This is a genomic window from Saccharopolyspora sp. NPDC047091 (assembly GCF_040643635.1).
GTDB lineage: Bacteria > Actinomycetota > Actinomycetes > Mycobacteriales > Pseudonocardiaceae > Saccharopolyspora_C.
Map to the genome: position 1 here is coordinate 114,823 of NZ_JBEYUS010000006.1, position 54,338 is coordinate 169,160.

General features: G+C 72.4%; 40 protein-coding genes, 1 tRNA gene, 1 pseudogene and 1 riboswitch. Of the genes and pseudogenes, 21 read left to right on the plus strand and 21 right to left on the minus strand.

Going from position 1 to position 54,338, the window contains the following annotated elements; translation table 11 throughout:
* Positions 1–119: 119 nt before the first annotated feature.
* The 3 genes from ABZ805_RS05225 to ABZ805_RS05235 all read left to right on the plus strand — a co-directional run bounded on the left by ABZ805_RS05225 (position 120) and on the right by ABZ805_RS05235 (position 3,487).
* Positions 120–1,604: an MDR family MFS transporter gene (locus ABZ805_RS05225; RefSeq protein ID WP_358434624.1), complete on the plus strand. Its 1,485-nt coding sequence runs from the start codon at positions 120–122 to the stop codon at positions 1,602–1,604.
* 46 nt (positions 1,605–1,650) lie between these two features.
* The gene (locus tag ABZ805_RS05230) at positions 1,651–2,283 is read left to right on the plus strand and encodes a 2'-5' RNA ligase family protein (RefSeq protein WP_358434627.1); all 633 of its coding nucleotides are present in this window, start codon (positions 1,651–1,653) and stop codon (positions 2,281–2,283) included.
* Positions 2,284–2,710: 427 nt separating this feature from the next.
* Positions 2,711–3,487, plus strand: coding sequence for a hypothetical protein (locus ABZ805_RS05235; protein WP_358434630.1), 777 nt, complete (start codon positions 2,711–2,713; stop codon positions 3,485–3,487).
* 60 nt (positions 3,488–3,547) lie between these two features.
* Here the strand turns inward: ABZ805_RS05235 and ABZ805_RS05240 are convergent, their stop codons facing one another.
* The 3 genes from ABZ805_RS05240 to ABZ805_RS05250 are packed head-to-tail and all read right to left on the minus strand — an operon-like array spanning position 3,548 to position 5,215.
* A complete protein-coding gene (locus ABZ805_RS05240) occupies positions 3,548–4,369 on the minus strand; it encodes a zinc finger domain-containing protein (protein ID WP_358434633.1) in 822 nt (273 codons plus the stop codon).
* Positions 4,370–4,396: 27 nt separating this feature from the next.
* Positions 4,397–4,738 (minus strand): hypothetical protein, encoded by a 342-nt coding sequence (locus ABZ805_RS05245; RefSeq protein ID WP_358434636.1) that lies wholly within the window; start codon positions 4,736–4,738, stop codon positions 4,397–4,399.
* Between the two features lie 6 nt (positions 4,739–4,744).
* Entirely contained in the window at positions 4,745–5,215 is a 471-nt protein-coding gene (locus ABZ805_RS05250; RefSeq protein ID WP_358434639.1) for a ribose-5-phosphate isomerase, read from the minus strand.
* Between the two features lie 112 nt (positions 5,216–5,327).
* Here ABZ805_RS05250 and ABZ805_RS05255 point away from each other — a divergent pair, with 112 nt between their 5' ends.
* From ABZ805_RS05255 to ABZ805_RS05275, 5 genes are all read left to right on the plus strand, one after another.
* Positions 5,328–6,125 (plus strand): MBL fold metallo-hydrolase, encoded by a 798-nt coding sequence (locus ABZ805_RS05255; RefSeq protein WP_358434642.1) that lies wholly within the window; start codon positions 5,328–5,330, stop codon positions 6,123–6,125.
* A gap of 181 nt (positions 6,126–6,306) precedes the next feature.
* Entirely contained in the window at positions 6,307–6,861 is a 555-nt protein-coding gene (locus ABZ805_RS05260; protein WP_358434644.1) for a YbaB/EbfC family nucleoid-associated protein, read from the plus strand.
* Positions 6,858–7,178 carry a WXG100 family type VII secretion target gene (locus ABZ805_RS05265; protein ID WP_358434647.1) on the plus strand — a complete coding sequence of 107 codons (321 nt, stop codon included), beginning with the start codon at positions 6,858–6,860 and terminating at the stop codon, positions 7,176–7,178. Before ABZ805_RS05260 ends, ABZ805_RS05265 begins: the two co-directional genes overlap by 4 nt.
* Positions 7,179–7,224: 46 nt before the next feature.
* Positions 7,225–12,174, plus strand: a complete 4,950-nt coding sequence (locus ABZ805_RS05270) for a hypothetical protein (protein ID WP_358434650.1) — start codon at positions 7,225–7,227, stop codon at positions 12,172–12,174.
* Between the two features lie 15 nt (positions 12,175–12,189).
* Entirely contained in the window at positions 12,190–13,065 is an 876-nt protein-coding gene (locus tag ABZ805_RS05275) for an immunity 49 family protein (protein ID WP_358434652.1), read from the plus strand.
* Between the two features lie 345 nt (positions 13,066–13,410).
* On the opposite strand, the gene ABZ805_RS05280 is transcribed toward ABZ805_RS05275, so the two are convergent.
* On the minus strand, positions 13,411–13,545 hold the full coding sequence (locus ABZ805_RS05280) for a hypothetical protein (protein WP_358434655.1): 135 nt from the start codon (positions 13,543–13,545) through the stop codon (positions 13,411–13,413).
* 83 nt (positions 13,546–13,628) lie between these two features.
* On the opposite strand from ABZ805_RS05280, the gene ABZ805_RS05285 reads away from it, so the two are divergent.
* Positions 13,629–13,880, plus strand: a complete 252-nt coding sequence (locus tag ABZ805_RS05285) for a hypothetical protein (RefSeq protein WP_358434658.1) — start codon at positions 13,629–13,631, stop codon at positions 13,878–13,880.
* A gap of 48 nt (positions 13,881–13,928) precedes the next feature.
* On the plus strand, positions 13,929–14,288 hold the full coding sequence (locus ABZ805_RS05290) for a hypothetical protein (protein ID WP_358434661.1): 360 nt from the start codon (positions 13,929–13,931) through the stop codon (positions 14,286–14,288).
* 15 nt (positions 14,289–14,303) lie between these two features.
* Here the strand turns inward: ABZ805_RS05290 and ABZ805_RS05295 are convergent, their stop codons facing one another.
* The 4 genes from ABZ805_RS05295 to ABZ805_RS05310 all read right to left on the minus strand — a co-directional run bounded on the left by ABZ805_RS05295 (position 14,304) and on the right by ABZ805_RS05310 (position 18,236).
* Positions 14,304–14,978, minus strand: coding sequence for an endonuclease V (locus tag ABZ805_RS05295; protein ID WP_358434664.1), 675 nt, complete (start codon positions 14,976–14,978; stop codon positions 14,304–14,306).
* A gap of 102 nt (positions 14,979–15,080) precedes the next feature.
* On the minus strand, positions 15,081–16,508 hold the full coding sequence (locus ABZ805_RS05300) for an aldehyde dehydrogenase family protein (protein ID WP_358434667.1): 1,428 nt from the start codon (positions 16,506–16,508) through the stop codon (positions 15,081–15,083).
* Positions 16,509–16,637: 129 nt separating this feature from the next.
* Entirely contained in the window at positions 16,638–17,387 is a 750-nt protein-coding gene (locus ABZ805_RS05305) for an alpha/beta hydrolase (RefSeq protein WP_358434669.1), read from the minus strand.
* Positions 17,388–17,621: 234 nt separating this feature from the next.
* Positions 17,622–18,236 carry a DsbA family protein gene (locus ABZ805_RS05310; RefSeq protein ID WP_358434672.1) on the minus strand — a complete coding sequence of 205 codons (615 nt, stop codon included), beginning with the start codon at positions 18,234–18,236 and terminating at the stop codon, positions 17,622–17,624.
* 313 nt (positions 18,237–18,549) lie between these two features.
* Between ABZ805_RS05310 and pepN the strand changes: the two genes are divergently transcribed.
* Positions 18,550–21,129 carry an aminopeptidase N gene (pepN, locus tag ABZ805_RS05315; RefSeq protein WP_358434675.1) on the plus strand — a complete coding sequence of 860 codons (2,580 nt, stop codon included), beginning with the start codon at positions 18,550–18,552 and terminating at the stop codon, positions 21,127–21,129.
* A gap of 99 nt (positions 21,130–21,228) precedes the next feature.
* Here the strand turns inward: pepN and ABZ805_RS05320 are convergent, their stop codons facing one another.
* The gene (locus ABZ805_RS05320; protein WP_358434678.1) at positions 21,229–21,714 is read right to left on the minus strand and encodes a DUF5130 family protein; all 486 of its coding nucleotides are present in this window, start codon (positions 21,712–21,714) and stop codon (positions 21,229–21,231) included.
* Positions 21,701–21,967, minus strand: a complete 267-nt coding sequence (locus ABZ805_RS05325; protein ID WP_358434681.1) for a hypothetical protein — start codon at positions 21,965–21,967, stop codon at positions 21,701–21,703. Before ABZ805_RS05325 ends, ABZ805_RS05320 begins: the two co-directional genes overlap by 14 nt.
* A 940-nt stretch (positions 21,968–22,907) precedes the next feature.
* Between ABZ805_RS05325 and ABZ805_RS05330 the strand changes: the two genes are divergently transcribed.
* Positions 22,908–23,831 (plus strand): hypothetical protein, encoded by a 924-nt coding sequence (locus ABZ805_RS05330; protein ID WP_358434683.1) that lies wholly within the window; start codon positions 22,908–22,910, stop codon positions 23,829–23,831.
* Between the two features lie 16 nt (positions 23,832–23,847).
* Here the strand turns inward: ABZ805_RS05330 and ABZ805_RS05335 are convergent, their stop codons facing one another.
* A complete protein-coding gene (locus ABZ805_RS05335; RefSeq protein ID WP_358434750.1) occupies positions 23,848–24,411 on the minus strand; it encodes an HNH endonuclease in 564 nt (187 codons plus the stop codon).
* Between the two features lie 315 nt (positions 24,412–24,726).
* Between ABZ805_RS05335 and ABZ805_RS05340 the strand changes: the two genes are divergently transcribed.
* The 5 genes from ABZ805_RS05340 (at position 24,727) to ABZ805_RS05360 (ending at position 31,217) form a co-directional block, all read left to right on the plus strand.
* Positions 24,727–26,832: a prolyl oligopeptidase family serine peptidase gene (locus tag ABZ805_RS05340; RefSeq protein ID WP_358434686.1), complete on the plus strand. Its 2,106-nt coding sequence runs from the start codon at positions 24,727–24,729 to the stop codon at positions 26,830–26,832.
* A gap of 182 nt (positions 26,833–27,014) precedes the next feature.
* A complete protein-coding gene (locus ABZ805_RS05345; protein ID WP_358434689.1) occupies positions 27,015–27,992 on the plus strand; it encodes a mechanosensitive ion channel family protein in 978 nt (325 codons plus the stop codon).
* Positions 27,993–28,014: 22 nt separating this feature from the next.
* The gene (locus ABZ805_RS05350) at positions 28,015–28,407 is read left to right on the plus strand and encodes a globin (protein ID WP_358434691.1); all 393 of its coding nucleotides are present in this window, start codon (positions 28,015–28,017) and stop codon (positions 28,405–28,407) included.
* 17 nt (positions 28,408–28,424) lie between these two features.
* Positions 28,425–29,672, plus strand: a complete 1,248-nt coding sequence (locus tag ABZ805_RS05355) for an alpha-amylase family glycosyl hydrolase (protein WP_358434693.1) — start codon at positions 28,425–28,427, stop codon at positions 29,670–29,672.
* Between the two features lie 234 nt (positions 29,673–29,906).
* Entirely contained in the window at positions 29,907–31,217 is a 1,311-nt protein-coding gene (locus tag ABZ805_RS05360) for a heparan-alpha-glucosaminide N-acetyltransferase domain-containing protein (protein WP_358434696.1), read from the plus strand.
* Between the two features lie 203 nt (positions 31,218–31,420).
* Here ABZ805_RS05360 and ABZ805_RS05365 read toward each other — a convergent pair whose 3' ends face one another.
* The 7 genes from ABZ805_RS05365 to ABZ805_RS05395 form a co-directional block, all read right to left on the minus strand.
* Positions 31,421–32,062: a hypothetical protein gene (locus ABZ805_RS05365; RefSeq protein ID WP_358434699.1), complete on the minus strand. Its 642-nt coding sequence runs from the start codon at positions 32,060–32,062 to the stop codon at positions 31,421–31,423.
* Positions 32,055–32,489 (minus strand): thioesterase family protein, encoded by a 435-nt coding sequence (locus ABZ805_RS05370; protein WP_358434702.1) that lies wholly within the window; start codon positions 32,487–32,489, stop codon positions 32,055–32,057. The genes ABZ805_RS05365 and ABZ805_RS05370 overlap by 8 nt, the downstream gene beginning before the upstream one ends.
* A 160-nt stretch (positions 32,490–32,649) precedes the next feature.
* Entirely contained in the window at positions 32,650–37,593 is a 4,944-nt protein-coding gene (locus ABZ805_RS05375; RefSeq protein ID WP_358434705.1) for an NAD-glutamate dehydrogenase, read from the minus strand.
* 863 nt (positions 37,594–38,456) lie between these two features.
* A complete protein-coding gene (locus tag ABZ805_RS05380) occupies positions 38,457–41,768 on the minus strand; it encodes a hypothetical protein (protein ID WP_358434708.1) in 3,312 nt (1,103 codons plus the stop codon).
* A 19-nt stretch (positions 41,769–41,787) separates the two neighbouring features.
* Positions 41,788–43,464 (minus strand): energy-dependent translational throttle protein EttA, encoded by a 1,677-nt coding sequence (ettA, locus tag ABZ805_RS05385; RefSeq protein ID WP_358434711.1) that lies wholly within the window; start codon positions 43,462–43,464, stop codon positions 41,788–41,790.
* 104 nt (positions 43,465–43,568) lie between these two features.
* On the minus strand, positions 43,569–44,006 hold the full coding sequence (locus ABZ805_RS05390; RefSeq protein WP_358434714.1) for a single-stranded DNA-binding protein: 438 nt from the start codon (positions 44,004–44,006) through the stop codon (positions 43,569–43,571).
* 154 nt (positions 44,007–44,160) lie between these two features.
* Positions 44,161–46,200, minus strand: coding sequence for a cytochrome c oxidase assembly protein (locus tag ABZ805_RS05395; protein ID WP_358434717.1), 2,040 nt, complete (start codon positions 46,198–46,200; stop codon positions 44,161–44,163).
* Between the two features lie 111 nt (positions 46,201–46,311).
* Here ABZ805_RS05395 and ABZ805_RS05400 point away from each other — a divergent pair.
* Positions 46,312–46,752: pseudogene (locus ABZ805_RS05400) on the plus strand (response regulator transcription factor); the annotation flags it as partial.
* A gap of 67 nt (positions 46,753–46,819) precedes the next feature.
* On the opposite strand, the gene ABZ805_RS05405 reads toward ABZ805_RS05400, so the two are convergent.
* Entirely contained in the window at positions 46,820–47,566 is a 747-nt protein-coding gene (locus tag ABZ805_RS05405; protein ID WP_358434720.1) for an SDR family NAD(P)-dependent oxidoreductase, read from the minus strand.
* A gap of 115 nt (positions 47,567–47,681) precedes the next feature.
* Between ABZ805_RS05405 and ABZ805_RS05410 the strand changes: the two genes are divergently transcribed.
* Entirely contained in the window at positions 47,682–48,401 is a 720-nt protein-coding gene (locus tag ABZ805_RS05410) for a TetR/AcrR family transcriptional regulator (protein WP_358434723.1), read from the plus strand.
* Positions 48,402–48,963: 562 nt separating this feature from the next.
* Here the strand turns inward: ABZ805_RS05410 and ABZ805_RS05415 are convergent.
* Together ABZ805_RS05415 and ABZ805_RS05420 are read right to left on the minus strand one after the other, a co-directional pair.
* Positions 48,964–49,037, minus strand: a tRNA-Arg gene (locus tag ABZ805_RS05415).
* Positions 49,038–49,249: 212 nt separating this feature from the next.
* The gene (locus tag ABZ805_RS05420) at positions 49,250–49,900 is read right to left on the minus strand and encodes a hypothetical protein (RefSeq protein ID WP_358434725.1); all 651 of its coding nucleotides are present in this window, start codon (positions 49,898–49,900) and stop codon (positions 49,250–49,252) included.
* A gap of 180 nt (positions 49,901–50,080) precedes the next feature.
* Positions 50,081–50,322: riboswitch (cobalamin riboswitch) on the plus strand.
* 128 nt (positions 50,323–50,450) lie between these two features.
* Here ABZ805_RS05420 and metE point away from each other — a divergent pair.
* Both metE and ABZ805_RS05430 read left to right on the plus strand, forming a co-directional pair.
* Complete coding sequence (gene metE / locus ABZ805_RS05425; RefSeq protein WP_358434728.1) at positions 50,451–52,739, plus strand: 5-methyltetrahydropteroyltriglutamate--homocysteine S-methyltransferase; 2,289 nt, start codon at positions 50,451–50,453, stop codon at positions 52,737–52,739.
* Positions 52,740–53,518: 779 nt separating this feature from the next.
* Positions 53,519–54,130 (plus strand): class I SAM-dependent methyltransferase, encoded by a 612-nt coding sequence (locus ABZ805_RS05430; protein ID WP_358434731.1) that lies wholly within the window; start codon positions 53,519–53,521, stop codon positions 54,128–54,130.
* The last annotated feature ends 208 nt before the right edge of the window (positions 54,131–54,338 follow it).

Sequence of the window (54,338 nt, forward strand, 5' to 3'; positions counted from 1 at the left end):
TGCGGGTGCGGCCGGTGCGGCGGTGGGGCCGAAACCCCGTGGCCCCCTGTCGGTGGTGTGCCTCATCCTGGAGGTCGGCGCGCGCAGCGCAGCCGCAGGAGGGGAGCCGGGGGACAGCAGTGCGACGTCTTGAGTACAAGTGGCTGGTCGGGATCACGTTCGTCCTCGGCCTGATCATGCAGATCCTGGACATGACCGTCCTCAACGTCGCGCTCGCGACGCTCGGGCGGGAGTTCCACGTGGGCGAAGGCACCCTGCAGTGGGTGCTGACCGGCTACATGATCAGCCTCGCCGTGTTCGTGCCGTCCTCCGGCTGGATCGCCGACCGGTTCGGCAGCAAGCGCACCTTCGAGCTCGCCATCGTGCTGTTCACCCTCGCGTCCGTGCTGTGCGGGCTGTCCACCGAGATGTGGATGCTCATCGGCGCGCGCATCCTGCAGGGCGTCGGCGGCGGCATGCTGGTGCCCGTCGGACAGGCGATGCTGTTCCGCGCGTTCCCCGCTCACGAGCGCGCCAAGGCCTCCGCGGTGCTGTCCATCCCGATCACCGTCGCGCCCGCGCTCGGGCCGCTGCTCGGCGGCGTGCTCGTGCAGTACGCCAGCTGGCGGTGGATCTTCTTCATCAACGTGCCCGTCGGCGCCGTCGCGCTGCTGTTCACCGTGCTGTTCCTCAAGGAGGAGCAACGCGACCGGCCGGGCCGCTTCGACCTGCCCGGATTCGTGCTCGCCGGGGCGGGGCTGGCCACGCTGCTGGTCTCGCTCGACCAGGGCGCCCAGCTCGGCTGGGGGCGGCCGTCGGCGTGGGGCGTGCTGCTGGCCGCGGTGCTGCTCATCTGCGGGCTCGTGGTGCGCGAACTGCGCACCCCCGAACCGATGCTGGACCTGCGGCTGCTCGGCGACCGGCTGTTCGGCACCGGGAACGCGCTGCTCATCTGCTCCACCGGCGCGATCTTCGGGACGCTGTTCCTGCTGCCGCTGTTCCTGCAGAACCTGCGCGGCTACACCCCGTTCGAATCCGGGCTGGTGCTGATGCCGCAGGCGTTGACCATGCTCATCGCCACCCAGGTCGTCAGCCGCATCTACGGGCGCGTCGGGCCGCGCAGGCTGCTGCTCATCGGGTTCTGCATGATCATCTCGGTCGGGGGCGCGCTGCAGCTGCTCGGCACCACCACCCCGGTGTGGTTCCTGGTGGCGCTGCTCATGTGGCTCGGCCTCGGGATGGGGCTGCTGATGACGCCGCTGCAGACCGCCGCGTTCGCGCGCATCACCGGGCCCGCGATGGGGCACGCCAGTTCGCTGTTCAACGCCAGCAGACAGGTCGCGACCGCGCTCGGCACCGCCGTGTGCGCCACCCTCTTCGTCACGCTCAGCACCGCCTTCGCGTCCACCGTGGACATGACCGCGGCCGGCGCCGCCGAGCAGGTGCAGATGGCCGCCTACCGGGGTGCGTTCCTCGCCTCCATCGGCTTCGGCGTCGCCGGACTGCTGCTGTCCCTGCGGGTGCGCGACTCCGACGCCGCCGCCACCCTCGACCAGGTGCGGAAACCCGGCCCGCAGGACGGGAAACACGGCGGTGACCGCACCGACACCACCACCGTGAGATAGCTCAAGGTCGCCCCACAACGGCGCCTGCCGGTGCACTATTTGAAGGGTGACCGAATTGCCGCACGCCGACCAGGTCCGCAACCACGCCCGCTGGCGACCCGGATGGCACTCCGGCCGCACCAGCTACGCCTGGCTGTTGCCGTTCGCCGACCAGCCCGGGCTGCGCAACCTGGTGAACCAGTACCAGTACGCGCTGCGCGACCTGCCCGGGTTCGACCTCGTCCCCCTCGAATGGATGCACATCCTCGTGCAAGAGGTCGGGTTCACCGACGAGGTCCCACCGGAGCGCACCGACGAACTCGCCGCCGCCGCCCGCGAACGCCTCGCCGGGTTCAACCCGCTCGCGCTGGCCTTCCACCGCGCCGTGGTGCTGCCCGAATCGCTGTCGCTGCCCGCCGAACCGCAGACCTCGCTGTGGGACCTGCGGGAACGGCTGCGCGCCGCGACCGCCGACGTGCTCGGCGCCGACCAGCTGCCCGCCGAGCCCGAAGAGGTCGACCGGCACATCAGCCTCGCGTTCTCCACCACCGAAGGGCCCGCGATCTTCGCGGTCGCCACCCTCGGCGGAACCGACGTCGACCCGACCACCGCGAAGAGCTCCGCGGTGTCGCTGGTGCGGCTCAACCGGGACCACTCCTGCTCAGAGTGGGAGACCATCACCGAGATCCCGCTGGGCTGAGCTTTCCCCACCTCCGTTGCACAGCGGTCCGGTGGCGGAACCTCAGCGGTTCCCTCGCTGCGGGATCGTTTTCACCGGTGGCTCCGCCACAGGCGAAAACGCCGTCCTCGCGAGGGAACCGCTGAGAACCCGCGGCGGTGCCGGTTGCTCTGGTGGTCGTTGCTCAGCGGCTTCGCCGCTGACCGGAAGACGGTTGCGCCGCTGGCGAGCAGGCTGGTTCGCCGCCGACAGGAAGGCCGGTTCGCGGTTCGGCGCTGGCGGGGGAACTGGTTCGCCGCACGGTTCGGCAGGTGGCGGTGGGGGCGGCACCTCGCGTCACCGACCGGTCGCTGAGGGTTGCTCGACCGCTCCGGCACTTCCTCCGAACGGGTACCGTCGAAAGTGTGGACGCGGCGGCAGGTCCGCCCCGGATCGGTTCGGAGGGACCATGGGCGCACTCATCCTGATCATCGTCGCCGCGGTCGTGATCATCGGTGCTGTGTGGTGGTCCCGCAGGCAGAACCTCGCCCACCAGCAGCGAGAACTCGACGACTCGCGCGCCGAGGCGCGGCGCTGGGTGGAGCGGCTCGGCGGACAGGTGCTCAACATCGACGGCACCGACGACGCCTCGAAGCAGGCCATGGCCGATGCCGCCGAACGGCACCAGGCCGCCGTGTCCCAGCTCGACCAGGCGTCCTCCGCCGAGCAGTGCAGGCTCACCACGCAGACCGCGATGGAAGGCCTCTACTACGTGCGCGCCGCCCGCACCGCGATGGGACTCGACCCCGGACCCGAGCTGCCCGACCTCAGCCACGGGGCCGGGAAGGTCACCGAGCACCGCGAGGTCGAGGTCGACGGCAAGCAGCAGGTCGCCTCCCCCACCCCCGGCGACACCACCCCGCACTACTACCCCGGCGGACGCGTCGCGGGCCGCCCGGTGCCCGAAGGCTGGTACAGCGAGCCGTGGTGGAAGCCCGCGCTGGTCGCCGGGGCCTGGGGCGCGGGTTCGTTCCTGCTGATGAGCGCCATGTTCAGCGGCATGGCCGGGGTGCCGGAAGCGGCCGCGGCCGGGGACGTCGGGGACCTCGGCGACCCGGGCGCGCTCGGCGACGGCGGAGACCCCGGAGACACCGGAGCCCCCGACGACTTCGGCGGCGACGATCCAGGCGGCGACTTCGGCGACTTCGGGGACTTCGACTTCGACCTGGGCGACTTCGGCTTCTGAGACCCGGTTCCGCTCAGGTGAACGGGCCACCCACCAGCCCGCACCGGGCGAACGGGCCGTTCACCCCGCGGTGGCGGGGGTCGACTGGCACACCGGGCACCAGTACAGGTTGCGCCCGGACAGGTCCGCGGTGGCGATCGGCGCACCGCAGACCAGGCACGGCGCCCCCGCCCGCCGGTACACGTAGACCTCTCCCCCGTGCCGGTCCTGCCGCGGCTCGCGGCCCATCGCCGCCGGTTCGTGCTCCGGGCGGACCGTGTCGATGCGGCCGACGCGCACGCCGTCGGCCATCAGCTCGACCAGATCGGTCCAGATCAGCTTCCACGCCCGCTCGCCCAGTTCGCGGCCCGGGGTGCGCGGCGGGATGCCGTGCCGGAACAGCACTTCCGCCCGGTACACGTTCCCCGCCCCGGCCAGCACCTTCTGGTCCAGCAGCAGCGCCGCGATCGACGTGCGGGACCGCGAGATCCGCTCCCACGCGCGTTCGGGTTCGGCGTCGGCGCGCAGCGGGTCGGGGCCGAGCCGGTCGCGCAGCGCGGCCACCTCGTCGAGCGTGATCAGCTCGCAGGCCGTGGGGCCGCGCAGGTCGGTGCCGCAGCCGGGCCCGATGATCCGCATCCGCACCTGCCCGCGCGGTTCCTGCGGTGGCAACGGGAACTCGGTGAACGTGCCGTACAACCCGAGGTGCACGTGCACGACCTCGGGGCCGTAGAAGTGGAACAGGTGCTTGCCGTGCGCCTCGGCGCGCTCGAACCGCGCCCCGTCCAGCCGGGCGGCGCCGCCCGCGAACCGGCCCTGCGGGCTCGACACCCGGACCAGGTGACCGCCGAAGCGGGAATCGTGCAGCCCGGCGAGCCGGTGCAAGGTGTGGCCTTCAGGCATCGCACGCCACCGGCCGTCGCGCCGCGCTCAGAACAGCACCCACAGCACGATCGATTCGATCAGGTAGGCCAGCACGCAGCAGCCGGCGACGACGAGGCCGCGGCGCACCGCTCCCGGCGCCGCACCCTTGACCAGCGCCACCGCGGTCCCGGCGACGAACGCCAAGCACACCGCGAGGAATCCGCCGACCAGCAGCCACAGGCCGACGCCCAGCGCGCAATCCGGCGCGGTGCAGGTCGCACCGGGGCCGCCCACCAGGTAGGGGCTCAACGCGCGCTGGGCGGAGAAGAGGACGAGCACGCCCAGCACCGCACCGCCGAACGCCACCAGCGGCGTCAGCAGCGCGGTCGCCGGGCGTGCACCGGTCATGTCAGTTCACTCCGCGGGCAGCGCCGGCGGGGTGCCGGTCCGCTCGTAGTCGGAGAGCAGGTCGATGCGGCGCTGGTGCCTGCCGCCCTCGAACTCGGTGCCGAGGAACGCCTCGACGATCTCCTCGATCTCCTCGACGGCGTGCATCCGCGCACCGATGCCGGCGAGCAGCGCGTTGTTGTGCTGGCGGGCCAGCTTCGCGGTGTCGACGCTCCAGGTCAGGGCCGCGCGGGCGCCGGGGACCTTGTTCGCGGCGATCTGCTCGCCGTTGCCGGAGCCACCGATGACGAGCCCGAGGCTGCCCTCGTCGGCGACGACGCGGCGGGCCGCCTCGACGCAGAACGGCGGGTAGTCGTCCTGGGCGTCGTAGGCCGCCGGGCCCACGTCGGTCACCTCGTGACCTCGCTCGGTCAGCCACGTGACCAGGTGGTTCTTCAGGTCGAAGCCTGCGTGATCGGATCCTAGGTAGACGCGCACGCAGGCAGTGTGCCAAACGCCCCACCGCCGACCCGCACCCTGGTTACGGTTGATCCATGACCGGGCTCCGCACCACCCGTCCCGCCCGCGGCGAGCAGCCGGGGGCCTCGTCGTGACCGGCCGCTGGGTGGCCGTCGGGGAGGCGGTGTGGGTGCGGCGGTACGCGGAGCTGGACCTGGGCACCGGGCTGGTGCTGGGCGCCGAGCGAGCGCTGGTGATCGACACCCGCGGCGACCACCGGCAGGGCGCGGAGCTGGCGGCGGCGGTGCGGGCGAAGACGGCGCTGCCCTGCGAGGTGGTGCTCACCCACGGCCACTTCGACCACTGCTTCGGCACCGCCGCGTTCCGGCCCGCCCCGGTGCACGCCCACGAGGGCTGCGCCGCCTTCCTGCGCGGGCACGCCGAGCGGCAGCGCCGCGAGTGGAGCGCGCACTACCGGGACGAGGGTCGCCCGGAGGTCGCGGCGGCGGTGGAGCGCAGCGAGGTCGTCCCGCCGGACCGGCCGGTCGGCGACCGCGCCGAGCTCGACCTGGGCGGCAGACCGGTGCGGCTGCACCACTTCGGCCCGGCGCACACCGATCACGACCTGGTGGTGGAGGTGCCGGACGCGGGCGTGGTGTTCGCGGGCGACCTCGTCGAGCAGGGCGCGCCGCCGGACTTCGAGGACGCCCACCCGCGGACCTGGCCGGATGCGCTCGACGCGCTGCTCGCGCTGCGAGCCGAGGTCGTCGTGCCCGGCCACGGGGAACCCGTCGACGCGGCGGCCGTGCGCACCCAGCGGGACGAGCTGGCCCTGCTGGCCGCGCTCTGCGCCGGGCACGAGCGGGGCGAGCTGACCACCGCCCAGGTGCTGCGCGACTCCCCCTACCCGGCGGACAGCACCGAACGCGCCCTGTGCAGGCACCACTAGGCCCTTCGGCCTGATCGACTAGGCCGAACGGAGTCATTTTCGCCACGAGGGGCACCGATCGACGATCGCGGGCGTCATGCTCGGCAACGGCCGGAGAACCCCCGGCCGAAGACCCGCACAACGGCACTGCGCTGGGGCGATCTCGACGGTGTGCGGCGGAACAACACTCTGGGAGGCGACGGTGTCCAGTCCGGACCAGTCCGATGCGGCGCGGCGGCAGCAGCTGCAGGCGGGCAACGACGCGTTGCGCGGCCAGATCGACGGCATGCTGGCGGACCTGCGCCGCCGCACCGCCGAGATCCAGGAGAAGCAGTCCGAGGCGGCGGCCAAGACCCACGAGGTCACCTCGGAGGACGGCGTGATCACCGCCCGGGTGGACGCGACCGGAACCCTGGAGCAGCTGCTGCTGAGCTCGAAGGCCTTCGAGCGCACCACCCCGGAACAGCTGGCCCGCACCATCACCAGCGTCGTCCGCGAGGCGACCGGCAGCGCCCAGCAGTCCCTGCAATCGGACTTCGCCTCGCTCGCCGAGCCACCCGAGCTGCCCGACCTGTTCGCGGGCGCCCCCTACCTGGCGGACTTCATGCCCAGCAGCGGCCCGCTCGTCGCCCCGCCGGACCCGGCCGCGGAACGCGCCGCCCGCACCGGGAAGCAGGCCTCGCGGCCGCAGCGGGACCGCCCCGCCGAGGACGACGACGAGCCGCCGCAGTCGTTCATGACGGAGGGCCGCTGGTGAGCGGCCGGATGCGGATGCGCCCGGAGGAGATCCGGGCGGGCGGTGCGCGCATCGGCGCCGCCGGGGACCGGCTCGACGAGGTCCTCAAGCAGCTCAAGTCCAGTTTGGACGGTGAAGGCGAGTGCTGGGGCGATGACGAGGCCGGGCAGAAGTTCGCCGAGACCTACGTGCAGAACAGCACCGACGTCACCGACGGCATCGGGAAGCTCGCCGAAGCCCTCGGCAACATCATGGACAACCTGAAGGCCACCGCCGACGACACCGAAGGCCGCGACGCCGAGTCCGCCTCCGACATCGCGAACGTGCCGCAGAGCTGACACCGGGCCCGCGCGGGCCGTAGATCGACTGGGGAGTCGTACCGCGATGAGTCTCGAGATGCCCGACGAGGTCAAGTGGCTGCTGCCGATCGTCGTCGGACAGTCCTGGCCGGAAGGTGACGAGGACGCGCTGCGCCGCCTCGCGGACGCCTGGCGCGCCGCGGGTGACGGCGTCGGAGGCGTCACCACCGACGCGAACGGCGGCGCCACCCAGTCGCTCAGCGGCATGGAGGGCCAGACCCACGACGCGTTCGAGCAGCTGTGGCAGGACATCGGCAACGGCGGCGAGGCCGCGCTGCCGAAGATCCAGGAGGCGTGCGAGCAGCTCGCGCAAGGCTGCGACGACGCGGCGCTGGACGTGGAGCACACCAAGCTCACCATCATCGCCTCGCTGATCGCGCTGGCCATCCAGATCGCCGCGATGATCGCGAGCGCGGCGTTCAGCTTCGGCGCGTCCACCGCCGGCATCCCCATCGCCCAGGGCATCACCCGCACCGTGGTGATGCAGATCTTCAAGCAGCTGGTGCTGAGCATCGCCAAGAACGTCGCCATCGAGGTCGCCACCTCCGTCGCCATCGAGGCCGCGGTGCAGGGCGTCCAGATCGCCTCCGGCGAGCGCAAGGGCCTCGACGGCGGGAAGTTCAAGGACGCCGCCATCAGCGGTGCGATCAGCGGCACCGTCGGCGGCGTCTTCGAGGGCGTCGGCAACGTCGCCGCCCGCAAGGCCGCCGGAGCCGTCGGCGACGCCGCGGGGGACGCCGCCGGAACCGCGGCGGGAGCGGCCGGGCGGGCCGCCGGGGACGCCGCGGGCGATGCGGCGGGCAGCGCGGCGAGCGCCGCCGGACGGGCCGCGGGCGATGCGGCCGGCGCGGCCGGGGAGAGCGCCGCGAAGAGCGTCGGCGCCGAAGCCGTCAAGGGCGCGGCCACCGGTGCCGCGCAGGGCGCCATCGGCAGCGCCGCCGAACAGCTCATCACCGAAGGCGAGATCGACTGGAGCGACGTCGGCACCGGCGCCATGTCCGGCGGCGCGATGGGCGCGGGCATGGGCGCCGGGGGCGCGGCCCTGTCGAACCACTTCGACGCACCGGACGTGCCCGACACGAGCGGGGCCGGGGATTCCGGGGACGGCACGGGGGCTTCGTCGTCGAGCAGCTCGGCCTCGGGCGGCTCGGACGGGGGCGGTTCGGACGGGGGCGGCTCGGATCGGAGCGAATCCGGTTCCGGGACGGGCGACTCGGATTCGGCCGCGGACGGCGGTTCCGGCGGATCTCGTTCGTCCATCGAGGACATGCTGTCCGGTGATTCCGGTGCAGGCTCGGGAGATTCATCCGGGGCGGCGAGCAGCGGCTCGTCGGGAGGCTCGGATTCCGGGGCGTCCGGCGGCTCGGACTCGGGGGCGCGCGGGGACGGCGGGCAGTCTGGCTCCGGCGGCGGCGAACCGCGTTCCGGCGCGGACAGCGGGTCCGACGGCGGTTCCGCGCGGTCCGGGGACGCCGACGGCGGGTCCACGCGATCCGGCGATGCCGACAGCGGCTCGGCGCGCACCGCCGAATCCGACAGCGGGTCCACGCGCTCCACGGACACCGACACCGGGTCCACGCGCACCGGGGACACCGACAGCGGGTCCACTCGGTCCGGCGATACCGACGGCGGGTCCACGCGATCCGGCGAAGCCGACAGCGGGTCCGCGCGGTCCGCGGATTCCGATGCGAGCTCCGGCCGCGCCGCGGACTCCGGCAGTGGCGCGACGCGGGCCGCCGAGTCGGAGGGCGGGTCCACGCGCACCACCGAAGCCGAGGGTGGCGCGACGCGAGCCGCGGACTCCGACGGTGGCACCTCGCGCGGGCCGGACTCCGACGGCGGCCGCGCCCCGGGCTCGGACGGCGGTGCGACGCGATCCGGCGATGCCGACGGGAGCTCCGCGCGGTCCACCGACTCCGATGCGGGCGCGCAGCGCGCCGCTGCCGCGGACGGCGGCTCCACCCGATCTCCGGACGCCGACGGCGGTTCGGCGCGCACCTCCGACGCCGACGGGCCCGCCACCAGGTCCACCGGTTCTACTGGCGCGCACTCCGATGCCGACGGCGGTTCGACGCGTTCCGCGGACTCCGCAGGTTCGCCGCGCGGGGACGACGGCGGCTCGGCCCGCGCCGCCGCGCCGGACGGTTCCGGCGCGTCCGCGCGGGCGGACTCCGCCGGTTCGGGAGCGGGGAGTCCGAGCGGTTCCAGTGGTTCGGCGGACGCCGGGTCGCACGGCGACGGTGCGGGCTCGTCGAGCGCCGCAGGTGCCGGTGGCGGCCTGGGCGGTGGCGGTGCGGCTTCGCCCGGCGGTGGGGATTCCGCGCACCGCGGCCAGCCGGGGGGCAACGGCCCCGCAGGCACCGCCTCCGCGTCCAATGTGGACGCACCGGCTCGCCCGGCGGAACCGGCGGTCGCCCCCGCCGCGCCGGGCACGCCCGCTCGCGGTGATCAGGGCGGTGCCGCTGGCGGCGCGATGAGCGGCGCCCCGGCAGGCGGCGCTCCGGCTGGTGGCGCGTCCGCTGGGGGGAGCTCCGCCGGGTCCGGCGGGTCCCGTCCCGGCGCGGGCGGCGGCTGGACCGGAACGTCCGGCACTCCGGGGGCGGCGGGCCGCCCGATCGGTGGCGACTCGCCGAGGCCCGGCGGCCCGCGCGGCGAACGCGCACCGGCGGCCCGGGGAGCGGCGGAGGCACCGGCGGCGCCGCCGTCCGGCGGCAGGCACACCCGGTCGTCGGAGGTCCCCGACCAGCGCTCGGCAGCCGCACCGCACTCCCCGGCCCGCCCGGACGGGCCGCCGGTCCGATCGCATCCGGACGGCCCCGCGAACCCGGCACGACCGGACGGACCGCAGCGGGCGGACGGCCCGGCCGGCGAAGCCTCCGCCCGCCCTGGCGCACCGTCGGCGGGCGGCCCGCGGCACTCCGGCGATCCGCGGCACTGGGGCGACCCGGCCGCGCCGCCGAGGACTGACGGTCCGGCTGCGCCACCGAGGGCGGACGGCCCGGCGCACCGAACCGACTCACCCGCACCGCACCACTCCGGTGCCGCGGATTCCCACCGCACCGGTGGCACCACCGACACCGGTCCCGCGAACGGGCCGGACGCGTCGCCGCGCGCCGCGGACGGGCCGGAGACCCGCGGCCCGCACCGCCCCGACTCCCCGCCGTCGGCGCAGGACCGGCCGCACACCGGTAGCCCGGAGCGGCCGCGCGCGGACGGCCCCGACCCCACCCGCGCCGAAGGCGCCGCACGCCCGGACGGCCCTGCTCGCCCCGAGTCCCCGGCGCACGACGCCACCGAACCGCGCCCGGACCGCCCGCACGAGGCCCCCGAGCCGCACGACGGCCCGAACCGGCAGCACGACCCCGACCAGCGCCCGCACGACGCCGACTCGCCGCCCGACCGGGACGCCGAACCGGGCACTCCCGAACGGCAGCACCAGCTGGACCAGGCGGAGTCGACTCGCGAGCACACGCCCGGCGGCTCCTCCTACCACCACGACCCGGGCATGCGGGACCTCGCGCAGCGCGTCCCGGACGACGGCGTCCACCACACGGTGGACGTGCACGCGCTGCCGGACGGCCGGATCCGCGTCGGTGATCACGCGTTCAGCGCGCAGGAGTTCGCGGACGTCCTGCGCCGCGACCCGAACTGGGACGGAAAGCCGCTGCGCCTGCTGTCCTGCGACGCGGGTACCAGCGGCCTCGCCCGGGACTTGGCCCACGAGCTGGGCGTGCCCGTCACGGCTCCCCGCGGTCTCGCCTGGACGGACGGCAACGGCCGCGTCTTCGCCTCCGACCTGGGCCCCGACGGCCGCCCCGGCTGGCCCCCGAACGGCGGCTGGGACACCCACCACCCCGACGGCACCCACACCCCCGCCGGAACCGACGGCTTCCACCCCTCCCGGAACGGCGACGACCCCGGCCCGGCCCCGGACGACGCGGAGAGCCGGGGGCGCCGACGCTCCGGGAGCGACGACTTCCGCCAGCCGCCGCGGGGGGAGCCGGTGGAGTCCGAAACCCCCGGCACGGAAGCGAACAAGGCGCATCCGACCGCGAGGGACCGCGCTGAGCAGGACCCCGCGTACCGGAACCGCTACTACAACAGCCCCAATCCCGACGGGGTGTGCAATCGTCGGGTCAAGGGGATCGAGGACGGCGCAGGCGAGGCGGTGCCTCCACTGCACTACGCCGCCGACACCGACACGTACACGGTGCCCAGCAACTCGATCGACAACTTCGCGAGGTGGAGCGATCTCGGGCACCAGGAGCCCCGCCCCGGTGATGTGGCCCGGCACGCCGACCTGGTCGACCAGCGCCGCGCGCACCTCGACGGGCTACGAGACGCGAAGGCCGACGACGCGCAGTACGCGGCCCGGAAGGACGCCGACGGAACCGAGATCGCGCGCGACGAATCCCGCCAAGCGGAGGCGAGCGCCGAACAACTGCGGCAGGCGCACCACGCGGTCACCTTGACGGGAGAGGCCTTCGGCGAGTCGGCGGCTCGGGATTCCCTGGCCAACGATTACGGTGTTCCGCCTACGCGGGTGACGACTCTCCACGGTCCCGGAGTGTTCGACGTCATCGGCGAATTTCCCGATGGTCGAATCGTCGTCATCGAAGCGAAGGGCCCCAGCGCCGATTTGGGAGCTCGCAAGGACCTGGCGGGCGAGATGTCCCAGCAGGGGTCCCGGCCCTACTTCGAGACGATCGTGGATCGGATGCGAAAAGGCGCCGATGCCGACCAGCGCGGTATCGCCGCCGCGCTCGCCGACTCGCTGACCCTCGACGACCTCGAGCGCGGAACGCCGGGATTCGAGCCCAGCCTGGTCTACGACGAGGTTCGACCGACCGTCGATTCGGTCCCGGTCCTCGACGAGAACGGTTCTCCACAGCTCGATGCGCGTGGTAACCCGATCAGGCAAGACACGTACACCGGCTACAATCGGAGACGGTTCGATCTCTCCGCCGAAGACTGACCGTGCAGTGATGAAATGTGGCAGACCGACAAGGGGCCGGACATGAACCCGATGACCAGGCACGCCGAGCGCACCGCGGTGACCGACGAGATCCTCGCGGAACTGCCCGGGCAGCTCGAAGGGTTCCTGGCGAACGCGTCCGAACGCCCGACGTCGACGTACTACATCGCGAAGTACGCGCGGATGCAGATCGCCCATCGGTTGCTGGTCGACCCGGACGGCGCGGAACGCGCCACCTACGACAGCGTGCTCCTCGCCGCCCAAGCAGGTACCGGATTCTTCGCCGCCGCCAACAAAGAAGGCCGATTCCCTTGGACCCTCGGCGATGACGACCTCCTCCTCAAAGCGGTCGGCCCGACCAGGATCCACAGCGCAGCGGACTGGCTCGACGCACTCTGGACAGCGGTGATCTGCCGCGCCCAGCACCTCGTCGTCGAATTGTGCGCGACCCCCACCGACACTCTGCGCAACGCCGGCGGCCGCTTCGACGAATACATGTACGCCTGGGTCGACGCGCTCAAAGCGTTCTTCACCCGGGACGAGGATCTCTACCCCAGGATCAATCGGAGCATTGAGCTCACGGCCCCCGAAGAGCTCACCGGAGGAACTCCGCCCGACATCGTCCTCCACCGCTACTACCCGTCGATGAACCTCCTGTTCGACGTGGCCGGCCGCAACGCGGAACAATTCAACACCGACCTGCGCGAAGCCGTCGAGCTCCACCAGAGTTTCTGGTCCGCCGACGAAGAACGCGCGACCGACCCCGACGGATTCTGGGCACCCGGACCGACCGCGCTCGCCGCGCTCGCGCACGATTTCGGCATGCCCGTCGAGGTCCGATCCCCTTACCTCCCGCAGGACCTGATCAACGGCACTCGGATCAGCCCCTGACGAATTCCCGGTGGACGATCCAGGCGAACAGCGCAAGACCAGATGCCGCACGAAGAACGGAATGCTCCGAGTTCACGAGAACGACCCGCGCAGGCCCTGTCCACTACCGTGGGCAACCGTTCACCGGCGCGGAGGAGGAATTTTCGGAAGACGGCACACCGATGTGCTCCACCGAGCACGCCGAAGGCATCCAGGAAGGGTTCGTCCGTGATCGGTACCCGGACGGGAGCCTCGAATACGAACTGAACCGGTTCGCCGTGCGCCGCAGGGCGTTCCCGGAGGAGCGGATCCGAGAACGAACCGAACCCGGCCCCGTCTTCGCCGGACGCTGCCGGGGCGGCTGGATCAGCCCGCCGGCGAGAACGGATTCGAGCAGACGATGACGAACCTGGAACCGAGCAGCAGGCGCTGCTGGACGAGGTCACCGACATCGTCCTGCGTTCCGCATCGCAGGACTGGAGCCGCCTCGCCGTCGAGCACGAGGCGATCGGCCGGCACGTCCAGGTGGGCGCCGGGCGAAGGACTCGGCGGGCGAACCGGTCCGGTGGGCGCCTCCGGAGGAGGTGTGGAACCTGCTCCGGCGCCTCCGCGTCGGCATGCACCGGCCGCGCCTGGGCGCCTGGTTCTCCACGTTCTCCCGGTTGAGCCCGCCGGACGAGTTCGAGATCGTCCACGACCGCGACAACGCACCGCAGTGGCAGGACGAACCGCCGTTGCGCGCGTACACCGACGAGCAGGCCACGTTCCCCCGGGACGAGTCGAACGTCCCGGCGTGGTTCGCCGACGAGCTGCGCGCAGCGGACGAAGCGCGCTGATCCGCCCCGGCACTCGCGCGGAAGGGCCGAGCAGCGAGGAGGACCGCCGTGGGTGAGGTTCGCGTCGATGAGGACGACATCGAGATGGATCCGACCGGTCTGGTCCTGCACCGCGGTGAACCGTTCACCGGCGTCGTGGTGGAACGGTCCGCGGACGGCGAACTCGTCTCCACCCGCTCGTACTTCGCCGGATACCCCGACGGCCCCTACCGGGAATGGCGGTCCTCGGGACGGCTGCGGAAGGACGGCCGGATGCGGGATGGCCGGTCCGTCGGCAGCCAACGCGAGTGGCACGCGAACGGCCGCCTCGCCGAACGGCGCGAGTTCGACGCCGCCGGGAACCTCGTGCGCCACGAGCGGTGGGACCGCGGCGGAAACCTCGTCGTGGAGCCGACCGGGCGCCGGTGACCGGAGCGGGTGCGCTCAGGTGCCGCGGGCTTCGGCGCGGCCCAGCCGGTCGGCGGTCCTGGTGGTCTCCGGGAGCCGGTAGTGCGGGGTGAGGCGCAGGACCAGGTCGCAGGCCTCGTCGAGGGTGCAGCGGTGGCCGACCGAGACGAACACCGGCTTCACCGCGCGGCGGGTTCGCAGCGCGACGCCCACCGGTTCGTCGTCCAGCAGCAGCGGAGCTCGATCGCCGCGTTCCGGGCCGGGCGGGTCGTAGCGGCCCAGCGCGGTCTTGCCGACGCCGATGCTCGGCAGGCCGGTGAGCACCCCGAGGTGGCAGGCCAGCCCGAACCGCCGCGGGTGTGCGAGGCCCTGCCCGTCGCACACCAGCACGTCCGGATCGACCGCCAGCCCGGTCAGCGCGGCCAGCAGCGGCGGGGCCTCGCGGAAGGCGAACAGGCCGGGCACGTAGGGAAAGTCGACGCGGGTCCGCACCACTGAGCTGTCCACGACGGACAGATCCGCGAGGTCGAGCACCGTGACCGCGGCGATCACCTCGTCGTCGTCCGCGCCGTAGGCGACGTCCAGTCCGGCGGCCGTGCGGACCTCCGCGGGGAACCCGTCGAACCGCACCTGCGACCGGAGTCGTTCCTGCACGGCGACGGCCTCCGTCACCGACGACGGCCACTCGTGCCACTCCTGGACCTCGACCACGCCACCAGGTTAAGCGGCGGGTGTCGGCGGGTCAGGTACCTGTCCAGCACTCGTTGAGCCGCGCGACCGCCTCGCCCTCGGACATCCGCCGAGCCGCGCGGCTCACCGGAGGATGGCCTTGACCTCCAGGAATTCTTCGAGGCCGTGCCTGCCGAACTCGCGGCCGTTGCCGGACTGCTTGTAGCCGCCGAACGGGGCATTCGGGTCGAAGGCGCCACCGTTGACCGCGACCTGACCGGTGCGCAGCCGCCGTGCCACCGCCAGCGCCCGCTCGTCGGAGCCGAAGACCGCGCCGGACAGGCCGTACTCGGAGTCGTTGGCGATCGCGATCGCCTCCTCCTCGTCCCGGTACGGCAGGATCGACAGCACCGGGCCGAAGATCTCCTCGCGGGCGATCGTCATGTCCGGGGTGACCCCGGTGAACACGGTGGGGCGCACGAAGTAGCCGGTGTCCAGCCCGTCCGGTGCGTCCGGGCCGCCGACGGCCACCGAGGCGCCCTCGGCGATGCCCTTTCGGATGTAGTCGACGACGCGGTCGCGCTGCACGTCCGAGACCATCGGCCCGATGCGGGTCCCCTCGTCCGCGGGGTCGCCGACGGTGTACTTGCCGACCGCGCCGACGGCGAGCTCCACCGCCTCGGCGTAGCGGGATTCGGGCACCAGCATCCGGCTCAGCGCGTTGCAGCTCTGGCCGCCGTTCGGGAAGCAGCCCGCGACGCCCAGCTTCACCGCCTTCGCGAGGTCCGCGTCGTCGAGGACCACGTTCGCCGACTTGCCGCCGAGCTCCAGCGCGACCCGCTTCACCGTCTGCGCCGCCACTTCCGAGACGCGGCGACCGGCGCGGGTGGATCCGGTGAACGACACCATGTCCACGTCGCGGTGCGCGGCCAGCGCCTCCCCCACCACCGGGCCGGTGCCGTGCACCAGGTTGAACACCCCGGCGGGCAGCCCGGCCTCCGCGACGACCTCCGCGAAGATCGCGGCGGTGAGCGGGGCGACCTCGCTGGGCTTGAGCACCACCGTGCAGCCCGCGGCCAGCGCCGGGGCGGCCTTCGCCACCACCTGGTGCAGCGGGTAGTTCCACGGCGTGATCGCCGCGACCACCCCGATCGGCTCGCGCACGATCAGCGAACCGCCCGATTCCTCGGTCCACTCGTAGCCCCGGTCGAGCAGGTCGGCGATGCCGCGCGAGGTCGCCACCGGCACGCTCGCGTGCACCTGGGTGGCGAAGGTGATCGGCGACCCCATCTCGGCGGTGACGGTCGCGGCGATCTCGTCGCGGCGGCGCGCGATGCCCTCCGAGATGCGGCGCACCGCGGCGGAACGCTCCTCGACGGGGCGCGCGGCCCAGTCGTCGAAAGCGGCGCGGGCCGCGGCGACCGCCGCGTCCACTTCCCGAGCCGTTCCGGCGGGAACCGAACCGATCACCTGCTCGGTGGCCGGGTTGACCACCTCGATCCGCTCCCCGGTGCCGGCGACGTAGTCGCCACCGATCACGTGGTCGGTCCGGCTGGTCGTGGGCGCCGCCATGAGTTCCTCCGGGAGATCGATGATCGGGCTTCCACCGAGCCTGGCACACCCCGGAACGCGAGCGCACCATCCGAAGATCGGAACTTTCGGGCGCGCGGCGAGCAGGAACGCCGGTTCAGGGCAGCCGGTTCAGGGCAGCCGCTGCAGGAACGCGGCCACTGCCGCGCCGAACTCGGCGGGCAGTTCGACCGGCGGCGTGTGCCCGCACTCCAGCAGCACGGGTTCCGGTGCGTCGAGCGCACGCGCCAGCTCACGCGCATGCCCCGGGGTGCGCGCGGTGTCGAAGCGGCCGTGCACCACGAGCGCGGGCAGTCCGGCCAGCTCGCCGAGCCGCGGGAGCAGGTCGGTGTCGCGCTGGCTGCGCAGCACCGCCAGCACCGCCTCCCGGTCGAGCCCGGCCGGGTAGGCGTCGAGGAGTTCGGCGACGGCCGCGGGTGGCGGCAGGTGCACCGAGCGGCGCGCCACCGCCCGCCACAGCTCGGGTCCCCAGTTCCGCGCGACGCGGTCGATGATCGCGTCCACGTCGCCGTGGCCGCGCATGTTCGCGCCGCTGTCGCAGCAGAGCACGCCGCGCACCGCCGGAGCGTGCGACGCCCGGTCGTGCAGCGCGGCGCACAGCGCGATCACCGCACCGGTCGAGTGCCCCAGCAGCACCACCGGCCCGTGCTCCGCGGCCGTTTCCGCGACCCGTTCCCCGAGCCGCGCCACCTCGTGCGGCCCGGGCCATTCGAGCCACGGCGCGACGAGCACGTCGGTGCCGGTCGCCGCCGCCAGCCCGTCGAAGATCACCGGATCGCACATCGTGCCCGGCAGGCACAGCAGCGCCGGAGCACCGGGCGTCCGCGCGCCCGACCGCGTGATCACCACCTCGGCGCCCACCGCGACACCCCCACCGACCCGAACACCACCGAAGCCGGGACGCTACAGCCGCGATCCCCGTCCTGTCAGCGGCGAAACCGCTGCGGCGACGACCAGCGCACCCGCGGGTTCGCAGCGGCCGCCTCGCGAGGACGGCGATGTCTCCGGTGGCGCGAAGCCACCGGAGACGTCGAACCCGCGGCGAGCTGACCGCCGAGGTTCCGCGACCGGACCGCCGGGGACCGCAGCCGGAGCTCAGTCGAAGCGCGGGGATTCGGTTCGAGTTCGCTTGAGCTCGAAGAAGTACGGATATCCGGCCAGCGTGCGCGCCGCGTCGAACAGTTCGCCCGCCTGCTCCCCGCGGGGGATGCGGGTGGTGATCGGTCCGAAGAACGCCACCCCGTCCACGTGGATGGTGGGGGTTCCCACCTCGTCGCCCACCGGGTCCATCCCGGCGTGGTGGCTGGCGCGCAGCTTCTCGTCGTAGTCGGTGACCTGCGCGGCACCGGCCAGCGACGCGGGCAGCCCGACCTCGTCCAGCGCGGCCGCGATCACCTGCTCGAAGTTCTTGTTCCCCTCGTCGTGGATGCGGCGGCCCAGCGCGGTGTACAGCGGGCTCAGCACCTCCTCGCCGTGCTGCTCGGCGGCGGCGATCGCGACCCGGACCGGGCCCCACGCCCGCTTCATCAGGTCCTGGTAGTCCGCGGCGAGGCCGTCCCGCCCTTCGTTCAGCACCGACAGGCTCATCACCCGGAAGTGCAGGTCGATGTCGCGAACCTGGGCGACCTCCAGCATCCAGCGGGATGAGACCCAAGCGAAGGGGCAGGCCGGGTCGAAGTAGAAGTCGACCTTCGGACGCTCGGTGCTCATGGACAACCCTCCACAGTGCTCCGTACCCGGCACGCACGTCGGCCGGCGCGGGCGGTCACCCGCTCCCGGTACAACCCGGCGCCGTCCGCGAGTCTTCCCGTTCGGCCCGATCGAGTGGGGAATGTGCCGGTATTCCCGGATGAACGGCCCGGATACCGCGAATTCCCCGGGATTTCCGGGCACGGCCGACACGCCCGGCGGCGATGATCAGGCGTCGGGCGGGACGGCCGCGCCGCGGCGTGATTGGATTTCCAGCGCCCCGCACCGGCGCGGATCGTCCGGTGCGCCATCCCAACGAACAACGAGGTGATCCGTGGCTCCGCCGAACCTCACCCAGGACCAGGCTGAACAGCGCGCCGCGCTGCTCGACGTCGAGTCCTACGTGATCGAACTGGACCTCTCCGACGGCGCGAACGGGCCGGACGTGCGGACCTTCGGTTCCACCACGACGGTGCGGTTCCGCAGCACCCGGCCCGGCGAGTCCACCTGGATCGATCTGATGGCCGCGCAGGTGCACGGGGCGACGCTCAACGGCGTCGAGCTCGACGTGTCCGGCTACGCCGAGGACATCGGGCTCGCGCTGCCGGAGCTCGCCGCGGACAACGAGCTCGTGGTGCGCGCCGACCTCTCCTACACGAACACCGGCGAGGGCCTGCACCGCTTCATCGACCCGGTCGACGGCGGCGTCTACCTCTACAGCCAGTTCGAGACGGCCGACGCGAAGCGGATGTTCACCTGCTTCGACCAGCCCGACCTCAAGGCCACCTACCGGATCACGGTGCACGCGCCCGCGTCCTGGAAGGTCATCTCCAACGCACCCGCCGAGGTCACCGGCACCGGCGACACCCGAACCCACGCGTTCGAGACCACCCGGCGGATGTCGACCTACCTGGTGGCGCTCGTCGCGGGCCCCTACGCGGAGTGGCGCGACGAGTTCCCCGGCGAAGACGGCCAGGACCCGATCCCGCTGGGCCTGTACTGCCGCGCGTCCCTCGCCGAGCACCTCGACGTGGAGCGGCTGTTCACCGAGACCAAGCAGGGCTTCGCCTTCTACCACAAGGCGTTCGGCGTCCCCTACCCGTTCGGCAAGTACGACCAGTGCTTCGTGCCCGAGTTCAACGCGGGCGCCATGGAGAACGCGGGCTGCGTCACCTTCCTGGAGGACTTCGTCTTCCGGTCGAAGGTCACCGGCTACCTCTACGAGCGCCGCGCCGAGACCGTGCTGCACGAGATGGCGCACATGTGGTTCGGCGACCTCGTCACCATGCGCTGGTGGGACGACCTGTGGCTCAACGAGTCCTTCGCCACCTGGGCAAGCGTGCTCGCGCAGGTCGGCGGCACGCAGTACACGAGCGCCTGGACCACCTTCGCCAGCGTCGAGAAGTCCTGGGCGTACCGGCAGGACCAGCTGCCCTCCACGCACCCGGTGGCGGCCGACATCCCCGACCTGCAGGCGGTGGAGGTCAACTTCGACGGCATCACCTACGCCAAGGGCGCCTCGGTGCTCAAGCAGCTCGTCGCCTACGTGGGGCTGGAGAACTTCCTCGCCGGGCTGCGCGTCTACTTCGAGCGGCACGCGTGGGGCAACGCCACCCTCAACGACCTGCTGCTCGCCCTGGAGGAGGCGTCCGGGCGCGACCTGTCCTGGTGGAGCGCGCAGTGGCTGCAGACCACCGGGCTGAACATGCTGCGCCCGCGGTTCAGCACCGACGACGAGGGCCGGTTCACCGAGTTCACCGTCGTGCAGAACGGCGCCCGTCCCGGCGCCGGTGAGCACCGCACCCACCGGCTCGCGATCGGCGTCTACGACGACGACCCGGCGACCGGGCGACTCGTGCGCACCCACCGGGTGGAGCTCGACGTCAGCGGCGAGCGCACCGCGGTGCCGGACCTGGTGGGCGTGCACCGCGGCAAGCTGGTGCTGGTCAACGACGACGACCTCACCTACTGCACGATGCGGCTCGACCCCGAGTCGCTGGCCACGCTCATCGACCGCATCGGCGACATCGAGCAGTCGCTGCCGCGGGCGCTGTGCTGGTCCACCGCCTGGGAGATGACCCGGGAGGCGGAGCTCAAGGCGCGCGACTTCGTCAGCCTCGTGCTGGGCCGCTCCGCCGACTCCGGCATCGGCGCGGAGAGCGAGATCGGCGTGGTGCAGCGGGTGCTGCTGCAGACCCAGACCGCGCTGGCCTCCTACGCCGACGCGGACTGGCAGCCGGAGGGCTGGAACCGGTTCTCCACCCGGATGCTCGAGCTGGCGCAGACCGCCGAGCCGGGTTCGGACCACCAGCTGGCGTTCGTGAACACGCTGGCCTCCTCGGTGCTGGGCGAGCCGCACCTGGCGGCGGTGCGCGGCTGGCTGGACGGCACGGCGCCGCTGCCGGGGCTCGCCGTCGACACCGACCTGCGCTGGCTGCTGCTACAGGCGCTCGTCGCGCACGGTGCGGCCGCGGAAGCCGAGATCGACGCCGAGCTGGACCAGGACCGGACCGCCACCGGCCGCCGCAAGGCCGAGCGGGCGCGGTCGCTGATCCCCACCCCCGAGTCCAAGGAACGCGCCTGGCAGCGCGCCGTGCACGACGACGAACTGCCGAACGCGGTCAGCGACGCGATCATCGCCGGGTTCCAGCACCCGGGTCAGCGCGAGCTGCTGGCTTCGTACGTGGAGCGCTACTTCGCCGAGATCGACGAGGTGTGGCAGCGGCGATCCAGCGAACGCGCGCAGCCCACCGTCATCGGGCTGTTCCCGTCGTGGGCGGTGCGGCAGAGCACCGTCGACGCCGCCGACGCCTGGCTCGCCGGGGAGCGGCCCGCGGCGCTGCGGCGGCTGGTCACCGAGGGGCGCGCCGGGATCGTGCGGGCGCTGGCCGCGCGCGAGTTCGACCGCTCGTAACGGGCATGCGAACGGGGGCGGACCTGGTCGGGTCTGCCCCCGTTCCGCGTTCCGGGTCGGGTCGGCGCCGAGCTGTTCGGCCGACGCCGGGTGTTCCGGTCAGCGGCGGTTCCCCGCCGCGTCGGCGAGCATCCGCAGCGCGCTGAGCAGGCCCTCGATCAGCTCGCCCTCCTTGAAGGAGGCGACCATCGTCATCAGCGCCAGCTGGCAGCTGCGGTCCTGGATCCGGCGCTTCGACTCCTCGCCGGTCACGATCTCCACGACCCGCTGCTGCGGGGACACGGCCAGCAGCACCCCGTCGGCGGCGCGCGCCCCGAGGTTGGCGTGCAGCTCGCCCGCGGTCTCGCGGGTCTCCTCGCCGAGATCGCCCAGGTAGACGGCGAACTCCAGCCCCGTGCTGCGGCTGGCGAGGGTGAGCGCCTCGTCGAGCCGGGAGAGCTGGCCGGTGCTGAACGGCAGGTGCGGCCCTTCCGGGCGGATGCGCCGGGCGATGGACAGCCGCCCGGTCGCGGTCACCGCTTCGCCGGGCGCCAGGTCCTGGTCGCCGCCGGAACGGTCTTCGCCGGTGATCTCACCAGTGGCCACGTGCGCCTCCCCGGTCGGTGCTGTGCGCGTGCGCGGCTGCGGCGGACGCCGTCTCCGCCGAGTCCTGGTCGCCCGGCGGCGCGGTGCTCACGCGCGCCGGATCGGCCACCCAGAGCACCGGGGCGAACTGCCAGTCCTGCCCTGCGCGGTATCGGGAACGGGTCAGCTTCGAGCGGAGGGTGATCAGCGCGACCAGGAGGAACACGGCCGCAGGGATCACCGCCAGCACGAGGAAGGTCTCAACCGCAGTCACGCTGAGCACGGTAGCCGATCACGTGCCCGCGTGGGACGAGGCCACGGCGCTGCCGTGTCCCCGCCGGCGGGGACCCGCGCCCCGGGAGTCCGCCTCGTGGACGCCCCGCGATTCCGGTGGACGACCGCGGAACGCTTTTCCCCGGCCGCGGAACGGGAAGCGCAACACCTCTTCCCCACCTGGGAGAACGGCAATTCCGCCGGGTCCGACCGGTGCGGAATCGGCTGCCGGAATCGGTGTCCGGACTTCGCCGGTCCGCCTTCCTCCGGGAGAACGCGAGTTCAATTTCCGGTGAAACCACCATGCGTCCGAACGAGTGATCCGAGGCCGTTCTTGACACGAACGCGGTTTCATGCGAGGAGGCTGCCCCTCGGGCCTGTTCCGCTCCCGCGGTCACTCCCGGTGTCGAAAACCGGCGCCGAACAGGCGATTCGCCCCCTGGATCGGGCTCCTAGCACCACCCCGAGCGCTTCCGGCGGCTCCCGCGACCGCCGACGCCGGCCGGAGCGGCCGCGCACGAGGCCTGGACACACCAGGTAGGCAGCGCAGGTCGATTCCGTGACCGCACGTGACCATCCCGGCCCTGAGCAGGACGAGGGCTACCGAAAGTCACTAGTCAAGCGTGTCACGCCTCACGTAATGTAACTCTTTTAGAGTAATCGCCGCCGCCGAATGGAGCCCATCCAGAAGGTCGCAGCGGGCGGCGAGTTGGCGGCTTGTTTGAACGCTTCCGCGCTTCTAGTTTTTCACCTGTATGGGTCTTGCATATTTGATCACTAGCCCCATGAACAGTCCATTCGCCTGCGGGAGGCACACAATGTCGTCGATCAACACCACCGCTCAGCGTAATCTTGGCACCTTTTTCCAGAACGCGCAGCCCCTTGTCGAACACGTTCCGCACACGGCTTCCGGCGTCCGGATCAGCGGGACCGATCGCGGGGTGCGGATCAGCGGCGAGAACAGCGGCGTGCGGATCAGCTCGCAGGCCGGAGTCCGCATCAGCGGCGCTCATCGGGGCGTCCGGATCAGCTCGGCCGACCGCGGCGTCCGCATCAGCGGGACGGAGCGCGGGGTGCGGATCAGCGGGGACGACCGAGGTGTCCGGATCACTGGCGCTGACCGCGGGGTGCGGATCTCCGGCCACGACCACGACCACGACCGCGGGGTGCGCATCAGCGGCCAGGACCGCGGCGTCCGCATCAGCGGGCACGAACGTGGCGTCCGCATCAGCTCGGCCGACCGCGGCGTCCGCACCAGCGGGACGGAGCGCGGCGTCCGCATCAGTTCACGGGCAGGGGTCCGCATCAGCGGCGAGGACCGCGGCGTCCGGATCAGCGGGCAGCACGGCGTGCGCATCAGCTCGATGGACCGGGGCGTGCGGATCAGCTCGAGCTGCGGGGTCCGGATCAGCTCGCGAGCGGGAGTGCGGATCAGCGGCGAAGACCGAGGTGTGCGGATCAGCTCGCGGTCCGGGGTCCGGATCAGCTCGCTGCGGCGCGGAGTCCGCATCAGCGGCCGGGCGGGTGTGCGGATCAGCGGGCAGGACCGCGGGGTGCGCATCAGCGGCACCGAACGCGGCGTGCGGATCAGCTCGCAGGCAGGGGTCCGCATCAGCGGGCAGGACCGCGGGGTGCGGATCAGCTCGCGGGCAGGCGTCCGGATCAGCTCGGCCGATCGCGGGGTACGCATCAGCTGCACCGACCGCGGCGTCCGCATCAGCAGTCAGGACCGCGGCGTGCGCATCAGCTCGGCGGACCGCGGCGTTCGCATCAGCGGACAGGACCGCGGGGTGCGGATCAGCTCGGCGGACCGCGGGGTGCGCATCAGCGGCCGGAGCTCCGGTCAGCTCGTCGCGGCGGCCTGACGTGCGCGCAGCGCGGTCACGCCGCCGACTCCCCCAGGTACGGCAGCCACAGCGGGTCGGTCTCGGACAGCCCGGCGATCAGCCGCCAGTGCCTGCCGCGCGGAGCGTGCGGGGCCACCGGCAGCTGCCAGCCGAGTTCGCTGAGCGTCTTGTCCGCCTTCCGGTGGTTGCACCGGGTGCAGCAGGCGACGCAGTTCTCCCACTCGTGCGGCCCGCCCCGGCTGCGCGGCACCACGTGATCGATCGTTTCGGCCCGTCCCCCGCAGTACACGCAGCGATGCCCGTCGCGGTGCATCAGCGCGGAGCGGGTGAGCGGGACGCGTCCCCGGTACGGGACGCGGACGAAGCTGCTGAGCCGGATCACCGACGGCACCTGGTGGCTGCTGGTGGCGGAGTGCAGCACCAGCCCTGCCGAGTCGCCGTGCACGACCTCCGCCTTGCCGCAGACCAGCAGCACGATCGCTCTGCGCAGCGGAAGCGCGGTCAGCGGTTCGAAGGTCGTGTTCAGCAGCAGCACCCGCCGCTTGCGCCAGGCGGGTGCGAGAGCTCCCGACTGCCCGCCGGGCGGCGCGTGGCACAGCGTCGCCCGAGGCGCGAGCCCTGCGGCCGCGCCTGTCGGAGTCGGTATTCGGTCGTGCACGCGACCACCTCCACCGGTTGGCAAGGACCAGTCGACCACAATCGACACCCCGAACGCACGTGTGATTCACCACGTGCTAGCCACCGGATCCACGGGTCGAGCCCGAGGTCGCGGCGGGCCTGAGCGATCTCCGCGGTCCGACCGGCACCACTGCGCCGATCGTATGGGCTCCGGTGTTGATCGTTCAGGGTGAATTCGGCGAATGCCGCCGCACCCGCACCGGTTCCGGCCCGCTCCCCCGTATCGTCGGCGGGCGTGACGAAGGTTCAGCCACCCCTGTCCTATCCGCACGCCGCACGCGCCGACGTGGTCGACGACCTGCACGGCAGGAGAGTCCCCGACCCGTACCGCGCGCTGGAGGATCCGGCCGATCCGCGGACCGAGGAGTGGTCGGCCGCGCAGGACGAGTTCGCCCGCGCCCGGCTGGACGCGCTGCCCGGGCGCGCGGAGATCGCGCAGCGCCTGACGTCGCTGCTCTCGGCGGGGTCGGTGTCGGCTCCGGTGTGGCGGGCCGGGCGCGCGTTCTTCACGCGCCGTGCCCCGGGCCAGGAGTTCCCGGTGCTGTACCTGGTCGACGAGGACGGTTCCGAGCGTCCGCTGCTGGACGTCACCGAGCTGGACCCGTCCGGCCTCACCACGCTGGACCGCTGGTCGCCGAGCCTGGAGGGCGACCGGCTGGCCTACCAGGTCTCCGTCGGCGGTGACGAGGAATCGCTGTTGTACGTGCTGGACGTGACCACCGGTGAGCTGCTGGAAGGCCCCATCGACCGGTGCCGCTACTCGTCGATCTCGTGGATGCCGGGCGGCAACGAGTTCTTCTACGTGCGGCGGCTGCCGCCGGAGGCGGTTCCGGAGGGCGAGGAGCAGTTCCACCGCAGGGTGTGGCGCCACCAGGTGGGCGCGCACCCGGACGACGACCTGCTGGTGCACGGCGACGGTCTGGAGCACACCTTCTACTACGACGCCCGGGTGTCCCGGGACGGCCGCTGGCTGCTGGTGCACGGCAGCCCGGGCACGGCGCGGCGGGACTCGATGTGGATCGCGGACCTGTCCGGGGACGCGGAGCTGCGGCAGGTCGTCGACACCTCCGAAGGCATCCGCGCTTCGGCGTGGGTGGAGCGCGACGGCAGGCTGTACGTGCAGACGACGCTGGACGCGCCGCGCTGGCGGCTGTGCGTCGCCGACCCGGAGGCCCCGGAACCGGCCAACTGGCAGGAGCTGATCCCGGAGGACCCGGACTCGGTGCTGGAGGCGGTGCGCTGGTTCGACGACGGCACCGACGACCCGAAGCTGGCGGTGCTGCGCACCCGGCACGCGGTCTCCGAGCTGGCGCTGCACGACCCGGTCACCGGGGACCGCACCGAGCAGGTGCCGTTGCCCGGCGCCGGCCAGATCACCGCGCTCACCGCGGTCGACGAGGACACCGAGGGCGACCGGGACCGGCTGTGGATCGGCTGGACGGACTTCGCCACGCCGCCGTGCGTGCAGCTCTACACGCGGGCGTCCGGCACCACCCGGCAGTCGCGGCGCGCGCCGGGCGCGGCGGAACTGCCGGAGGTGCACTCCGCGCAGGTCGAGTACACCTCGAAGGACGGCACGACCGTCCGGATGTTCGTGCTCGCGCCGGCCGCCGACCCGGACGGACCGCGGCCCGCGCTGGTCACCGGCTACGGCGGGTTCTCGCTGTCGATGGAGCCGTCCTACTCCCCTACCGCGCTGGCCTGGGTCGCCGCGGGCGGGGTGTGGGCGCTGCCGTCGCTGCGCGGCGGTGGCGAGGAAGGCGAGCAGTGGCACCGCGCGGGCATGCGCGAGAGCAAGCAGAACGTGTTCGACGACTTCCACGCCGCGGCCGAGCACCTGATCTCCACCGGCTGGACCTCCCCGGACCGGCTGGCGATCACCGGCGGCTCCAACGGCGGGCTGCTGGTGGGCGCGGCGTTGACGCAGCGCCCGGAGCTGTACCGGGCGGTGGTGTGCTCGGCGCCGCTGCTGGACATGGTGCGCTACGAGAAGTTCCTGCTGGGCCGCACCTGGAACGACGAGTACGGCACCGCCGACGATCCGGCGGAGCTGGACTGGCTGCTGTCGTACTCGCCGTACCACGCGGTCGTCGAGGGCACCGGCTACCCGTCGGTGCTGTTCGCGGTGTACGAGTCCGACACCCGGGTCGACCCGAACCACGCGCGCAAGATGTGCGCGGCGCTGCAGCACGCGACGAGTTCGGACCCGGCGCGGCGGCCGGTGCTGCTGCGCCGGGAGACCGAGGTGGGGCATTCCGCCCGGTCCGTTTCGCGTACCGTGGGGCTGGCGACCGACCAGATCGCCTTCCTCGCGGAGGCCACCGGGCTCCCCCTCGCCTGAGCGGTCGCCACCTCTGACAACTCGGTCGCGGTAGGCGCGCGCCACGCCCAGCGGTGCACGGCCGGCTCCGGGACCTGCGAACGGCGGGGCGTTCGCAGTGCCCGGCATGCAGCCGGCCCGCACCTGCGGCGTGGTGCGGCCACGCGGCCTACGCACGACCGGAGCATGGAGACCCCCGACCCATGACACCCCCGCTGTTGACCCAGCCGGACTGCGTCAAGGACGACGGCAGCTGGTGCCAGACCGTGTACTCGTGGTCCGGCAACGAGTGGCTCGCGATGTACTCGGACCTGCTGATCGCCAAGCCGCTGAACATCGTGATGATCATCATCATCGCGTTCCTGGTGCGCTACTTCGTGCACCGCACGATCTCGCGGCTCACCAGGGGCAACGGCGGCAAGACGCCGAAGTTGCTGGTACCGCTGAAGGAACGCCGCCCGGAGACCTCGGCGATGGCGCTGCTCTCGGAGCGCCGGATGCAGCGGGCCCGCACCATCGGCTCGGTGCTCAAGTCGCTGTCCTCGTTCGTGATCTTCGGCCTGGCGTTGATGTACGCGCTGAAGTCGCTGGGCATCGAGCTCGCGCCGATCCTGGCCTCCGCCGGGGTGCTGGGCGTGGCCGTCGCGTTCGGCGCGCAGAACCTCGTCCGGGACTTCCTGTCCGGCATGTTCATGATGGTCGAGGACCAGTACGGCGTCGGCGACATCGTCGACCTCGGCGAGGCCAGCGGCACCGTGGAAGCGGTGGGCCTGCGCGTCACCACGCTGCGCGACCTCAACGGCACCGTCTGGTACGTGCGCAACGGGGAGATCCTGCGCGTCGGCAACTCCAGCCAGGGCTTCGCGGTCGCCGTCGTCGACTTCCCGATCTCGCACACCAGCTCGGTGGAGAAGGCCATGGAGGTCGCGCTCAGCGTCGCCACCGAGGCCGCCTCGCGGGAACCGCTGTCCAAGGACGTGCTGAACCCGCCGGACATGCTCGGTGTCGACAAGATCACCTCGGACACGATCACGCTGCGGCTCACGGTGAAGGTGCGGCCCAGCACGCAGTGGGCGGTGCAGCGCAGGCTCCGCGTCGCGATCAAGCGGGCCTACGACGAGGAGAACATCGAACCGCCGTACCCCCACGGCCGGCCGCAGATCGACTCGGCCCAGGTATGAGCGGTGCCGCGGGCAGGGGAGGATGGCGGGCGTGAGCGCACCGGAGACCTTCTACGACCAAGTCGGCGGCGAACCCACCTTCCGCTTCATCGTGGCGCGGTTCTACGAGGAGGTGGCGAAGGACGAGCTGCTGCGCCCGCTCTACCCGGAGGAGGACCTCGGTCCCGCCGAAGAGCGGCTGCGGCTGTTCCTCATGCAGTACTGGGGCGGGCCGCACACCTATTCGGACCGCCGCGGCCATCCCCGGCTGCGGATGCGGCACGCACCGTTCAAGGTGGGTCCTGCGGAGCGGGACGCGTGGCTGCGCTGCATGCGGATAGCGGTGGACGAGGCCGAGCTGGGGGACGAGCATCGCGAGCAGCTCTGGCAGTACCTGGAGATGGCGGCGCAGAGCATGATGAATTCGTGGTTCTAGGAGCCTGATCGATTGTCATGAACGCACCGGTGGGGGACTCGGGAGCGGCTCCGGCCGCCCCCTGGTGGCGCGATGCGGTGTTCTACCGGGTCGATCTCCGGTCGTTCGCCGACGCCAACGGTGACGGGGTGGGGGACCTCGACGGTGCCCGGCTACGCCTCGGCTACCTGGAGCTGCTCGGCGTCGACGCGCTGTGGCTGACCGCGGTGGCCGCGGCGCCGCTGACCGATCCGGTGCGGGGCCGCGGCGTCGACCCGGTGCTGGGCGAGCTGGAGTCGTTCGAATCGCTGGTCGACGAGGCGCACGCCGCGGGCCTGCGGGTCGCGGTGGACGTCACCGCGCAGCACGACCTGATCGAGCGGCTCACCGGCCCGGAGCACGAGGTGCTCGCGGAGTCGGCGCGGTTCTGGCTGGACCGCGGCGTGGACGCGCTGCGGGTCGCCTCGGTGCCCGGCGCGGGCGCGCCGGCGGGTGGCGCGGTCCGCGAGCTGCTGCGGGCGCTGGCACCGGTCATCGCGGACTACCCGGGCCGCGGCATCGGGGTGCTCATCGACGAGTCCTGGTTCGACGCCTACCAGGACCACGACGGCTGGGACATCGGCATCGACCTGCGGCTGGGCCGCACCCTGTTCGACGCGGGCGAGCTGCGCGAGGTCATCACCCGGATGCTGGCCTCCGCGCGGATGCTCGGCGTCCCCGCGGTGTGGGTGGTGGCCGGGGAGGACCGCACGCACCCGGTGACCCGCTTCGGCGGCGGCACCGCCGGAGAGGCCCGGGCGAGGGCGCTGGCGCTGGTGTCGCTCGGTCTGCCCGGCATCGTCGGCCTGGACACCGGTGAGGAACTGGGCCTGCCGAGCGCGGGGACCGGTTCCCGCTCGGCACCGCCCGCGCGCGGCCCGATGCCGTGGGAGGGCGACGAGCCGTCGTTCGGCTTCTCGCCCGTGCCCGGCGGCTGGTGGCCGATGTCGGCCGAGTGGGCCGGCTACACGGTGGAGGCGCAGCTGGAGGACCCGGAGTCGACGCTGTCGCTGTACCGCCGGGCCCTGGAGCTGCGCAAGGAGCACCCGGCGCTGCGCGGTGACGAGGTGGCCTGGTTCGGCGCCCCGGCGGGCTGCCTGGCGTTCCGGCGCGAACCGGGCGCGCTGACCTGCGCGTTGAACGCCTCGACGGAACCGGTGACGCTGCCGCCGGGCGAGGTGCTGCTGGCCAGCGGCGCGCTCGACGACGGCAGGCTGCCGCCGAACACGGCGGTGTGGCTCATCTGACCCGCGCACCGGCAGGCCGCCCGGTGGCCCGATCGACCGAGGCTCGCACGCCCGGGACGAGCAACCGGCGGTGCGCCGAACGGGCGTGCGGAGCATGCCGGATGGCCGCCGCGATCCGGCAGGACGGCAGGTAACGGGTTTCCCGACGCGCCCGCCGACCTTCCGATCAGCGCGGTGCGACCGGCGGGTAAGTTGTGCAACGCCCGAGTTCCGCCTCAGCCATCCCAGGACGTCATGCCCGCAGCGAGCCCGGCACCGCACCACGCCACCCCGCAGCGCACCCAGGGCTCCACCGCGGCCCGCGGTACCCGGCTGCTCGGGGTGGACCTGGCCCGATTCGTCGCCATCTTCGGCATGTTCGTGATCCACTTCGGCGCGCCGTTCTGCGGCGGCCCGGTGGAAGTGGCGCTGGCGCAGGCCTCCAGCGGGCGCGCGACCGCGCTGTTCACCTTCCTCGCCGGGGTGTCGCTGGCGATGCTCACCGGACGGCGGACACCGCTGGCCGGGAGCAAGCTGCGGGACGCGCGGGTGCGGGTCGCGGTGCGCGCCGTGCTGCTGCTGCTCATCGGGCTGGCGCTGGCGAAGTCCACCGAGGCCACCGGGTTCCTGCTCACCGTGATCATCCCGTTCTACGGGGTGTACTTCCTGCTGTCGCTGCCGTTCCTGGGGATGAGCCCGCGCGGCACCGGGATCGCCGCGGCGGTGCTCATCGTCGCCGGGCCGCAGCTGTCGTACCTGGTCCGCTGGCTGCTCGCCGGGGACAACGCGTTCGCCGCGGCCGCCGGGGCGTGGCATTCCGTCGACCCCGGCAACCTGATCGCCGACCTCGGCGCGGTGGACCTGCTGCTGACCGGGTTCTACCCGGCGGCGACGTACCTGGCGCTGGTGCTGGCCGGGCTCACCCTCGGCAGGCTCGACCTGCGGTCCCGGGCGCTGCGGCTGCGGCTCGGCATCGGCGGTGCCGCGGTCGCCACCGCCACCTACGTGACCACCGCGCTGCTGGGGTTGACCTACGCGCCGCTGAGCGACGTGCTCACCGAGGGCACGGTGCCGCTGGAGCACCCGCAGCTGCTGCTGGCGGCCCGCGCGCACAGCGGATCCTCGTTCGAGCTGATCGCCTCGCTGGGCATCGCGGTCGCGGTCCTGGCGCTGTGCCTGGAACTCGCGGACCGCTACGAGCGGCCGCTGCTCCCGCTGATCAAGGCGGGCACCATGGCGCTGACGCTGTACGCGCTGCACGCGCTGGTGATGTCCTGGCAGATCGTCGTCGGCGGCTGGCCGCTCAGCGGCGTGCCGGAAACGCTGGACGAGCTGGCCAGCATGGGTCCCGAGGCCGAGTGGGTGCCGGACCTGCCCGCGTTCCCCCCGGACGGGCACCGGCCGGAGGGCATCGTCGGGTTCGTGAACACCTACATGTCCGAGCTGTTCCTGCTGTTCTCCATCGGCTTCGCCACCCTGTGGAAGCGGTTCTTCCGCCGCGGTCCCTTGGAAGGCGCCGTCAGCGCAGCCGTCGACCTCTGCACCCGCAAGCTCTCGTACCGCTGAGCTCCGTCCCCCGCTCCAACACGAGAGGACGCGCCCTCGTCCTTCCTGTCAGCGGCGAAGCCGCTGAGCAGCCGACCATCCACCGCCGCGGGTTCTCAGCTGCTTCCTCGCGAGGACAGCGATTTCTCATGTGTCGGAAATCGATCCCGCAGCGAGGAAGCAGCCGAGGTTCCGCCACCCCACCCCAGAGCAGAACGAGCGGCTCACATCAACAAGGACAGCAGCGCATGCCGTCGGCGTACCACTGCGCCGTAGCGGGAGTCCATGCGCAACCACGAGTCGGTGGCGCTGACCCGCACGATCTCCGACTCCGCGGGCTCCGAGACGAGGAACCCCATGCCGGAGAGCACGAACAGGCAGCGCAGCGGGATCTTCACGTCCAGCCCGGAGCCGCTGACCGTGAACACCTCCTGGTCCAGCAGCGAAGCGGGCGGGGTGCCCTTCGGCCCGACGTTCTCCTTGGCCATCGCGATGCCGCGGTCGGCGACCTCGCCGACGAGCTTCGCGGGCAGGTCGTCCACCCGCCGCCACCCCTCGGGCGGCGGCAGTTCGGAGCGCCACAGCAGGTCCCGCGGCGGCCCCGGGTCCATCTTCGGCCCGCCCGCGACGGTCAACGAGGCCAGCAGTTCGTTGCCGGACACGGTGACGTCGGCGGGTTCCACCTCGCCTTCGACGGAACGGGTGCACAGCGCGTCGAACGGGGTCGCGCCCCACACGTCGATGCGGCCGGTGGTGCCGCGGTTGCGCAGCCGGATCACCGACTGACCGTCGAGGCGCACCGAGCGGGCCACGAACGCGCCGAGGTCCTCGCGCTCCACCTGGTCGGGCATCCGCAGCTCAGGCACGGTCGCCCGCTTCCGCCAGCGCCGGCTGCCACTCGGCGAGGAAGGCGCGTTCGTCGGCGCTGAGCCTGCGCGGCCGCCCGGCCTGCAGGTCGTAGGGCACCATCAGCGTCTCGGCGGTCGCGACCGCGGGCGAACCGCTCGTCGACGCCGAGTAGTCGAGCACGAACGACGCGGATTTGAGGTCCCGCACCGACATCCGCACCTGCAGGGTGCCCGCCGAGTGCGACACCGGGACCCGGTAGTCGACGGCGAGGCGCGCGACCACCATGCCCTCCGCCATGCCCAGCAGCCCCCGCCTGCCCGCCTCGGTGAACAGCAGCTCCACCCGGGCCTCTTCCAGCAGGGTCACCGTTCTGGCGTGGTTGACGTGCCCGAACGCGTCCATGTCGGACCAGCGCAGCGGAACATCGGCTACGAACGCACCCACTCGTCGGTGTCCTTCCCGTGGTGTCGGCCGGGGACACCCCCGGCTCGTCGTGCTCCCCGGCCGGTCCCCCGGCACGAGGAGGGGACGGGCCGCCGCGACCCGTCCCCCGAGGCACCCGGTCCGATCGTCCCGCCAAGGCCGACCGGACCGGGAGCTCCGGTCAGCGGACCATGCTGCGCAGCTGCCGGGTCGCCACCGACAGCGTCGCCAGGTCCAGACCGCCGGACCGCTTGATGGCCTCCAGCGAGGTCCGCGCCCGCTCGATGCGGGAGGCGTTGGTGGCCTCCCACTGGGCGATCTTGTCCGCGGCCGATTCCTCCGGGTCGCTGGTGCTGAGCACGTCGATCGTCAACGCCCGCAGCGAGGCGTACATGTCGTCGCGCAGCGCCAGCCGCGCCAGCGAGTGCCAGCGGTTGCCGCGTTCGAGCCCGTTGACGGCGACCAGCAGCCGCTCCATGTCGAGGTGCTCGGACAGCGTGTAGTACAGCTCCGCGCTCTCCATCGGGCTGCGCTCGGCGCTGACGCCGTTGTCCCGCTCGGCCAGCTCGGCGATCTCGGTGATGTCCAGCAGCGCGTAGGTGTCCAGCAGGGCACCGATCCGCTCCGCCAGGTCCGCCGGGACGCCTTCGGCGACGAGCCGCTGCTTCTTCTCCTCGGCGGCGACGGCCGCCTGCCCGTGCAGCAGCCCGGGCACGCTGGCGGACAGCTCGGACACCACCGGCCGGAACCGGCTGATCTCCGCGCCGATCGCCAGCGGCTGCGGCCGGTTCGACAGCAGCCAGCGGGCCGCGCGGTCCAGCAGCCTGCGGCTGGCCAGCACCATCTCGTCGGCGACGCGGCTGGCCACCACGTTGTCCAGCTCGTCGATCCGCCGCCACAGCTCCGGCAGGTCGTACACGCTGGTGACGACCGCGTAGGCGCGCACCGCGTCGGTGGCGCTCGCCGCGATCTCCTCGGACAGCCGGTAGGCGTAGGACACGCCCGCGCCGTCGACGACCTCGTTGACCAGCAGCGTCGAGGTGATCTCGCGGCGCAGCGGGTGCGCCGGGATCGCGTCGGCGTAGCGCTCCCGCAGCGGCTTCGGGAAGTAGTCCGGCAGCCGCCCGCTGAACGCGTCCGCGTCCGGCAGGTCGCTGGCCAGCACCTGCTCCTTCAGCGAGAGCTTCACGTGCGCCAGCAGCGTCGCCAGCTCCGGCGAGGTCAGGCCGGTGCCGCTCTTCTCCCGGTCGCGCAGCTCCTTCTTGCTCGGCAGCGCCTCCAGGTCGCGGTCCAGGCCGCCTTCCTCCAGCGCGGTGATCTGCCGGGCGTGCACCGACACCATCGGCGCGGCGTGCGCGCGGGAGACGCCCAGCACCTCGTTCTGCCGGTAGTTGTCGGCGAGCACCAGCTCGGAGACCTCGTCGGTCATCTCCGCCAGCAGCTCGTTGCGCTGCTCGCCGTCCAGCTCGCCCTCGGCGACCAGGTGGTCCAGCAGGACCTTGATGTTCACCTCGTGGTCCGAGCAGTCCACGCCCGCCGAGTTGTCCAGCGCATCCGTGTTGACCTTGCCGCCCGCGCGGGCGAACTCGATGCGGCCGCGCTGGGTGAGGCCCAGGTTGCCGCCCTCGCCGACCACCCGCACCCGCAGGTCGCCGCCGTCCACCCGGACCGCGTCGTTGGCCTTGTCGCCGACCTCGCCGTGGGTTTCGGTGGCGGCCTTCACGTAGGTGCCGATGCCGCCGTTCCACAGCAGGTCCGCGGGGGCCTGCAGGATCGCCTTGATCAGCTCGGCGGGCGGCAGCGCCGGCACCGACTCGTCGATGCCCAGCGCGGTGCGGACCCGCGCGTTGAGCGGGATCGACTTCAGCGACCGCGACCACACGCCGCCGCCCTCGCTGATCTTGCTGCGGTCGTAGTCGTCCCACGTGGACCGCGGCAGCTCGAACAACCTGCGCCGCTCCGCGTAGGAGATCGCCGCGTCCGGCTCCGGGTCGATGAACACGTGCATGTGGTTGAACGCGGCAACCAGCCGGATGTGCTCGGACAGCAGCATGCCGTTGCCGAACACGTCGCCGCCCATGTCGCCGATGCCGACGACGGTGAAGTCCTCCCGCTGGGTGTCCAGGTCCAGCTCGCGGAAGTGCCGCTTGACGCTCTCCCACGCGCCCTTCGCGGTGATCCCCATCGCCTTGTGGTCGTAGCCGACCGAGCCGCCGGAGGCGAACGCGTCGCCCAGCCAGAACCCGTACGAGCGCGCCACGTCGTTGGCGATGTCCGAGAACGACGCGGTGCCCTTGTCCGCGGCCACCACCAGGTAGGTGTCGTCCCCGTCGTGGCGCACCACGTCCTGCGGCGGCGCCACCTCACCGCCCACCAGGTTGTCGGTCAGGTCCAGCAGGCCCGAGATGAACATGCGGTAGCAGGCGATGCCCTCGTTCAGCGTCGCCTCCCGGTCCTTCGCCGGGTCACCGGTGGGCAGCGGCGGGCGCTTCACCACGAAGCCGCCCTTCGCGCCGACCGGCACGATCACCGCGTTCTTCACCGCCTGCGCCTTCACCAGGCCCAGGATCTCGGTGCGGAAGTCCTCCTGCCGGTCCGACCAGCGCAGCCCACCGCGGGCCACCGAACCGAACCGCAGGTGCACGCCCTCCACCCGCGGGGAGTACACGAAGATCTCGTAGGCCGGCCGCGGCTCCGGCAGGCCCGGGATCTCCTTCGGCTCCAGCTTCATCGCCAGGTAGGAGCGCTCCCGCGCCCCTTCGGCGTAGTAGTTGGTGCGCAGCGTCGCGGTGATCAGGCTCAGGTAGCTGCGCAGGATGCGGTCCGCGTTGAGGCTCGTCACCTCGTCGATCAGCCGGGTGATCTGGGTGCGCAGCTCCTCCTGCCGGGACACCCGGTCGTCCTCGGCCAGCTTCGGGTCGAAGCGCACCTCGAACAGCCTGGTCAGCGCCACCGTCGTCGCGCGGTGCGTGAGCACCACGTCCGCGATGAACTCCTGGCTGTACGGGACGCCCGTCTGGCGCAGGTACTTCGCGTAGGCGCGCAGCACCGACGCCTGCCGCCAGCTCAGGCCGGCGCGCAGCACCAGCGAGTTGAACCGGTCCACCTCGGCGTCGCCCAGCCAAGCCGCGCGGAACGAGTCCTCGAAGCGCTCGCGCAGCGTGTCCAGCCGCTCGGCGCCCTCCGTCTCCAGCAGCCCGCTCTCCAGCCGCAGGCCGAAGTCGTAGATCCAGCACTCGGCGCCGCTCTCCGGCACCACCTCGTACGGGCGCTCGTCCACGACCTCCACGCCCATGCTCTGCAGCACCGGCAGCACCCGGGACAGCGTCACCCGCTCACCGGTGACGTAGATCTTGAAGCGGCGCTCGCCCGGGGCGGCGTCCTCCGGCGTGTAGAACGACATCCGCAGGTCGCGCTCACCGGACAGCGACGCCAGCTTGCGCAGGTCGCGCAGGCCCTCGCCCGCGCTGAAGTCCTCCTTGTACGCCTCCGGGAACGAGGCGGCGTACTGCTGGGCGGCTTCGCTGGCGGCCTCCGAACGGCGCACCCGGCGCGGCTCCTCGGCGTCCGCGGGGGCGATCTCCACCTCGTCGACCATCTGGTCTTCCCAGGTGTGGATCGCCTCGGACAGCCGCTCCTGGATGCGTGCCAGGTCCGGCTCCGGGGCCTCGCCACCCGGCTTCGTGTGCACCACGAAGTGCACGCGGGCCAGCGCCGACTCCCCGACGCGGGTGCTGTACTCGACGCTCGCGCCGCCCAGCTCCTCCAGCAGCACCTCCTGCATCGCCAGCCGGGACCGCGTCGTGTAGCGATCCCGCGGCAGGTACACCAGGCAGGAGAAGAACCGGCCGTACGGGTCGCGGCGCACGAACGGCTTCAGCTTGCGGCGCTCGGCCAGCGCCAGCACGCCCGTCACCGTCTCGCGCAGCGTGTCGAGATCGGTGGAGAACAGCTCGGTGCGCGGGTAGTTCTGGATCTCCTCCAGCATCCGCTGGCCCGAGTACGACTCCAGCGGGAAGCCCGCGCCGTGGATCGCCTCGCGCACCCGGCGCTCGATGAACGGGATGTCCAGCACGTTCTCGTGCAGCGCGGTCGTGGTGAACAGGCCGATGAACCGGTGCTCCCCGGTGACGGCGCCGTTCTCGTCGAAGGTCAGCACGCCCACGTAGAACGGGTGCACCGAGCGGTGCACCGTCGACGGCGTGCTGGCCTGGGTGAGCACCAGCGGCTCCCCGGAACGGGTGCTGGTGAGCACATCCGGGCCGGTCGTCAGGTCCTCGGCGGCGACCGTGTCGCTGCGCAGCACGCCGAGACCGGACCCCAGCACCGGGCTCAGCGCGGGCGTGCCGTCCTGCTCGACGAGCTCGTTGTGCCGGTAGCCGAGGAAGGTGAAGTGGCCGTCGGCGAGCCAGCGCAGCAACCCCGCGCTGTCCGCGGCCTGCTTGCCGGGCAGCGCCCCCGGGTGCGCCTCCAGCTCGTCGGCGAGCGACCGGGCGGTGGTCAGCATCCGCTCGGTGTCCTCGACGACCTCGCGGACGTCGCCGAGCACGGTGCGCAGGCCCTGCTCCAGCGCCTGCAACCGGTCCCCGTCGGTGATCCGGTCGACCTCGGCGAGCATCCACGACTCGGCGAGCGCGTCCGCGGGCGGCGCGCCCGGGTCCGCGTGCGGCAGGACCTCCAGCAGCGTGCCCGCGGCGTCGCGGCGCACCACGACGATCGGGTGGATGATCCGCTGCACCTCGGCGCCGTGCCGGGTCAGCTCGGCGATCACGCTGTCCACCAGGTACGGCATGTCGTCGGTGACCAGCTGCAGCACGGTCGCCTGGTTCCGCCAGCCGCCGTCGTCGAGGCTGGGGTTCACGACCTGCACCAGCGGACGGCCCGCGACCCGGTCGGCGGCGAGCGCGTGGTGCGAGCGCAGCGCCTCCACGAGCTCGTCGGGTTCGTCACCGGCGAGCTCTTCGGCAGGCACATGCCGGAAGTAGGTCCGCAGCAACTCGCCGAGCTCCCCCGCGGACTCGGCGGCGCGGTCGAGCAACCAGGCCTTCGCGGCCTCCGGGTTCTCCAGCACGGCTGCCCCGCCGGTCGCGGCGTCGGGGATGGCGGATCGGGGTTTCGAGGTCATCTTCGCTGCTCCACGCTTGACGGCACCGCGTTGTGCCAACACGGCTTCCACCCTAAGCCTGCCAGGCCTGGCCCCGATCAGGTGGGAGCGGCACCGCAAGCTCGGGAAACCTCGCGCGACGCTCGGGTTTCCGGGCGATTCCGGGGGTTCCGCGGGGTGTTCTCGCGGGGCGTCGGAGGTGCGCGAGTGCGGAGGATCACGCGGGGAACCGGGCGGGCGGGGCGGATGCGCGCCGCGTCGTGCGGACGCTCGGTGCGTTGTTCGGACGCGTGGTGCGGATTCGACGTGCGTGGTGCAGGGGTGGGGAAGCGGGCGTGGGTTCGTGGTGCGGGTGCGGGTTCTGCGCGTGGCGCCGGCTCTGCGCGTGATGCGGGCTCTGCGCATGGTGCCGGCTCTGCGCGGGCGCGGGCTCCGCGGCGTAGCGCGGGCGCGGGCTCCGCGCAAGGCGCCGGCGCTGCGCATAGCGCGGCGCTGCGCATAGCGCGGCTCCGCGCATGGTGTCGGCTCCGCGCATGGTGTCGGCTCTGCGCATGGCGCCGGTTCCGCGTATGGCACGGCGATCATGCCGGGTCATCTCGGTGCCGGACCACGAGCAGTCGTCGACGGCGCAGGTCGGCGCGGTGGAGCACCTCGACGAGGAGCTCCCGGAACCGGAGCCGGGACGCGCGCGGGCGCTGCGCGGGTGCCGGCTCGGCGCGCGGCACGGGCTCGGCGCGTGGTGCCGGCTCCGCGCGTGGTGCCGGCTCCGCGCGTGGTGCGGGCTCGGCGCGTGGTGCCGGCTCCGCGCGTGGTGCGGGATGCCGGTTCGGCGGGCGCGGGCCGCGGCGGGGCACCGCGCCCGCCCTCGCTCCGGAGTCCGGTGATCAGTACCGGGGCGTCCAGGTGTCCTGGGCCGGGCGGCGGTGCCGCGGGCGGGCGTCGGGTTCCGCGTCCGCCTCGTGCTGGTGCGGCAGCCCGACCGCGTGGCCGTTGCTGCCGGGCCTGCCGTGCCGTCCCGGACCGTCGTCGTCGTGGCGCCTGCCGTTCTCGTAGGCCAGCAGCGCTTCGGCCAGCAGGTCCGCCAAGCCGACCTCCCCGGCCGGTTCCTCCGCGGACTGCGCGCCGCCGTCCTGGTGCCGGGCCAGCAGTTCCGCCGCCGATTCGAGGCGGTCGGCGGCGGAACCGCCGGGCGAACCGAACGCCTGCTCACCGGTCGGGGACGTGCCGTGCACCGGGCCGAGCTCGGGACGGGTCGTGTCGAACGGGGAGACCTCCGGCTCGGTGCGGCCGGACGGCTCGGACAGCATGCCCAGCGTCGGCGGCAACCCGTCCCCCGGCTCGACCGTCCCTTGTGGTCCGAACGGGTCGGCGGCGGCGTGCGCGGACGTCGGGCGGTCCCACGGCGCCGCGTCCCAGCGCGGCGGTGCGGGCGCGGTGGTGCCGGGCTGCTCGTCGGGGTCGGCGTGCCGGGCGCGGCGGCGGCCACCGGAGCTCGGCGGGCCATCGCCCGCATCGGTGTCCTCGAACCCGGCGTGCCTGTTCTCGGCGGGCTCGAACCCGATCCCCTCGGAACTCGCCGGATCGAACCCGGCGTGCTGGCCGCTGGCGGAGCCGTCGTCCTCGGCCGCGGCGCGCTGCTCGCCCAGGAACGCACCCAGGTAGCGGTCCGCCCACGACGCACCGGACCGCGGCGGCTCCGCCACCACCGGGTCCTCGTACCGCTCGACCTCGGCGGGTTCCGCGGCCGCCCGGCGCGACCGGGCGCCGTCCTCGCGGCCGCGCTGCATCTCGGCGAGGCTCTCCCGGATCTCGGCGAGGCTGCGGCCGCGCGAACGCCTGCCGCCTTCCTCGTGCGTCCCGGCATCCGGTTCCGGGAGCTCCTCGTCGAGGTGCTCCACCGCGCCGACCTGCGCCGTCGACGGCTGCTCGTGGTCCGGCACCGAGATGACCGGCATGATCGCAGTGACGTCCGGGAAGCTCGGCTCCGCCGGGGCGCCGCCGCGATCCCACGGCGCGGCCACCTCGGTGGGCGGCGTGTCGACGACGTCCTCCCGGCGCCGCGAACCGCGGGTGCGCGGCGCGGGCCGGTCGTCGGACTGGCCGCCGTCGGACGGCCGGTCCCCGGGCTCGGCGGGGAGCGCGGCACCGAACGGCTCCGGTTCCGGCTCGGGCGCCGCCGGTCCGCTGCGAGAACCGAAGTCGTAGACCGGGAACCCCTCGCCGAACGGTGCGGAGGTGACGCGCCCGACCGGAACGTCCACGCCGCCGTGGCGGGCGGGTTCGTCGCCCGCGGGCTCGGCCGGTTCGGGCGCGCGGCGCCTGCCACCGGTGCCCGCGGTCTCCTGCCCGGGCGCGCGGGGAGCCGGCATGGCGCCGATCCCCTGCTCGGCGTGGTCCTGGTGCGGCCTGCGGTCGTCGGCGACGCGGCTGGTCAACGTGTCCATCAGCCGTCGCGCAGCGTCGCGCACGCTGCTCTCGCCCGGCTTCCGGTATTCGTCGAGCAGGTCCTCGGGGGCGATGCGGTCGGCCGCGGTGCCGGTCGGCGCGGCCGGGACCTGGTCGGCCGCGGCCTGGTCGCTCGGCGGTTCCGGAGCCGCCGGGGGCTCCGCAGCGGTGGGCGGATCCGGGAACCCGGGGCTCGCGGCGAACGCGCCGGTGGTGCGCTGCGGGCGACCGGTGCCGTCGGCTCGGCGGCGGCCCGCGGTCTCCTGCTGCTCCGGCGCTTCCGCGGCCGCGTCGTGGGCCCCGGCGGCGGCCGGTTCGGCCGCGTGCGCGCGGCGTCCGGATTCGGCGGCACGGGCGGCACCGGCGCCGGACTCGGTGCCGGACTCCGGTGCGCCGGTCGCGGTGCCGAACTCGGGTGTGCGGGTCGCGGTGCCGAACTCCGCGGTGCCGGCCGCGGTGCCGAACTCCGCCGCGGCGGCCGCGGTGCCGGACTCGGCTGCGCGGGTCGGGGCGCCGGACTCGGTGGTCTCGGTGGCGCCGAAGGCCGCGGCGGTGGCCGGGACGGATGGCGCGGCGGTCTCCGGCGCGGGCAGGCTCGCCGCGAGCGGTTCCGGTGCAGCGGGTGGTTCCGGCAGGGCGGTGGTCGCCGTGCCGACCGGTTCCGCCGGGACGGGGTGGCCACCGGTGCCGGTGGCCAGCGCCGGGAACTCCTCGAGCAGCCGGATGCGGGCCGCGTGCACGGCGGCCCGCCAGCGGCGGTCGGCGGCGTAGGCGCGGCGCAACGTGGCCAGCGCCTCGACGAACTCCTCGGCCTTCTCGTGGGTCTGCGATGACATGCTCAGCGATTCGGTGAGCAGGCAGTCCAGCTTGTGCCGCTCCGCGTTGGCGGCGGCGTCGTTGAGCAGCCGCACCGCGGCTGCCAGCTCACCGGCGGGCAGGTGCACGCGGGTCGCCAGGGCCAGCCGCAGCCAGCCGGACGGCCCGGCCGCGGCCGCGCGGACGGGAGTGCGGATCACCGGTGAGGCGGCCTCGACCGCCTCGGTGCGGCGCCCGAGGTCCAGCAGGGCGTGCACCCGCTCCAGCACCAGGCGAGCCCGGATCTCCCCGCTCTCCGCGGCGGGATCACCGAGCCGGTCCAGCAGGGCCAGGCCCGCTTCGGCGGCCCGGGCGGCCTGTTCGAAGTCGCCGTTGCGCCGCAGGTGCCCGGCGCGCGCGGTGCGCACCCGCGCCAGCAGCAACCTGCTGGTGTCCCGGTTCAGCTCGGAAGCCGCCGCGTAGAGCCGGTCGGCCTCGTCGAGCGCTTCGGCGCGCTCGGACTCCCGCTGCTTACCGGGCAGCGCGGCGGCGAGCTCCAGCAGCGCGTGCGCGCGCAGCGACGGTTCGATCCGCTCGCGCTCCAGCACCGGTTGCAGCACGCGCAGGGCGACCTCGTGCCCGCCCGCGGTGCGGGCGCAGCAGGCGAGTTCGACGCGCAACTCCGCGGCGATCTCGTGATCACCCGCGCGCTCCGCGTCCCGGACCGCGGTGATGGCCCGCTGCGTGATCGCGACCCCGTGCCCGAGGCGGTTGGACGCGAACAGCGCCACCGCCTCGGCACGGAGCCGCAACGCGCGGTCACCGATGCGTCTGGCCTCCGCGACCGCCTGGTCGCCGAGCATCAGGGCGAGCTCGGGCACCCGCCAGCGCATCTGCCAAGCGGGTTCGAACAATTCCTGCGCACCGCCCGGATGAGCTCCGTGCACGCTGGCCAAGACGCCTCCCCGTTCAGGTTCAGCCCCGGGTCAACTTCCGGTGGGTGACTCTGTGCGGACGGGCGGCTTCCTGCCCCAGTCTGTCGATCTTGTTCTTCTCGTAGCCCTCGAAGTTGCCCTCGAACCAGTACCACTTCGCCGGGTTCTCGTCGTCGCCTTCCCAGGCGAGGATGTGCGTGGCGACGCGGTCCAGGAACCACCTGTCGTGCGAGATCACCACGGCGCAACCGGGGAACTGCTCCAGCGCGTTCTCCAGCGAGCCCAGGGTCTCGACGTCCAGGTCGTTCGTCGGTTCGTCCAGCAGGATCAGGTTGCCGCCCTCCTTGAGGGTCAGCGCCAGGTTCAGCCGGTTGCGCTCACCGCCGGAGAGCACGCCCGCGGGCTTCTGCTGGTCGGGACCCTTGAAGCCGAACGCGCTGACGTAGGCGCGGGACGGCATCTCGACCTGGCCGACCTGGATGTAGTCGAGACCGTCGGAGACCACCTCCCACACGTTCTTCTTCGGGTCGATGCTGGCCCGGTTCTGATCGACGTAGGACAGCCGGACGGTGTCGCCGACCTTGACGGTGCCCGCGTCCGGCTGCTCGAGCCCGACGATGGTCTTGAACAGGGTCGTCTTGCCGACGCCGTTCGGGCCGATGACGCCGACGATGCCGTTGCGCGGCAGGTCGAACGACAGCCCGTCGATGAGCAGGTTGTCGCCGAAGCCCTTCTTGAGGTTCTCGACCTCGACGACCTGGTTGCCCAGCCGCGGACCCGGCGGGATCTGGATCTCCTCGAAGTCCAGCTTCCGGGTCTTCTCCGCCTCGGCCGCCATCTCCTCGTAGCGGTCCAGGCGGGAGCGGGACTTGGTCTGCCGGGCCTTGGCGTTGGAGCGGACCCACTCCAGCTCTTCCTTCAGCCGCTTCTGCAGCTTCTGGTCGCGCTTGCCCTGCACGGCGAGGCGTTCCTGCTTCTTCTCCAGGTAGGTGGAGTAGTTGCCCTCGTACGGGTAGGTGCGCCCGCGGTCGAGCTCCAGGATCCAGCCGGCGACGTTGTCCAGGAAGTACCTGTCGTGCGTCACGGCGAGCACGGCGCCGGGGTAGTTCGCGAGGAACTGCTCCAGCCACAGCACGCTCTCGGCGTCGAGGTGGTTCGTGGGCTCGTCGAGCAGCAGCAGGTCGGGCTTGCTCAGCAGCAGCTTGCACAGTGCGACGCGGCGGCGCTCACCACCGGAGAGGTGGCTCACCTCCGCGTCCGGCGGCGGGCAGCGCAGCGCGTCCATCGCCTGCTCGAGCTGCGAGTCGATCTCCCACGCGTCCGCGTGGTCGAGCTCCTCCTGGAGGCGACCCATCTCCTCCATCAGCTCGTCGGTGTAGTCGGTGGCGAGCTGCTCGGCGATCGCGTTGAAGCGGTGCAGCTTCTCGATGATCTCGCCGACGCCCTCTTCGACGTTGCCGAGGACGGTCTTCTCCTCGTTGAGCGGCGGCTCCTGCTGCATGATGCCGACGGTGTAGCCGGGCGAGAGGAACGCTTCGCCGTTGTTCGGCTGCTCGAGTCCCGCCATGATCTTGAGCACGGTCGACTTGCCGGCGCCGTTCGGGCCAACGACGCCGATCTTGGCACCCGGGTAGAACTGGATGGTCGCATCATCGAGGATGACCTTGTCCCCGTGTGCCTTCCGCACCTTCTTCATGGTGTAAATGAACTCGGCCATGCCCTGAATCGTAGTTGCGTCCCGTGTCGGCCCGTGCACCACCGTCGGTTGCCGCGCGCCACCGGCTCCACCGCTGGTCACCGACCCGGCGGGTGGCGCGGAGATCACCCGTCGCGGGCCGCTGCGACGTCCGGCCGATCCACCCCTGCGCCGGTCGCCGCAGTGCCGGACCAGGCGGCGAGGCGCTCGGCGGATCCGGGAAATCGGTTGCCCCGCGCCAGATCCAGGCCCACGGCGGCCGCCTCCACCTCCACGGCGGTGCGCCTGCCGGACGCCGCCTCGAAGTCGCGGGTGCGCAGCCGCCCGGTGACGACCAGCGGCGTGCGCTCGCCCACCACGCCGATCACCCCGTCGGCGACCCGGCGCCTGCAGTGGACGGTGACGATCAGCCGGTCACCGTCGACCCAGCGCTCGGCGTTCCGGTCGTAGCGGCGGGAGTTCCCCGCCAGCCGGAAGGACACCACCCGCTCGCCATCGGTGAACGTGTGGATCCGCGGCTCGGTGAGCACGGTCCCGACCACGGCCACGGTCGTCTCGAACATCTCGCACCTCCTGGAACTCGGGGCCGCCCTTCGGCCCGATACCAGGATGCGCGGCGTCGATCACCCAGCGCTACCCCGAATTCACGATCTGTGCACAACTCGCGACGCTGTGGACGGATTCCGCGGAATCCGGCTTTCAACCCCCTATCGGGGGTCACCCATCGGACCGAGAAGCCGGGTTCTGCGCCCCTGACCCCGCCGTGTCCCCGGTGGAGAGCCGCCGCAGCATCTCGTTGTAGGCGGCCAGATCCGCGTCCCCGTCCACCGCCGCCTTGCGGTCCAGCCGCCGCGCCTCCCGGTAGTCCGCGCGCGACCACTGGATCAGCAGCGCCAGCATCACCACCACCAGCGGCACCTCCCCCGACGCCCACGCCAGCCCACCGCCCAGGTTCTGGTCCGCCAGCAGATCCCCCGCCCACGGCAGCGACAGCCCGCGGTAGAAGTCCGACCCGATCACGGTGTTCGACATCATCAGCGTGATCCCGAAGAACGCGTGGAACGGCATCGACGCGAACACCATGCCCAGCTTCGCCAGCGACGGCAGCGGCCGCGGCGCCGGATCGATCCCGATCACCGGCCAGTAGAAGACGTACCCGGTCAGCAGGAAGTGCGCGTTCATCACCAGGTGCGCCCAGTGCTGCGGCAGCGCCGCGTCGAACAGGCCGGAGAAGTACAGCGCCCAGAACGACCCGGTGAACAGCGCCAGCGCCACGAACGGATTCGTCAGCCACCGGGTCACCGGCGAGTGCAGGAACGCCAGCAGCCACTCCCGGGCCCCCGGCGGCCGTCCCTTCGCCGCGGGCTTGAGCACCCGCAGCGCCAGCGACGTCGGCCCCGCCAGCACCAGCAGCACCGGCGCCAGCATCGACAGGATCATGTGCTGTCCCATGTGGACGCTGAACATCGCGGGCGCGTACCGGCCGATGCCCGAGGAGGTCGCCACCAGCACGCTCGCGCACCCGCACAGCCACGCGATCGTGCGCCCCAGCGGCCACCGGTCGCCGCGCCGGTGCAGCACCCGCACCCCGTACAGGTACAGCCCGGCGAGCACCAGCGCCGCCGTGCCGAAGACAAGGTCGAAGCGGAAGTCGAACAGCAGCCGCAGCGCCGTCGGCGGCCCGTCCAGCGGATAGCCGATCAGCAGCTCGGTCCGGCCCGGCACCGCCCCCAGCTCGGCGGGCGGCGGGGTGCGGCCGAGCGCGACGGCCACCCCGATCGTCGCGAACATGACCAGCACCTCGACGGCGCCGATCCGCAGCAGACCGCCGCCGCCCTGCTCGACGGTGCGCACCGCCCGCTCCCGCTGCAGGTAGCCGATGCCGCCGAGCACCACCAGCAGAACGACCTTGACCAGCACCAACGCGCCGTAGGTCGTGCTGAGCAGCTGGTCCAGCGGCACCCGGGCGAAGGCGTTCACCACCCCGGAGGCCGCCATCACGATCCAGCAGACCAGCGCGATCCGGGAGAACCGGCGCGCCACCAGCCCCGCGTGCGCGCCCTTGCGCGCCAGGTGCGCCAGCAGCGCCACCAGCCCGCCGACCCACAACGTGGCCGAGAACAGGTGGAACAGCAGGCTGTTCGTCGCGATGTCGTGCGCCCCGCCGCTGGCCGAGTGCCCGGTGGCGATCAGCGGGAACATGCCCAGCAGCGACACCGCGAACAGCACCACTGTCCAGCCCCAGGACAGCACCACGCGGCAGCCGACGGCCAGCACCAGCGCGATCCCCGCGGTCAGCAGCCACGCCTTCGCCTCTTCCAGCGCGTCGACGAGCCCGAACAGCACCTGGGCGTCGAGGACCGCGCCGATCGGGCGCCCGGTGGCGTCGGCTGCCGTGAACGGCACGAGCAGCGCGGCGCCCACGCACCACACCCCGGCGGCCCAGCCCGCGGTCCGCACCGCCGCGTAGCCGTCGGCGAGCAGCGGACCGGACCGGCTCGCCGGGATGCCGAACGCGGCCAGCAGCAGCGAGCCGATGCACACCACCGCGCCGCTCTCGGCGAGCACGCGCACCGCGGGCAGGCCGAACGCGGTCACCGCACCCGGGTCGGGCAGCCCCAGCACCGCGTACGCGTCGCCCGCCGACATCGCGGTGAGCGCGGCGGCCACCACCGCCGCGAAGATCCCGGCCGTGACGACCAGGATTCCGACGGTGGTGGACCTGCTGCGTGCGCCGGGAACGGTCTCAGAAGCCACGGAACGAGCCTAACCGCCGGACTCTGACCTGCGGTTTCGGGTGCCCTCGCGCCTCGTCGCCAGGTCGCGGGCCCGGTCACCCGGCAGGCGGGGTGGTGGCCGCTGGACGGGATCAGCCTGCGCCGCGGCATCCGCGAGGAGTCCTCGGTGGCGATCCTGATGCTCACCGCGCGCGGCGACGCGGCCGACGTGGTGCAGGGCCTGGAGGCGGGAGCCGACGACTACGTGACCGAACCGTTCGACACCATGGTCCTGGTCGCTCGGCTGCGCGCCGCGCTGCGGCGGCGGGAACCGGTGCGGCCCGCCGAGGACGCGCCCGCGAGCGACCGGCTCGCGTTCGGCGACCTGGAGCTCGACCGGGACTCGCTGGAGGTGCGCCGCGGCGGGCGGCTGCTGTCGCCGACACCGACCGAACTGCGCCTGCTGCTGGAGTTCACCGGTGATCCGGGCCGGGTGCTGTCCCGCGGACGGCTGCTGGAGCAGGCGTGGGACTACCCGGCGAGCAGCGACACCCGGGTCGTCGACGTCCACGTGCAACGGCTGCGGATGAAGGTCGGCAAGGACCGCATCGTGGCCGCGGCACCTCGCGGGGACGACCGCCCGCACGTGACCACCCGGGTCAGAGGCGGGCCACCAGGTTCTCGAACAGCTCGTCGTAGGTGCCGTCGACGGCCGCGAACCGCTGCGGCTTCACCCGGTCCACGAGCACCTGCCGGATGTCCGGGTCGGCCTGGATCAGGCCGATCGCCTCGGACACGAACTCGCCCAACGGCATGGCCCCGGCGTGGTCGGTGCCCGGCCCCATCAGCGTGGTCCTGGTCAACGGCGGCGCCAGCTCGATCAGCTGCACCGGCGTGCCGCGCAGCTGTGCCCGCACCGCCTCGGTGAAGGCGTGCACGCCGGCCTTGGTCGCCGAGTAGGTCGGCGTCAGCGGCATCGGCACGTAGGCGAGGCCGGAGGTGACGGTGATGATCGACGCTTCGGGCCGGGTGCGCAGGTGCGGCAGGAACGCGGTGAACACGCGGATGGTGCCCAGCAGGTTGGTCGAGATCGTCCGCTCGGCGACTTCGAGCGCGTCGGCCTCGAGGTGCCGCTCCGGGACCATGATGCCGGAGCTGATCAGCACGGTGTCCAGCTCCGGGAACCGGTCGACGACCCGGTCGCGCAGCGCGGTGATGGACGCGGCGTCGGTGACGTCCACGACCTCCCCGGCGAAGCCGTGCTCGGCGGCCAGCGCCTCGACCCGCTCCCGATCGCGGCCGGTGATCACGACGGAGTTGCCGAGCGCGGCCAGCTGGTGCGCGAACTCCAGGCCGATGCCCGACGTGCCACCGACGATCAGCGCGGTGCGTCCTGCGGTCTTCATCCCTGCCTCCAGTTTCGTTGTTACTTCGAAAACGGTATCACCGATATTTTCAGCGGAACAACTGCACTGATATCACTGATACTTCCAGGCAGGAGGACTGCTATCGTTGCCGATCGTGGGATCGACCGACACCAAGATGAAGATCGTCGAAGTGGCCAAGCGCCTGCTCGACGAAGGGGGCCCGGCCGCGGTGAGCACCCGGGCCGTCGCGACCGCGGCGGGCGTGCACGCCCCGGCGATCTACCGCCTCTTCGGCGACAAGGACGACCTGATGGACGCGGTCGCCGGACACGCGCTCAGCACGTACCTCGCGAGCAAGACCGCGATGCGCCCCTCCGGCGACCCGGTCGAAGACCTCCGCAACGGGTGGCGGCTGCACATCGGCTTCGGTCTGGAGAACCCCGACGTCTACAGCGCCCTCTACGGCTCCCGCAGGCGCCGCGCCCCCTCGGAGGCGGAGCAGCAGGCGGAACGGATCCTGACCGGCCTCGTCCACGCGATCGCCGAAGCGGGACGGCTCGCGGTCCCCGAACCGCAGGCGGTGCAGCTGATGCACGCGGCCGGGCGGGGCACCATCTTCACCCTGATCGGCAGCGATCCCGACCCGGCGGAAGCCGACGCGCTCGCCGACCGCGCCTTCGAGATGGTCCGCGGTGTGATCACCGTTCCGGACCCCGCCGACCGGCCCTCGGCCGCGGACCCGGTCGCGCGCGCGGCCACCACCCTCCGCGCGGCCCTGCCCGACGTCGACCGACTCACCGCACCGGAGAAGGCGCTGCTGGACGAATGGCTCGACCGCGTTCAGGGAAGCGGCCCGCCCTCGCCCGAACGCTGATCCCGCGCGCGGCGGACCCGATCGCAGCACTTCCGAACCCGGCCGGACCCGCGCGCGGAACCGAACGAGGAACCACCGCGCGCAGCGGCGCATCCGGCGGCACCGGAGCACGGCGCGAGGTCCGATCGGCAGCAGCACGAGAAGATCGGCGTGGAGCACCACCGGACGATTCTCGGTGGCATCCCGGACAAGGCGGTCGCCGACCACGTCGAGACCCGGCACGCCCCGAAGCGTTCAGCGGCTTCCCGCACCTGCGCGGCGGCCGGACACCAAGCGCGTCGGCGCCGGGCGAGACAGGGCGGCCACGCATTCCCACCTGATCCGGGAACCCGGTCTACCGGCGCGCGCTCGCGGGCCGGTTCTGGCCGGACGACGGGAAAGTCGTCGAGCACCAGGACGTCATCCGAGGCGCCCGCACCGATTCCGGCAACGCGAACGGCGTGTTCCGACCGGTCCGCCGACCCGACTTCATCGGCCCTGGGCGAGCAGCGCGAGACGGGAGGGTAAAGTGGGGGATGATCTTGATCGAGATCGTCCCCCACCGCTGTGACCAGCATCGGAGCGCCCCCGGCAGGACTCGAACCTGCGACCTAAGGATTAGAAGTCCTTTGCTCTCTCCAGCTGAGCTACGAGGGCCCGCACATCGCTCGCGTGAGCTGCAGCAAGCAGGGTAACCGGCCGCTCCGTCGACAGTGGTACCGACGCCATCGGCGTTGCAGAGCCGGTATCGAACGGCAAGCTGATCGACAGCTGCACGGCGGAATTCACGCCGGAAGATCACAGAGGAATCACCGCGCACGCGTCGGGGCCGCCGCGCGATTCCGCGCGACGGCCCCGACGGCTCCCCCTCAGGAGCAGGATTCCGGCTGCACCTTCAGCACGTCGTCGTCCTGGCCGACACCGGTGAACGCGTACTCGTCGACCGGCGTGGCCACGCCGTCGCGCACGTCGAAGGCGACCCGGGAGCCGTCGTACGACGGCTCGGTGGTCTGGCTCTCGTTGGAGGCGGCCAAAGTGATCAGCACCCGGCCGTCCGAGCCCGCGGGCGCGCACTCGTAGCCGACCCGCGCGCCGACACCGCCACCCTCGGTGATCTTCAGCGGCTTGCCGTCCTGCGTCGTCAGCTCGCGCGGCGCGCCGTCGGCACCCAGGTCCCAGACGCTGAACCACGTGGTGTTCGCGCCGATGGACTCGGTGACCAGCACTTCCTGCTTGCCGTCGTGGTTGACGTCGAGCACGCGCATCGGCTGCGTGCCGAAGGACGGGTCGCCGGTCAGCACCGCCTCGGTCACACGTCCGTCCACAGTGAACTTCAGCGACTGCTGCGCGCCGTCACCGATGGCGGAAAGCTGCGCGGTGTCCGGAGTTCCGTCCCCGTTCAAGTCCACAACGGACGTCTCGCTCGAATCGGCGGCGGCGATCCCCGCCGGCACCAGCGCCATCGCCGCCGCAGCCAGCGCACCGATCCCGACGCCCGCCCGAATTCCGTTCTTCCCCACAGCAGGTTCCTCCCGATCGTTTCGTCGCACCGGGACGGAGGAAACTCCGTCCCCGCCCCCTCACCTGTTCGTAAGACGTCCCGCCGCGCGGCGGGTTGCCCGCGGTTCGGAGAAGTTTCCGGCGGGGCGGCGCCCGGGTGATCCGGAACGCGAGGCCTTGTCTTCCCGCCAGAAGCAAGTAGCCTCCGAAGTGCTGGTGGTTCGCACAGCTCTGCGAAAGCGGAGGTGCGCGAGGCAAGAGGGAACCCGGTGCGAATCCGGGACTGCCCCGCAGCGGTGAGTGGGAACGAACGCCGTCACCGGTCGTCACGACCGGTCACAGCACTGAGCGCGAGCTCGGGAAGCGACGGCCAGTAGAAGACCCCGGTTCCACCGGGAAACGCCCACGAGTCCGAAGACCTGCCGCCGGTGCGCGCGTCCTCGTGACGCGCGCTGTTGCGAGGTCTCGCGGGAAGACCCTGGACGACGAGCCGCCGCGTGCGGCGACGTGTGCCCGGATCATGCCCGCTCGACCTCGCAGAACTGCCGTCCAGCTCGCGAGGAGAGAGCGTTGACCAGCACAATCGGATCCACCGTGCTCGGGTTTCCCCGGATCGGACCGAACCGGGAACTGAAGCGGGCACTGGAGAGCTACTGGAAGTCCCGCACCGGTGAAGCGGAACTGCGCGAGGTCGCGCGCACGCTGCGCACCGACACGTGGCGTTCGCTGCGCGACGCCGGGCTGGACTCGGTGCCGGGAAACACCTTTTCCTACTACGACCAGGTCCTCGACGCCGCCGTCACCTTCGGCGCGATCCCGCCCCGCTTCGCGGAACTGGGGCTGAACCCGCTCGACACCTACTTCGCGATGGCGCGCGGCGTGGAATCCGCGCCACCGCTGGAGATGACGAAGTGGTTCGACACCAACTACCACTACATCGTCCCGGAGATCGGGCCGGACACCGAGTTCCGGCTCTCCGACCAGACCGTCGTCGACCAGTACCACGAGGCCGCCGAGCTGGGCATCAAGACCCGCCCGGTCCTGGTCGGGCCGCTGACGTTCCTGCTGCTGTCCAAATCGCAGGACGGCGCGCCCACCTCGTTCCGCCCGCTGGACAAGGTGGACGAGCTCGTCAGCGCCTACGCCGAACTGCTCGGTGAGCTGCACCGGGCCGGGGTCGAGTGGGTGCAGCTGGACGAACCCGCGTTCACCGCGGACCGCTCGCAGGCCGACCTGGACGCGCTGCGCGCCGCCTACCAGCGGCTCGGCGAGCTCTCGGAGCGGCCGAAGATCCTCGTCGCGTCCTACTTCGGCGACCTCGGCGACGCGCTGGACGTGCTGGCCTCCTCCCCCGTCGAGGCCGTCGGCGTGGACCTCGTCGCCGGGAAGCGCACCGTGGACGAACTGCCGTCGGTGCCCGGGCTGCGGGAGAAGACGCTCGTCGCGGGCCTCGTCGACGGGCGCAACATCTGGCGCACCGACCTGGACAAGGCGCTCACCACCGCGGCCACCCTGCTCGGCCTCGCCGGTGAGGTCGCCGTCAGCACCTCCTGCTCGCTGCTGCACGTGCCCTACGACGTCGACGCCGAAACCGACCTCGACCCGCAGGTCGCGTCCTGGCTGGCCTTCGCCGCGCAGAAGGTCGGCGAGGTCGTCGTCCTCGACCGCGCGCTGCACCAGGGCCGCGACACCGTCGCCGAGCAGCTCGACGACGCGCGGCGGCGCATCGCCGACCGCGCCGGAGCCGACCGGGTGCGCAACAACCGGGTGCAGGCGCGGCTCACCTCGCTCAAACCCGAGCACGCCCAGCGCGGCGACTACGCGAACCGGCTCGCCGCGCAGCGGAAATCGCTGCGGCTGCCACCGCTGCCGACGACCACCATCGGCTCCTTCCCGCAGACCACCGACGTGCGCAAGGCGCGCGCCGCGCTGCGCACCGGCAGCATCGACCAGGCCACCTACAAGCAGCGGATGCGCGACGAGATCGAACGCGTCATCCGGCTGCAGGAAGACCTCGGGCTCGACGTGCTCGTGCACGGCGAACCCGAGCGCAACGACATGGTGCAGTACTTCTCCGAGCACCTGGACGGGTTCGCCAGCACCCACAACGGCTGGGTGCAGTCCTACGGTTCGCGCTGCGTCCGGCCGCCGATCCTCTACGGCGACGTGTCCCGGCCGCAGCCGATCACCGTGGAGTGGGCGAAGTACGCGCAGCAGCTCACCGACAAGCCGGTCAAGGGCATGCTGACCGGGCCCGTCACCATCCTCGCCTGGTCGTTCGTGCGCGACGACCAGCCGCTCGGCAGCACCGCCGCGCAGGTCGCGCTCGCCATCCGCGACGAGGTCAAGGACCTGGAGAACGCGGGCATCCGGGTGATCCAGGTCGACGAGCCGGCGCTGCGCGAACTGCTGCCGCTGCGGTCCGCCGAGCACCAGGAGTACCTGGACTGGGCGGTGCGCTCGTTCCGGCTCGCCACCTCCGGCATCGCCGAATCCACCCAGATCCACACCCACCTGTGCTACTCGGAGTTCGGCGACGTCATCAACGCCATCGTCGACCTCGACGCCGACGTGACCAGCATCGAAGCGGCCCGGTCCCGGATGGAGGTCCTCGACGACCTCAACGCCGTCGGGTTCGGCCGCGGCGTCGGGCCCGGTGTCTACGACATCCACTCGCCGCGGGTTCCCGAAACCGGTGAGGTCACCGACCTGCTCAAGGCCGCGCTCGCCGCGGTGCCCGCCGAGCGCCTGTGGGTCAACCCCGACTGCGGCCTCAAGACCCGCGGCTACGCCGAGGTCGAGACCGCCCTCAAGAACGTGATCAGCGCTACAGCGGCCGTGCGCCCGGCCGCCGGCTGATCCCGAAGCCGGGGGTGGGTGGTCGCTCTTCCCACCACTGCCCACCCCCGGCCCCACCCTCGCCGCGGAGTGAACGGACCGTTCGTCCGGCTAGATCGGACGAACGGTCCGTTCACCCATCTCGAACGACACCCGCCCCCGCCGACCGGGTCACGGGGTGAACGGACCGCCGGTCCAGCCGTTCCGGACGAACGGTCCGTTCACCACCCGCTCCTGGTTCGGAGTGAGCAGACCGTTCGTCCAACGGGACCGAGTGAACGGACCGTTCCTCCAACAAGACCGAGTCAACGGACCGCTCGTCCAACAAGACCGAGTCAACGGACCGCTCGTCCAACAGGACCGGGTCAACGGACCGCTCGTCCAACAAGACCGAGTCAACGGACCGCTCGTCCAACGAGACCGGGTCAACGGACCCTTCGATCAAGGAGAGCGGGCGAACGGTCCGTTCGTCCAACAGGATCAGACGAATGGTCCGTTCACTCGCCGTGCCGGGGCCGCGCCGGTGTCCGACATGGCGCCGGAGTCACGGGACGGCAACGGCCCGGCCCCGCTGATCACTTTTGCACTACGGCTGCACGCCGCCCGCCGGCTCCGACCCGCGGCAGGGCCGCGCCGATTCGGGTCGAGCCTCCCGACCAACGGCGGGCGATCCGCGACGAATCCGTTGCCACAACGCGGGATTCCTGCGCTGAACGCCGAGCACGAGCACCCGCCGCAAGCCCTTCCGACGCCCACCACGACCCGGCCGAAGCCGCCGTGCAGGTCGTTAGGGTGATCCGGTGTCGGAGCAGTGGAACCACAACGCGCACTACCACCCGCTCGTTCTCGACTCGGTGCCCGAAGGTTGCGACGCGGCGCTCGACGTCGGGTGCGGCGACGGAACGCTGGTACGCGCGTTGGCGTCGAGGGCGAAGCGCGCGACCGGCATCGACCGCTCCCGCACGATGATCCGCCAAGCCCGCCGCGCCAGCGCCGAGTACGACAACGTGTCCTATGTGGACTCCGATTTCGTCGACTTCGCGGCGAAGGCGCGGGACGGTTCCTACGGTTTCATCAGCAGTGTCGCCGCCCTGCACCACATGGATTTCGACTCCACGCTGAACGCGATGGGCCGGATGCTGGCACCCGGTGGCCGACTGGTGCTCGTCGGCTTGGCACGGCACCACACACCGCTGGACTGGGCCAGGGACATCGCGGCGATCCCGGTGCACCGCTTCCTCGCCCGCAGGCACGGCGGGGTCGCCGAGCCGCCGGAGGCTCCGGTGAAGGATCCGGCCATGACCTGGGACGAGGTGCGCCAAGGCGCGCAGCGGCTGCTGCCCGGCGTCCAGTACCGCCGGTTGCTGCTGTGGCGCTACGCGCTCACCTGGGACAAGCCCGGCCGCGCCTGACCACCCGTCTCGCCCCCGCTTCCCCGAGTGAGCGGACCGTTCGTCCAGTCCGATGGGACGAACGGTCCGTTCACCGAGGTCGATACGCCCCTGCCAACCGGTCGTACGCGAGCCTCTTTCCGGAGTGAGCGGACCGTTCGTCCAGCTAGATCGGACGAACGGTCCGTTCACTCATCGATGCGAGGGCGCGGGGCTCCGCAGGACGACC

Excerpts from the sequence above, each read along its gene's own strand:
- ABZ805_RS05355 (WP_358434693.1), top strand. The coding sequence starts at position 28,425 with ATGAACGCACCGGTGGGGGACTCGGGAGCGGCTCCGGCCGCCCCCTGG.
- ABZ805_RS05350 (WP_358434691.1), top strand. The coding sequence starts at position 28,015 with ATGGCGGGCGTGAGCGCACCGGAGACCTTCTACGACCAAGTCGGCGGC.
- ABZ805_RS05240 (WP_358434633.1), bottom strand. The coding sequence starts at position 4,369 with ATGCCTGAAGGCCACACCTTGCACCGGCTCGCCGGGCTGCACGATTCC.
- ABZ805_RS05275 (WP_358434652.1), top strand. The coding sequence starts at position 12,190 with ATGTGGCAGACCGACAAGGGGCCGGACATGAACCCGATGACCAGGCAC.
- ABZ805_RS05235 (WP_358434630.1), top strand. The coding sequence starts at position 2,711 with ATGGGCGCACTCATCCTGATCATCGTCGCCGCGGTCGTGATCATCGGT.
- ABZ805_RS05310 (WP_358434672.1), bottom strand. The coding sequence starts at position 18,236 with ATGAGCACCGAGCGTCCGAAGGTCGACTTCTACTTCGACCCGGCCTGC.
- ABZ805_RS05270 (WP_358434650.1), top strand. The coding sequence starts at position 7,225 with ATGAGTCTCGAGATGCCCGACGAGGTCAAGTGGCTGCTGCCGATCGTC.
- ABZ805_RS05360 (WP_358434696.1), top strand. The coding sequence starts at position 29,907 with ATGCCCGCAGCGAGCCCGGCACCGCACCACGCCACCCCGCAGCGCACC.
- ABZ805_RS05300 (WP_358434667.1), bottom strand. The coding sequence starts at position 16,508 with ATGGCGGCGCCCACGACCAGCCGGACCGACCACGTGATCGGTGGCGAC.
- ABZ805_RS05375 (WP_358434705.1), bottom strand. The coding sequence starts at position 37,593 with ATGACCTCGAAACCCCGATCCGCCATCCCCGACGCCGCGACCGGCGGG.
- ABZ805_RS05405 (WP_358434720.1), bottom strand. The coding sequence starts at position 47,566 with ATGAAGACCGCAGGACGCACCGCGCTGATCGTCGGTGGCACGTCGGGC.
- ABZ805_RS05345 (WP_358434689.1), top strand. The coding sequence starts at position 27,015 with ATGACACCCCCGCTGTTGACCCAGCCGGACTGCGTCAAGGACGACGGC.
- ABZ805_RS05390 (WP_358434714.1), bottom strand. The coding sequence starts at position 44,006 with ATGTTCGAGACGACCGTGGCCGTGGTCGGGACCGTGCTCACCGAGCCG.
- ettA (WP_358434711.1), bottom strand. The coding sequence starts at position 43,464 with ATGGCCGAGTTCATTTACACCATGAAGAAGGTGCGGAAGGCACACGGG.
- ABZ805_RS05245 (WP_358434636.1), bottom strand. The coding sequence starts at position 4,738 with ATGACCGGTGCACGCCCGGCGACCGCGCTGCTGACGCCGCTGGTGGCG.